The sequence below is a fragment of the Streptomyces gottesmaniae genome, assembly GCF_031845845.1.
GTDB lineage: Bacteria > Actinomycetota > Actinomycetes > Streptomycetales > Streptomycetaceae > Streptomyces > Streptomyces akebiae.
The window spans coordinates 115,344-173,014 of sequence record NZ_JAVRFJ010000011.1 but is presented as its reverse complement, the minus strand read 5'-3'; the positions used below and the strand labels follow the sequence as shown (position 1 = coordinate 173,014).

Sequence of the window (57,671 nt, the reverse complement as noted above, 5' to 3'; positions counted from 1 at the left end):
GTGTCTGGTCGGCGGTGTCTAGTCGGCCGAGCGCGCCGCGGCCTTCCGCTCCTCCGCCGCCCGCTCCTCCGCCTCCATCTCCGCGAACACGTCGATCGGGGCCGGCGCCTTGGCCAGGAAGATCCAGGTCAGCCAGACGGCGAGCAGGAACGGCGGGATCTTCAGGGCGATGAGGACCCAGCCGAGCTGCGTGGTGTCGGCCCACCAGTAGAGCGGGAAGAGGATCGCGCACTTGCCGAGCAGGATCGCGCCCCAGGCGTAACTCGCCTTCGCGTACGCCTTCTTGCGTCCGGGGTTACGGGTCCGCCAGGAGAGGTTCTCCTTGAAGACCGGGCCGAGCATCAGACCGATCAGCGGCACGCCGGCCAGCGTCGTGATGATGTACGCGCATCCGAGGCCCAGCGTGTAGAGCATGCCCGGCAGATAGAAGTCCTTGGCGTTGCCGGTCATCATCGCGAAGACCACACCGAAGGCGACTCCGAAGACACCGCTGAAGGCGTGCTTGACGGTGTCCTTCATGACCAGCCGCACCACGACCAGCAGGACGGAGACGCCGAGGGCCGCGAGGGCCGCCGAGTGCAGGTCCTTGTTGATCGTGTAGATGGAGACGAAGAGCAGGCCCGGGAGCACGGTCTCGACCATGCCGCGCACGCCGCCGAACGCCTCGAACAGCGCGGCCTCCGTCACCGCCCTGGAGTCGTGCGAGCCGTCCTGTCCGCCCTGGGCGTCCTGGGCGCCGCGCTGGGCGTCTTCCGTCGGCTTGTCGAGCGACGTCACCGGCTACTCCCGTCCGAGCGGTCTGAGTTCGTACTTCGGATTGAACAGCACCCTACGGCCCCGGCTCATCGAGATCCGGCCGGAGGCGATCAGCCTGCGCCCCGGCTCTATGCCGACGATGGAGCGTCTGCCCAGCCACACCACGTCCAGGGCGGCCGAACCGTCGAACAGCTCGGCCTCCAGGGCCGGGACACCGGCCCGGGGGCGCAGCGTGACCGTGCGCAAGGTACCAGTAACGGTCACTATCTGTCGGTCGTGGCAGTCACATATACGCGTGCAGCCCGCGGTGTCCGCGTCCTCGCGCAGCTCCTCCGACTCCAGGTCCGTCTGGGACGAGGAGAGCCGGTCGAGCATGCGCCGGAAACGGCCCGCCGGCTTCTCGGAACGAGGAACAGCACTCATGACAAAAAGCGTACCGGGGTCCGCCGACAGTCCAGCACCCCCTTACGCGGCATCCGCGCACCGCGTCTCACTTCTCGAAGCGATATCCCATCCCCGCCTCGGTGATGAAGTGCCGGGGCCGCGACGGGTCGCCCTCCAGCTTGCGCCGCAGCTGGGCCATGTAGACCCGCAGGTAGTTGGTCTCCGTCCCGTACGACGGCCCCCACACCTCCTGGAGCAGCTGCCTCTGGCTGACCAGACGCCCGGTGTTGCGGACCAGGACCTCCAGGAGGTGCCACTCGGTGGGGGTGAGCCGGACGTCCCTGCCGTCCCGGTTCACCTTCTTCGCGGCCAGGTCGACGGTGAAGTCGTCCGTCTCCACGATCACGTCGCCCTCCTCGCCGCCCACGGGCTCCGCGCGCCGGACGGCGGCGCGCAGCCGGGCGAGCAGCTCGTCCATGCCGAAGGGCTTGGTGACGTAGTCGTCGGCGCCCGCGTCCAGGGCCTCGACCTTCTCGTCGGAGGTGTGCCGGGCGGAGAGCACGATGATCGGCACCCGGGTCCAGCCGCGCAGCCCCTTGATCACCTCGACGCCGTCCATGTCGGGCAGTCCGAGATCGAGGACGACGACGTCGGGGTGCCGGGCGGCGGCGAGTGCGAGCGCGGTCGCCCCGTCGTGGGCGGCGTCGGCCTCGTACTCGCGGGCCTTCAGATTGATCACGAGCGCACGCACGATCTGCGGCTCGTCGTCGACCACGAGCACCCTGGTCATATGGACCGCCTCATCCGGTTCGCCTCTCTGCCGATGTGGGCGTGCCGCCCGACGCGTCGTCGGCCGTGTCCGCCGACGGGGCGGCGCCCGCCGACGTAGACGCGTCCACGGCCGGACCGGTGCCCGACGAGGCCGTATCGGGCCCGGAGCCGTTGGGCGCTGCCCGTACGGTGAGCACCATGGTGAGCCCTCCGCCGGGGGTGTCCTCGGCGTCGAGCGTGCCGCCCATGGCCTCGGCGAAGCCCCGGGCGACGGCGAGCCCCAGGCCGACGCCGGTTCCGCGCGGGGCGTCGCCGTGGCGCTGGAAGGGGGCGAAGATGCGGTCCTTGGCCTCGTCGGGGACGCCGGGGCCGCGGTCGGTGACCCGCACCTCGACACGGCCGCCGAGGGCGCTCGCGGAGACCTGGACGGGCGTCCCGGGCGGACTGTACTTGACGGCGTTCTCGACGATGTTGGCGACCGAGCGCTCCAGCAGCCCGGGGTCGACGGCGACCATGGGCAGGCTCTCGGGGATCTCCAGCCCGACACTGCCCTCCGGGACACCGCCGAGCGCCATCGGCACCACCTCGTCGAGGTCGATCTCGCGGATCAGTGTGGTGACCGTGCCGGTCTGCAGCCGGGACATGTCGAGGAGGTTGCCCACGAGGTGGTCGAGCCGGTCGGCGCCGTACTCGATCCCTGCGAGCAGTTCGGCCTCGTCCTCCCGCGACCAGGCCACGTCGTCGGAGCGCAGCGACGACACGGCGGCCTTGATCCCGGCCAGCGGGGTGCGCAGATCGTGGCTGACGGCGGCGAGGAGCGCGGTGCGGATGCGGTTGCCCTCGGCCAGCGCCTTGGCCTGGTCGGCCTCCTGCTGGAGGCGTCGGCGGTCCAGGACGACGGCGGCCTGGGCGGCGAACGCGGCCAGCACCCGGCGGTCCTCGGCGGGCAGGACGCGTCCGGAGAGGGCGAGCGCCATGTGGTCCCCGACCGGCATGTCCACGTCCGCGGCCTCGGGACGGTCCATCTGCCGGGGGCCCACGCTGCCCGCGCAGGTCCACGGGTCGACATCGCTCTCGCGCTCCAGCAGGGCCACGGACTCCATCCCGAAGGTCTCGCGCACCCGTTCGAGGAGGGCCTCCAGGCTGGTCTCGCCGCGCAGCACACTGCCCGCCAGGAAGGACAGGATCTCGGACTCGGCGCGCAGCCGGGCCGCCTGTTGGGTGCGCCGGGCCGCGAGGTCCACCACGGAGGCCACCGCCACCGCGACGCCTATGAAGACCACGATGGCGACGATGTTCGTCGGGTCGTCGACCGTCAGCGTGTGCACCGGTGGGGTGAAGAACCAGTTGAGCAGCAGCGAGCCGAGCACGGCCGCGGCCAGGGCGGGCAGCAGACCGCCGAGCAGGGCCGCGGCCACCGTCAGCGTCAGGAAGAGCAGCATGTCGTTGGCGAGACCCAGGTCGGTCTCGAAGGCGGCCAGCAGCGGCGCGAGCAGCAGGGGTCCCACCGTCCCGACCAGCCAGCCTGAGACCGTCCGGGCGCGGCCGAGCCGCGCACCCCGGGCGACGGGCAGTCCACGTCCCTTGCCCGCCTCGTCGTGCGTGATCAGGTGGACGTCCAGGTCGGGCCCGGAGTCCCGGGCGACGGTGGCGCCGACGCCCGGCCCGAAGACGTACTGCCAGCTCTTGCGGCGCGAGACGCCCAGCACTATCTGGGTGGCGTTGACACCGCGCGCGAAGGCCAGCAGCGCGGCGGGGACGTCGTCGCCGACGACGTGGTGGAAGGTGCCGCCGAGGTCCTCGACGAGGGTGCGCTGGACGGCGAGTTCCTTGGGCGAGGCGGAGGTCAGCCCGTCACTGCGGGCGATGTAGACGGCCATGACCTCGCCGCCTGCGCCCTTCTCGGCGAGCCGGGCGGCTCTGCGCAGGAGGGTCCTCCCCTCGCGGCCGCCGGTCAGCCCGACCACGATCCGCTCGCGGGAGCCCCAGATCCGCGACACCTGGTGCTCGCTGCGGTAGGCGTTGAGGTACTCGTCGACCCGGTCCGCCACCCACAGCAGTGCCAGCTCCCGCAGCGCGGTCAGGTTGCCGGGGCGGAAGTAGTTCGACAGCGCGGCGTCGACCTTGTCCGGCTGGTAGACGTTGCCGTGCGCCATCCGCCGTCGCAGGGCCTGTGGCGACATGTCGACCAGCTCTATCTGGTCCGCCCGCCGCACCACCTCGTCGGGGACGGTCTCGCGCTGCCGTACGCCGGTTATCGACTCGACGACGTCACCGAGGGACTCCAGATGCTGGATGTTGACGGTCGAGACCACGTCGATGCCGGCGGCGAGCAGGTTCTCGACGTCCTGCCAGCGCTTCTCGTTGCGGGAGCCGGGCACGTTGGTGTGGGCCAGCTCGTCCACGAGGGCCACCCGGGGCCGTCGGGCGAGAACGGCGTCCACGTCCATCTCGGTGAAGACCGTGTCCCGGTACTCCAGCGTCCGACGCGGGATCTGCTCCAGTCCGTGCAGCATCACCTCGGTGCGCGGTCGGCCGTGGTGCTCCACGACGGCCACCACGCAGTCGGTACCGCGTTCGATCCGGCGGTGCGCTTCGGACAGCATCGCGTACGTCTTGCCGACGCCCGGTGCCGCACCGAGGTAGATCCGAAGCTTTCCGCGTCCCATGTCCCCATCGTCTTCCCGTGACCACTGCCTACACAGCGTCGACCTTACGGCCAATAATCACGGCAAAACGGGCAGAGGCGACCGGAGGCCGCCTCTTTGACACAACCCTGACGCCGACACCCCTGCGGGGGGCACGGGGAACTGCGCGGCCGAGCGCGCGGACCCGCAGTTCCCGGACGGCCCCAGCCGGAACGGCTAGCGGACCTCGGTGATCTCCGGCCCGCGCTGCAGCTGCCCCATGCCGCCGGAGAAGCGGGACCCGGCCTGCTCCTCCTGCTGGACTCCCTCGGGGACCATCTGCGCGTCGTTCGGCAGCTTCAGGACGATCGGGTCGCGCGGGGCCATGGGGCCCTCGCCGCGGACGACGACCGTGTCCCGGAAGATCTGTTCCAGCAGCCCGGCGGTCTGCGGCTCCACCGCGCCCCGCCCGGAGATCACCCCGCGCAGGAACCAGCGGGGCCCGTCGACACCGACGAAGCGGACCACCTGGAAGCCACCCGTGCCGTCCGGCAGCTGCACCGGCACCTGCGCGCGGAGCTCCCAGCCGAGCGGCCCCTCGACCTCGTCGATGACCCCGCCCTGCTGGGTGATGCCGGAGGCGATCTCCTCGCGGACCTCGCCCCAGATGCCCTCACGCTTGGGCGCGGCGAAGGCCTGCAGTTGGACCGCGCTGTCGCGCAGCACGACGGTCGCGGCGACGATCGCGTCGCCCGCGACCTCGACCCGCAGCTCCATGCCGTCGACTCCGGGCACGAAGATGCCGCCGAGGTCCACCCGGCCCTCGCCGGGCTCGCGCACCTCGGAGCTGTCCCACGGCCCGTCCGGCCGGGGCTCGGGCTCGAGCCGCACGCGCTCCCGCTCGACGTCCGCCTCAGCGTCGGCTTCCCCGGCAACGCCGTCGACCTGCTCGGCCTCGCTCGCCGCGTCCGCCGCGTCCTCAGCGGAACCCTTCTTCTTGCGACGTCCGAACACGTCACTGTCCTTCCCGGTCGGATACGACCGAAGCGTATCGATTCCCACCCGTTGTGCCGCTTGTGCTGCTTGTGCCGCTTGCGTCGTCCACGGCGGCATGACCGCCGGTGGACCCGAAGCCCCCCTCGGCCCGCGCCGAGTCGGGAAGCTCCGCCACCTCGCGGAAGCGCACCTTCTCGACCTGCTGGACGACCAGTTGGGCAATCCGGTCGAAGCGCTCGAACCGTACGGCTTCATACGGGTCGAGATTCACCACGATCACCTTGATCTCCCCACGGTACCCGGCATCAACCGTCCCCGGGGCATTCACCAGGGCGACGCCGCAGCGGGCGGCGAGACCGGAGCGTGGGTGCACGAAGGCCGCGTACCCCTCGGGGAGCGCGATGGACACTCCCGTGGGCAGTACGGCCCGTTCGCCGGGCTTCAACTCCCGGCTCTCCGTGGTGCGCAGATCGGCGCCCGCGTCGCCGGGCCGCGCGTAGTCCGGCAGCGGCACGTCGGGGTCGACGCGCCGGATCAGGACGTCGAGAGGGGCACGACCGTCGCTCACGGGTTCACCTCGAAGGCACGCGCCCGCCGGACCTGGTCCGGGTCGTTCATCGCCGCCTGGATCTCCTCCTCGCGGCCGTGGTCGATGAAGTGGTCGACCTTGACCTCGACGAAGAGCGCGTCGGCGCGGACGGCGAGCGGGCCGTCGGGGCCGCCGATCCGTCCCTCGGCGGTCGCGAAGATCTTCCGCCCGGCCACCGCCGTGACCTCGGCCCTCAGATGCAGCACGGTGCCCACGGGGACGGGCCGCATGAAGTCGGTCTCCAGTCGTCCGGTCACCGCGATGGTGCGCAGCAGCCAGTTGAGGGAGCCGAGGGTCTCGTCGAGGGCGCTGGCCAGGATCCCGCCGTGGGCGAGCCCCGGGGCGCCCTGGTGCGCGGGCCGTACGGTGAACTCGGCGGTGAGAGTGACGCCTTCACCGGCCCTCGCCTCCAGGTGCAGCCCGTGGGGCTGCTCGTCACCACAGCCGAAACACTGCCCGTAGTGTGCGCCGAGCAGCTCGCCCGGGGCGGGCGCCTCGGGATGGCGTACGGGCGCCGTGGCGTCCGCCGGGGGCCGCAGGGCCGCGGAAGTACCTCTCACAGCCGCAGACCTTACCCGTCCGTCAGCGTCCGGCCATCGCCCCTACGGGCAGGGTTTCCCCTCGGACGCCCCTACTTCCGGGGCCGGAGGGTCCGCATGCCAAGCTTGACGCCATGCAGCTCTCCGTCCCGCCGTACGAAGAACGCCTCACCGCTCCCCGCACGTGGTGGCTCGTCTGCTTCCTGGTCGGCGTCTCGATGGCCCTCATCCTGCTGCCGTTCGGCACGCTCCCCCTCCTGGGCGGCCTCGCCGGCGGAACCGCGGTCGCGGCGGTCGTCACCAGTTCGTACGGCTCGGTCCGGATCCGCGTCGTGGGCGACTCCCTGATCGCGGGCGAGGCGAAGATCCCGGTGAGCGCCCTCGGCGAACCGGAGATCCTGGACCGGGAGGAGGCACAGGCCTGGCGCACCCACAAGGCCAACCCCCACGCCTTCATGCTTCTGCGCGCCTACATCCCGACGGCCCTCCGCATCCCGATCACCGATCCGACGGACCCGACTCCCTACGTCTACCTGTCGACGCGGGAGCCGGAGCGCGTGGTCGCGGCCCTGGAAGCGGCGAAGAAGACGGCGGCGTAGCGCACGGCTCGTCGGCGCCTCGCCGCCGAGCCGTTCCCTACCGGACACGGGCGCGCTCGATCACCACTCACCCGCGCCCGCCCGACGAGCGGGCGGCTCCGCGGCTCAGTCCCCGCCGAGTTCCTCCGGCAGCTCCCCCACCGTCAGGGGATCGACCGGCTTCTCCAGCAGCGGCAGTTCCGGCAGCGCCTCCCACGGCACCTGCGTACGCCGCAGATCCTTACGGATCCGCTCGGCGAGGTGCTTGGTGTCCCGGCGGTTCATGACCGCCCCGACCGCGGCGCCGACCAGGAACGGCATCAGGTTCGGCAGGTTCCGCACCATCCGTTTCATGATCTGCTGCCGCAGCTGCCGCTTCATCTGTCCACCGAGCGCCGAGTTGATCGTCGCCGGCTTGGTCACGTCGATCCCGCGCTCACCGGACCAGGAGTCCAGATAGGCGGTGCTGCGCTGGCGCAGATTTCCGGGCGGCCGCACCCCGTACACCTCGTGCAGCTCGGCGATGAGCTTCAGCTCGATCGCGGCGACGCCGGTGATCTCGGCGGCCAGCTCCGCGGGCATGGCGGGCGGCGCCGGCAGCATCGCGACGGCACCGACGCCCGCGCCCACCGTGGAGGAGGCGTTGGCCGCCCCCGCCACCAGCCTGTCGGCGATCTGCTCGGGCCCCAGCCCCGGGAACTGGGCGCGCAGGGTGGCGAGATCGCGTACGGGGATCCGCGGGGCGATCTCGATGACGCGGTCGGTGATGTACGAAAGCCCCGCTCGGGCCCGGTCACCGCTCTTCCGGGCCCCGACCTTGAGGCCCTGTTTCAGTCCGTCGCGCACGACGGCCGCGCGCCGTCTGGCGACCGGCGCCGGATTCTCCACAGGCACGGGCAGGCGTCCCTGCTCGTCCGTGGCGCCCCCCGACGCCGCGCCGGACGCACGTTCGAGCGAGGCCGCTCCCTCTTCGGAGGAGCCCCGCTCGTGGTCACGCACGCCGTCGGAGCCGTCGTACGGCCCCTGGTCCGCCCCCTTGCGGGAGCGGCGCTTCCAAGGAGGGGTCGAGCCAGTCACGGCCGACCCTGCCTCAGTCGCAGTCGCGGCAGATCGGCTGACCGTTCTTCTCGCGGGCCAGCTGGCTGCGGTGGTGCACCAGGAAGCAGCTCATGCAGGTGAACTCGTCCTGCTGCTTGGGCAGCACCCGGACGGCCAGCTCCTCGTTCGAGAGGTCGGCCCCGGGCAGTTCCAGGCCTTCGGCAGCCTCGAACTCGTCTACGTCCACGGCGGACGTCGACTTGTCGTTCCGGCGAGCCTTGAGCTCTTCCAAGCTGTCCGAGTCGACGTCGTCGTCGGTCTTGCGTGGGGTGTCGTAATCCGTTGCCATGTCGCTCTCCCCCTCTGGGTGTCTGCGGTGTCTCCAGCGCACGTAACGCGTGAGAGGCCGGACTTGTGCCCGACCTGAGGCGGAGATTTTGCCTCACATCAAGGTCTGTTACTCAATCGACACCCAACCGGACTCCCCATGAGTGATCGGCTTGGATGGCGAACGGGACCGTACACGGTCCTGAGGCTGCATATCAAAGGCGCCTCAGCATGTACTTCCCGTGATCTCAACCCCCGAAAACCCGGATTTTCCCGGCTTTACGGCGGCCACATGATCACGCTCGGTAGATGGCTGGAAATTCGCCCTTGTGATCGATCACACATCGGTCGTGCACGACCGATTCGATCAGGCTCCCGGGAAATTCCGCGTAAAGCGAACACGCTCCGGAAACCGGGGGTCATGGTCTCAGACCGGAAGGGTCACTCGCATCACCAGCCCACCTCCCTCACGTGGCCGGGCGGCGATGTGGCCGCCATGGGCGCGGGCCACGGACCGGACGATCGACAGGCCGAGGCCCACCCCCTTGTCGCTGCCCGTGCGTTCCGTACGCAGCCGCCGGAACGGCTCGAAAAGGTTGTCGATCTCGTACGCCGGGACCACGGGCCCGGTGTTCGTGACCACCAGCAGGGCCTGTCCGTGCTGGAGCTCCGTGGTGACCTCCACCCAACCGCCCGGCCCCTGCACGTTGTACCGGACGGCGTTCTGGACGAGGTTCAGGGCGATCCGCTCCAGCAGGACGCCGTTGCCCTGCACGACCGCCGGGGCCCGCTCGCCGCGGATCTCCACCTTCTTGGCGTCCGCCTCGGAGCGCACCTGGTCGATGGCCTGGGAGGCCACCTCGGCGAGGTCCACCGGCTTGCGCTCGACGATCTGGTTGTCGCTGCGGGCCAGCAGGAGCAGTCCCTCGACGAGCTGCTCGCTGCGCTCGTTGGTGGCCAGCAGCGTCTTGCCCAGCTGTTGCAGTTCGGTCGGGGCGTTCGGGTCGGAGAGGTGGACCTCCAGGAGCGTGCGGTTGATCGCGAGCGGTGTCCTCAGCTCGTGCGAGGCGTTCCCGACGAAGCGCTGCTGGGCCGTGAAGGCCCGCTGCAGCCGCTCCAGCATCTCGTCGAAGGTGTCCGCGAGCTCCTTCAGCTCGTCGTCCGGGCCGTCCAGCTCGATACGGCGGGACAGGTCCGAGCCGGCCACCGCGCGCGCGGTGCGGGTGATCCGGCCCAGCGGCGCGAGCACCCGGCCCGCCATCGCGTACCCGAAGGCGAAGGCGATCACGGCGAGCCCGAGCAGGGCCAGCAGGGACCGGCTGAGCAGGGTGTCCAGGGCGACCTGGCGCTGGGCGTCGATGCAGTCGGAGATGGCGGCGTTGAAGTCCGCCAGCCGCACATTGGTCGAGCCCGCGACCGCGGGGCACTTCTCGCTGGTGACACTGATGTCCGTGCCGCCCACGATCTTGAACAGCGGCGCGTTTCCCGTGTTCACGGCCTGGGCGGCCAGCAGGTAGATGATCGACAGCAGCAGGATCCCGGCGATGAGGAACATGCCGCCGTACAGCAGGGTGAGCCGTATCCGGATGGTCGGGCGCAGCCACGGGAGCGGGTTCTGGGGCCGCCTGGGGTCCCAGGTGGGCTTCGGGGGCGCCAGCGGGGGCGCGGGGGTGGTGGCCATGGCGGATCAGATCCGGTAGCCGGAACCGGGCACGGTGACGATGACCGGCGGTTCGCCGAGCTTGCGGCGCAAAGTCATGACCGTCACGCGGACGACGTTGGTGAACGGGTCGGTGTTCTCGTCCCAGGCCTTCTCCAGGAGCTGCTCCGCCGAGACGACCGCGCCCTCGCTGCGCATCAGCACCTCCAGGACCGCGAACTCCTTCGGCGCGAGCTGGACCTCCTTGCCGTCGCGGAAGACCTCGCGGCGGTTCGGGTCGAGCTTGATGCCGGCGCGCTCCAGGACGGGCGGCAGCGGCACGCTCGTACGCCGGCCGAGGGCCCGCACGCGTGCGATGAGCTCGCTGAACGCGAAGGGCTTGGGCAGATAGTCGTCGGCGCCGATCTCCAGGCCCTCGACACGGTCGCTGACGTCGCCGGACGCGGTGAGCATCAGCACGCGCGTGGGCAGGCCGAGCTCGACGAGCTTGCGGCAGACGTCGTCGCCGTGGACCAGGGGGAGGTCGCGGTCCAGGACGACCACGTCGTAGTCGTTGACGCCGATGCGTTCCAGGGCGGCCGCACCGTCGTACACGACGTCGACGGCCATGGCCTCCCGGCGCAGTCCGGTGGCCACCGCATCGGCGAGCAGCTGCTCGTCCTCGACGACGAGTACGCGCACGTCGCTTGTCCTTCCTCTGTCCACCCGCGTAGCGCGTCACAGGCGCGCTTGGGCAGGGCGTTCGTGGGTGTGTGACCTCCATCCTGCCTTTTTCGGCCGTAAGTCGGCTGTAAGACGACCCACGGCAGAAAGGGCGAAGGCACTCGGGCGGGAATGCGGGACTTTTTCGTCCGGTTGAGGTTTCCATCGGAGGGACCGGGGGGAGGACGGCTTTACACCCCGCGATCACGCTCTGCTTGTGCCGCACCACCATGCGGTACGGGTGATCCGCTTTTCCGCAGAGTGGGCGTGGGTGTCCGGCACCGTCGCCGCCCGGCCGGGGTGGCGCTGGGCATCCACAGGAGACGTGATCGCCCCTTCCGAACGGCACACCCCCGTGCCAACGACCCACGACCCAGGACGAGGGGGCGCAGCATGGACGCATTCACCGCAGGACTTCTGCAGCGCATAAGGGCGACCGAGTCCGACCTGACCAGGGCTCGCGACGAGGGCGACGACTTCCTCGTCGAGGTGGAGCAGGGCGAGCTCGACGACCTGCGCCGCCTCGCCGCCGACCACGGTGTGGAGGTCGGCGCGTACAGCGTCTGATCCACGGCCCGCGCGCATGAAGCAGGACCCCGGCAATCCAGGCCGGGGTCTTGTTTCCTTTCGGGGCTCGGTTCGCCGCCGGGACGCGGCTCACTCGCCGTGGGCGCCCTCAGTCGTGCCAGGCGCCCAAGGCTTCCAGGCGGGTCTGGAGGGCCTCGAAGAGGCCCGGTGGGGCCGCGATGGTCAAGTCGGTCGACAGGGGCTCTCCGGGGAGGCCACCGGTCAGGGCGCCCGCCTCCCGGGCGATGAGGTCACCCGCCGCGTAGTCCCAGGCGTTCAGACCGCGCTCGTAGTACGCGTCCAGGCGGCCCACGGCCACGTCGCAGAGGTCGATCGCGGCCGAGCCGCCGCGCCGGATGTCCCGGACGTGGGGGATCAGCTCGCGCAACACGTCGGCCTGCTTGGCCCGGCGCTCGGCGAGGTAGCCGAAGCCGGTGCCGACGAGGGCCAGCTCCGGCTCCGGGGCGGGTCGCACGCGCACGGGGCGGTCGTTCAGGAACGCGCCCTCGCCGAGGACGGCCCGGAAGGTCTCGCCGCGCACCGGGGCGTGGACCACGCCCACGACCGTCTCGCCGTCCACCCGGACGGCGATGGATACGGCCCAACTGGGCAGTCCGTAGAGGTAGTTGACAGTGCCGTCGAGGGGGTCGATCACCCACTGGACCCCGCTGGTGCCCTCGACGCTGGCGCCCTCCTCGCCGAGCACGCCGTCGTGCGGCCTGCGCTCGGCCAGCAGGCCGGTGATCAGCTTCTCGGAGGCGATGTCCATCTCGGTGACGACGTCGACCGCGCTGGACTTGGTGGCGGCGACGCCCAGATCGGCGGGCCGCCCGTCGCGCAGGAAGTCCCCCGCGCGGCGGGCGGCGTCCAGGGCTGTCTCCAGCAGTTCGGCCCTCAGGCCGGCCGGACGCTCGGGCTGGTCGGTCACGGTGCTCCTCACGCGTACGGGCTGTCGGCGCCCGCGGCCGCGGGCTGCGGGGTCCTGGCCGGGCAGCAGCCGACCGGGCACAGGTTGTGGCTCGCGCCGAGCCTGCCGAGGGCGCAGGGGGTGACCCCGGCCTCGCCGCGCTCGACCGCCGCTCGTTCCAGGACCAGGTCGCGGATCGCGGCGGCGAACCGGGGGTCGGCGCCCACCGTGGCCGAGCGGCGGACCGGCAGGCCCAGCTCCTCGCCCTTGGCCATGGCCTCGGTGTCGAGGTCGTACAGGACCTCCATGTGGTCCGAGACGAACCCGATGGGTGCCATCACGACGGCCGGGACGCCGGCCGCGTGCCGCTCCTCCAGGTGGTCGCAGATGTCCGGCTCCAGCCAGGGGATGTGCGGGGCGCCGGAACGGGACTGGTAGACGAGCTGCCAGGGGTGCGCGACACCGGTCCGCTCGCGCACGGCGTCGGCGATGAGCTCCGCGACGTCGAGGTGCTCCGCGACGTACGCGCCGCCGTCCCCGTGGTCCTCGACCGGGCCGGAACTGTCCGCCGAGGCGTTCGGGATGGAGTGCGTGCAGAAGGCGAGGTGCGCGCCGTCGCGGACGTCCTCGGGAAGGTCGGCGAGCGACTCCACGACGCCGTCGATCATGGGCTCCAGGAAGCCGGGGTGGTTGAAGTAGTGCCGGATCTTGTCGATCCTCGGCAGCTCCAGGCCCTCGGCCTCCAGCGCGGCGAGCGAGTCGGCCAGGTTCTCGCGGTACTGGCGGCAGCCCGAGTACGAGGCGTACGCGCTGGTCGCGAGGACCAGGACGCGGCGGCGGCCGTCGGCGACCGTCTCGCGCAGGGTGTCGGTCAGATAGGGCGCCCAGTTGCGGTTGCCCCAGTAGATCGGCAGATCCAGGCCGTGCTCGGCGAAGTCCTTGCGCAGGGCGTCCAGGAGGGCGCGGTTCTGGTCGTTGATGGGGCTGACCCCGCCGAACAGGAAGTAGTGCTGCCCGACCTCCTTGAGGCGCTCCTTGGGGATGCCGCGACCCCGTGTCACGTTCTCCAGGAACGGGACCACGTCGTCCGGGCCTTCCGGGCCGCCGAAGGAGAGCAGGAGCAGGGCGTCGTAGGGGGTGGCGTCGTGCGCGTGTGGCATGTCTCCGATCCTCCCACCCGGCACCGACGCGCGGGATCCCGGCCCATCCCCGCGGATGACTTAGGGTTACCTCACTCGTAAGCTGTATCGACGGAGTTCGCGCCTTACGAGGAACTCACCTCTCCGCTTACCGGAACGACCGGAGCCCCCGTGCCCAGCCCCTACACCGCCCTGTTCGCCACCCCCGGCACCAAGGGCTTCACCGCCGCGGGTCTCCTCGGCCGGATGCCGCTGTCCATGATGGGCATCGGCGTGGTCACGATGATCTCCCAGCTCACCGGCCGATACGGCCTGGCCGGCGCGCTCTCGGCGACCATCGCGCTGTCCGCCGCGGTGCTCGGCCCGCAGATCTCGCGCCTGGTGGACCAGTACGGTCAGCGGCGGGTGCTGCGCCCGGCGACCCTGGTGGCGCTGGCCGCCGCCGCGGGACTCCTGGTCGCCGCCCACTACGGCTGGCCGGACTGGGTGCTGTACCTCTGCTCGGCCGGCATCGGCTGCGTACCGAGTCTCGGGGCGATGACCCGGGCGCGTTGGGCGGCCCTCTACCGGGACACCCCGCAACTGCACACCGCGTACTCCTTCGAGTCGGTCGTCGACGAGGTGTGCTTCATCTTCGGGCCGATCATCTCCATCGGGCTGTCCACGGCGTGGTTCCCGGAGGCCGGACCGCTGCTCGCCGCCTGCTTCCTCGCGGCCGGCGTCTTCTGGCTGACCGCCCAACGCGCCACCGAACCGGCGCCGCACCCGCGCGCGCGGGACGACAAGGGCCGATCGGCGCTGCGCTCACCCGGACTGCAGGTCCTGGTGGCGACGTTCGTGGCGACCGGAGCGATCTTCGGAGCCGTTGACGTGGTCACCGTGGCCTTCGCCGAGGAGCGGGGCCACAAGGCCGCCGCGAGCGTGGTCCTCGCCCTCTACGCGGCCGGTTCCTGCGCCGCGGGCATCGTGTTCGGGCTGCTGCGCTTCTCCGGGGCGGCGGAACGTCGATGGCTGCTGGGCGTGTGCGGCATGGCCGTGAGTATGATCCCCCTCCTACTGGTCGGAAACTTGCCGTTTCTGGCCGTGGCGCTCTTCGTGGCGGGCCTGTCCATCGCACCCACGATGATCACGACGATGTCCCTCATCGAAGAGCACGTACCGCGCACGCAACTGACCGAGGGCATGACCTGGGTGGGCACCGGGCTCGCGGTCGGGGTCGCGCTCGGGTCCTCGGTCTCCGGCTGGGTGATCGACGCGGCCGGGGCGAAGGCGGGGTACGTGGTTCCGGCGGCGTCCGGAGCCGTCGCGGTCGCGGTCGGTTTTCTCGGGTACCGCCGGCTGCGCAGGCCGGCTCCAAGGCGGGGAGGGCCCCATGAGCACCACAGTGATCGGGAAGAGCGGCACGTGGCGTAACTGGGCGGGGAACGTCACCGCCCGCCCCGTACGGGAGGTCACCCCGGCCACCGTCGAGGAACTCGCCGCGGCCGTACGGCAGGCGGCCGAGGACGACCTCCGGGTGAAGGCCGTCGGGACGGGCCACTCCTTCACCGCGGCCGCCGCGACGGACGGCGTGCTGATCCGCCCTCAACTGCTGACGGGCATACGCAAGATCGACCGTGAGGCCATGACCGTCACGGTCGCCGCCGGCACTCCGCTGAAGCGGCTCAACCTGGCGCTCGCGCGCGAGGGGCTCTCGCTCACCAACATGGGCGACATCATGGAGCAGACGGTCTCCGGCGCGACCAGCACCGGCACCCACGGCACCGGCCGCGACTCGGCCTCGATCGCCGCCCAGATACGCGGGCTCGAACTGGTCACCGCCGACGGCTCGGTGCTGACCTGTTCCGCGACGGAGAACCCCGATGTCTTCGCGGCCGCCCGCGTCGGCATCGGCGCCCTCGGCATCGTCACCGCGATCACCTTCGCCGTGGAGCCGATCTTCCTGCTCACGGCACGCGAGGAACCGATGCCGTTCGAGAGGGTGCTGGCCGAGTTCGACGAACTGCACGCCGAGAACGAGCACTTCGAGTTCTACTGGTTCCCGCACACCGGCAACACCAACACCAAGCGCAACAACCGCAGCGCGGGCCCCGAGAAGCCGGTACCACAGCTGAACAGCTGGTTCGAGGACGAGTTCCTCTCCAACGGCGTCTTCCAGGTGGCCAACTGGGTCGGGCAGGCGGTTCCCGCCACCATCCCGACGATCGCGCAGATCTCCAGCCGCGCCCTGTCCGCGCGGACCTACACGGACATCCCCTACAAGGTCTTCACTTCTCCGCGCCGAGTGCGGTTCGTGGAGATGGAGTTCGCCGTTCCGCGCGAGGCCGTGGTGGACACGCTGCGTGAACTCAAGGCGATGGTCGACCGTTCGAACCTGCGCGTCAGCTTCCCCGTCGAGGTGCGCACCGCACCGGCCGACGACATCACGCTCTCCACCGCGTCCGGCCGCGAGAGCGCCTATGTCGCCGTGCACATGTTCAAGGGCACGCCCTATCAGGCGTACTTCACCGCCGCCGAGCGGATCTTCACCGCCCACGAGGGACGGCCGCACTGGGGAAAGGTGCACACGCGGGACACGGACTACTTCGCCAAGGTGTACCCCCGCTTCGGCGAGTTCACCGCGCTGCGTGATCGGCTCGACCCCCAACGGCGTTTCCAGAACGACTACTTGCGCCGGGTGCTCGGCGCGTAGCCCGGCGGGCGGTTCTGGCGATCATGTGAAGCACGTCCCTCCCGGGGGCACGAAATGGTCTGTTCCGGCGGCGGATCGACGTCTGTCGTGAGAAGTTGGGCGGCGTGCCGATCCACGCAAGTGGCCCGAATGGAGTACTGTTGCGAGCCCTGGGTCCGGACTCCCGCCAGGGTGTCCGGGGCCTTCGAGGACCGCCGGGAGGGGGATCGTTGCACAGGGTGATGAGGTTCGTCACTTAGCGTTGCGAATTGATAACCGTGCCATAACGGCGGCCTCGGGCTCACGCCCGACACGCCGGGCAACTCGGCAAGGTTGTGGCAGGCTGCACCCGGGCAGGCCACACTCGACTAGCGGAAGCAGCGACGCACGTGACGTCGGCAGGCACCACCCGGGAGGTCCCCATGCCCGAACTGCGTGTCGTGGCCGTCTCCAATGACGGCACACGGCTGGTGCTGAAGGCTGCCGATTCCACGGAGTACACGCTTCCGATCGACGAACGGCTGCGTGCCGCCGTGCGCGGCGACCGTCCCCGCCTCGGTCAGATCGAGATCGAGGTGGAGAGCCATCTCCGCCCCCGTGACATCCAGGCGCGGATACGCGCGGGCGCCACGGCCGAGGAGGTCGCGCAGCTCGCCGGCATCCCCGTCGACCGGGTCCGCCGGTTCGAGGGTCCCGTCCTCGCCGAGCGCGCCTTCATGGCCGAGCGGGCGCGCAAGACCCCGGTCCGCCGCCCCGGCGAGAACGCCGCCGGGCCCCAGCTCGGCGAGGCCGTCCAGGAGCGACTGCTGCTGCGCGGCGCCGAGAAGGACACCGTCCAGTGGGACTCGTGGCGCCGCGACGACGGCACCTGGGAAGTGCTGTTGGTGTACTGCGTCGCGGGCGAACCGCACTCGGCGAGCTGGACGTACGACCCGCCCCGGCGGCTCGTCCAGGCCGTCGACGACGAGGCCCGTTCGCTGATCGGCGAGTCCGACGACCTCGGGACTCCCGAGCCGAGCTTCCCGTTCGTGCCGAGGATCGCGCGGCTGCCCCGTGACCGCCCCCTGGACCGCCAGGCGGAACGTCCCGTCCTGCCCGCGCCGTCCGAGGCCGACGAGGAGATCGTGAGCGAGCGCGACTCGCTCACCAGCATCCTGGAGGCCGTCCCCAGCTACCGGGGCGACCTGGTGGTGCCCGAACTGCCCTCCGCCGAACCGCAGGAGGAGTCCGTCTCCACCGAGGAAGTGGCGGAGGAGGAGTCCGCGGCCCCCGCGGCCTCGGCCGGTTCCGCCTACGCGGACGTCCTCATGCCACGGTCGGTCAACGGCCACCGCGACCGTCTGATCGGCGCGACCGACCGCCAGGCCGAGGCGGACGGCGTCCGACCGGGGCGGCGCGCGGCGGTGCCGAGCTGGGACGAGATCGTGTTCGGGACCAGACGCAAGAAGCAGGAGTAACGGGCCCACGGCGGTGGGGAGTCGGAGCGGTCACTCCTTTCGCTCCGTCCAGCAGATCCGTTTCTCTCGGGTGCAGGATCGGTCATTCATACGTGTGTGGGGCCCGCGTCGTTCAGACGTGGGCCCCACGGCATGCCGTCAGCGCCGGGTCACTGCGGGTCCGGTCCGGTGGCCACCGGACGGTCACCGTCCCGGGACCACTCCGACCACGAGCCCACGTAGAGGGCCGCCGGGATGCCCGCCACGGCCAGCGCCAGCACCTGGTGGGCGCCGGAGACACCCGAGCCGCAGTACACACCGACCTCGGAGTCGGGCTTCGCGCCCAGTCCCTCGAAGCGGTCGGCCAGTTCGGCGGCGGTCCGGAAGAGGCCGGATTCGGCCACGTTCTGCGTGGTCGGGGCCGACACCGCGCCCGGAATGTGCCCGCCGACCGGGTCGATGGGTTCCACATCGCCTCGGTAGCGTTCGGCGGCCCGTGCGTCCAGGAGCAGTCCGGTGCGGGCCAGCGCGGCGGCGCCGTCCGCGTCGAGCAGCGGCAGCGTGCCGGGGACGGGCTCGAAGGTACCGGGCGCGGGCTCCGGGATCTCGGCCGTCAGCGTGCCGGCCCAGGCGGCCAGACCGCCGTCCAGGACCCGTACCGAGGGGTGGCCGGCCCAGCGGAGCAGCCACCACGCCCGTGCGGCGGCCCAGTTGAGCCCGCCGTCGTACACGACGACGCCGCGGTCGGCGGAGACTCCGGCCGCCCGCATCGCGGTACCGAAGGCGCCGATGTCGGGCAGTGGATGGCGGCCGCCCGAGCCCGCCGGACCGGCGAGTTCGGCGTCCAGATCGACGAAGACGGCTCCCGGGATGTGCGCCTTCTCGTACTCGGGGCGCAGATTCGGGCCGCCCAACTGCCAGCGGACGTCCAGGATCACCGGCGGGTGGTCTCCCGCCAGTTCGTTCGCGAGGTCGGGGGCCGAGATGATGGCGTTCATGGCCCCCATCCTCGCGCACGGGGTGGCCGCCTCGCCCGGCTCGGGCTACTCTGCCCGCCGAGCGGTGCCGATCACCGGGCGTACGGGATCGGGCACGAGCTGTACAACGGCTTGGACACCACACGCCGGCGGCGCGGACGACGACCGGGATCGGCGAGCCGGGCTCCTCGCGTACGGACGGGTCGCGCGGCGGTGCGGCGCGGGGCCGTCACGCCACGGGTGGTGCGAGCATCGGCACGGGGCGTGATCGCGCGTGGGCGCGGTACACGCGTACCGAGGGCGACGGACACGGCCACCGTGAGGGGCCGAGGAGAGAGTGACGATGACCGAGGCACGGGGGTCGGCCGGCCTGAACGGCGCCGTGTACGCACCGGGCACACCTTGCTGGGTGAGTCTGATGGTGCACGGGATGGCCACGACCCAGGAGTTCTACGGAGCGCTGTTCGGCTGGGAGTTCCAGCCCGGCCCCCAGCAGCTCGGCCCGTATGTGCGGGCACTGCTCGACGGGCGCCAGGTGGCGGGGATCGGTCAGCTGCCGCCCGACCGTCATCTCCCCATCGCCTGGACGCCGTACTTCGCCTCGGCCGACGCGGACCGGACGGCGGAGACGGTGCGGCACTGCGGCGGCACCGTCGGTGTGGGCCCGTTGGACGCCGGTGAGGCGGGCCGTCTGGTGATCGCCTCCGACCCCGCGGGCGCCGTGTTCGGCATCTGGCAGGCGGTGGAGCATCTCGGCGCGGACATCACCGGCGTCCCCGGCACGCCCGCCTGGGACGAACTTCTCACCGTCGACAGCTCGCTGGTCGCGAAGTTCTACGAGACGGCGTTCGGCTACGAGGAGGAGCCGGTGGTCTCCGCCGACCTCGACTACGTCACCCTGCGCATCGGGGGCCGCCCGGTGGCCGGCATCCATGGTGTCGGCAGCGCGCTCCCCCGTGACCGGGGCCCTCACTGGCTGACCTACTTCGAGGTGACCGACCCCGACGAGGCAGCCGATCGCGTCATCGAACTCGGCGGCCATGTGCTCGAGCCGGTCCACGACACCCCTCATGGACCGGTGGCGACCGTGGCCGACCCGGAGGGCGCGAAGTTCGCGGTGGTGCGCACGGAACACCGAGCCGCCGGCGGGGACGGTCGCACGGTCGGGTGAACCGGGGCGCGGGCCCGCGTCGCGACCGGCGTCGGGGTCAGGCCGTCTCGACCGGCGTCGGGGTCAGGCCGTCTCGACCGGCAGGACGTCCGGGGAGAGGGCGCCCGCGTGGGCGGTGGCGGCCGTCATGCGGCGGCGGTGGTGACGGCGGCACAGGACCTCGTAGCCGATGTCGTCCGGCTGGTTGACGTCGCCGACGACGACCTGGGCACCCTCGACGACCATCTGACCGCCTATCGTGCGGGCGTTGTGCGTGGCGCGGGCGCCGCACCAGCACAGGGCCTCGACCTGGAGGACCTCGACGCGGGCGAGTTGGTCGATCTGACACGGGCTTCACCAGACCGTCCGATACGGCTTCAGCAGACCGTGCCGGATGAGGAGGCCGACGGAGTGCCGGCCGGGCGAACCGGCCCTCGATCCGGCCCGACTCCGTGGCGTCGCAGAACCGACAGGGCCCCTCGCGAAGGGCCCGCAGGGCCTCTGGCGCACGGCGCGACATGACGGACACCTCTCAGTGAGCCGCTGGGACGAGTGGCCCCGGCATACTCACCCTGCGCGGAGCACAGCATGCGTCGGCTGACGGGTGGGAACGGCTCAGGGCCGGTCCCACCCGCTCATTCAGTCCAGGGCCCGCAGCAGGCTGCCGACGAGGCGGCCCGCCATCGCCCCGAGCGAGCCCGCCACCGCGTCGGCGAAGCGGCTCGCCCAGGCTCGGAACGACGCCTCTCCGGCGCGACGGATCTCGGCCAGATCCCGGGCCTGTTGGGCCAGCACCCGCGCCAACAGCGAGGCGACGCGGATGATCTCCCGTACCGCCTCCTCCACCTCCTGCGCCTCGAACCGGTGTCCGCAGGCGCAGTGGAAGCGCGTCTCCCACACCCCCCAGGTCCGTCGGCAGCGCGTGCACCGCACCCGCGACCGGTCCGGGTCCACATCCAGACCGCCGCCCCCCTCGCCTGCTCCACTCCCGCCGCCCGCCGGGCAGTCGCGATGGCGGCTGACGGCCCACGAGCGGGAGCAGGCCGGGCAACCGGGAAAGGCGAACTCGACCCACACCATGGTGTCCTCCGCTCCGCGTCAGCCGGTCGAGGTGCGCGGGATACGGCGGGCCTTGCGGTACGCCTCCCGGTACGAGCGCTTCCCCGTCGCGAACGCGTTGACCGCGATCGACGCCAGGTCACCGATAAGGGCATGCACGCGTGCCAGGGAGACCCCGGCAACCGCCGCGATCCGGTCGGCCACGCTGCTCAGCCACAGCCGCAGGGAGATTTCCGACAGACGGTCGATCTCCCGCAGGTTCTCCTCGTGCTCCCGCATGACCACGCGCAGGGCATCCACGACCGCGTCGAGGTCCGCCCCCTTTCCGGGCTCGGCGTTCATCGGCCGTTCCCCCGCTCCACACGCCGCACGAACTCGTCGAGCCGCGATCGATCGGCGTACAGGTCCCGCCACTGGGCGTCCGAGAGCGCCGCCAGCGCGTCGGCGACGGATCCGGGTGGGTTCGGACCCGGCTGCCGCATCTGGTCCCCCACCGGTTCAGGCGAGGCGGGCCGCTCCGGATCGCTCGCCGGGACCTCGGCCAGTGTCGTCGCCGTGGCGGCCTGCAGCAGCTTGCGGTCCACCAGAGCGGTGAAGTCCGCCAGGGCCATCCGCTGCTCCAGGACCCATCGGCGCTGCTCGGGCACCGCGTACATCATTTCCTTGAACAGGGCGGTCAGGTTGTAGAACCGGAGCGCCGCGTACGACACGGCCCGGCCCCGCCAGGCCGGCAGCACCCGGGCGATCCGGCTGGTGAAGTCCTCCTCCCGCTCCCGCAGCGCGGCCCGCTGGAGTTCGGAGGGCAGGTTCGCGTGCGTGTTCCAGTCGTGCGGGCCGATCTCGTCGGCCTTGTTGAGGCCGAACACCAGCCGGCCGACCAGCTCCGGACTGGGACCGAAGATGTCCACCAGCGCCTGCTGGACGAGGTGGACCATCCGGTCCTTGGCCGGGTGGACCCACACGATGGTGTCTGCGGTCGGCAGGACCTCGCGGTACAGGTCCAGGTAACGGCGGTAGTTGGCGATGTCGTCACCGAGGCCCGGCATGTCGACGACCTCCAGCGTGCCGTTGCTCCCGCTCACCTGCTGCACCGGGATGGTCCAGGCCCGGTCGGTGGTCGCCCTGCTGTGGCCGACCTCCTGGCCCGCGTTGAACAGTGCGTTGATTGTCGTGGACTTGCCGACCCCGGCTTCGCCGATGAGGACCAGCCGGGGCGGTGCCTCCGTGCCGAGAGCCTCCTCGTACCCCTGGAGGATCGCCCTCCTCTGGGCGGGCGAGAGGTCGTCGGACTGCTCGACCGACGTGGTGAACCGCCGCAGGCGGTCGCGGATGGATCCGGACATGGCCGTCCCCTCGGAATCGTCGGGGCCCCGTGCCCCGGCGTCCTTCGATGTTCCCGGCCGCCGCGCCTTCTGGCTGTCCCCGCCAGTGGTGACAGCCCGGGCCGGCACGGCGGAACGCGCGGTCCGGGATCAGGGTGCGCGGACGTCCGCTTCGACCCACGTCGAGGTGGCGGAGTTCGTCACCTCGGCGTGGGTTCCGGCACCGGCGCCCGTAAGGGCGTCACTCAGCGCCCGCGCCCGCCGTTCGTCTCCCGGGAGCACCACCAGGGAGGCACGTACGGCGCCCGTTGTCGCGTTCACGGTGAGAAAGACCTCGCGCGGGGTGGGGCCGCAGGTCAGTGCGGTGGTCAGCAGCAGGCGCAGAAAGGCCGGTGGGTGCAGGTCGTCGGAGTCCGACTGGATGACGACGGCACAGTCCGCCCGGCGGGCCGCGGCCAGGAGCTCGCGTACGGTACGGCCGAGCACACCGGGGAGTTGGATCTCGTCCCGGACCGCGCCGGCGAGCAGGCGGGCGCGGTCGCGTACCCCGGGGTCGTCGGGGGCGCACCGCCCGGACCCCACCTCGGCGAGGAACGGCAGTATCTCCTCGCCGAGGTGGGCCAGCCGTCCGCGGTGCAGTTCCTCCCGGGCCCGGCGGGCCGCCTCGGTGGCGAGCGCGGCCGACCGGGCGGCTTCGGCACGCGCTGTCACCCCGCCCAGGTGAGCCACGGTGCGTCCGATGGCGAGGCCCGCGATGACGCCGAGCGCGGGCGCGAAGAGCGCGGGCAGCACGATGGCCGCGGTCGCGCCTGACGTAGGGGCGATCGGTGGACCGGTGACGACGAGGACGACGATCCCTGCCTGCTCCAGTGCCAGCGCCGTCAGTGCCTCCCAGGCGGGGCGGACGATCACCAGCAGTGTCAGGAGCGGTGTCACCGCGCCGATCGGCCACGAGTCGAAGTCCTTGAGTGCGGACAAGGGCAGGACGAGGAAGCTGCCGAGCGCCCCGGCGACGGCGAACGCGCAGGCGGCGCCGGCCACGGGGCCCGGGATCCCCGAGTCCGCCCGCAGGAGGAGGGCCACGGTGAGTGCCGCAAGCAGCGCGTACCAGACCAGCAGAGGGCCGGTGCCCGGGCTGCGGGAGGTGTGGATCGCCGCGATGACGCCCATGACCGTGAGGAACGGCAGACAGACGGCAGCCAGCGGGCGCCGCACGTCCCCCACGGCGGCCCGCATCCGCCCGGCGGTGTCCTCGGCGGTTCCTTCCGAGAGGCCGGACTTTTCCCCCTCAGCCGCCGGTTCGGCGACCGGGGGACGCCACTCCAGTCGTACGGTGGTCCCTCGTCCTGGGGTGCTGTGGACCTCCGCGCTCCCTCCGACTGCGTCCATCCGCCGCATCACCGAGCGACGCAACCCCACCGAGGACGGGGCGAGTTCTCCGGCGGCGAAGCCCGCACCGTCGTCCGTGATGCTCAGCGCGAAGCCCTCGTCCCGCTGCGCGCCGGGACGGCCGGGTCCCCCGCAGCCCCGCAGCCGTACGCGGACGGTCCGGGCCCCGGCGTGCTCCTCGACGTTGCGCAGCGCCTCGCGGGCGGCGCCGGCCGCCGCTTCGGCGACCTGCGAGGGGACCTGGACCGCACCTTCGGCCTCGACCGTCAGCGCTGTCCCCGTGGGCGGCCGTAGCGCGCGTACCACGGCTGCCAGGTCCGTGCGGCCGTCACGCCCCGGCCCGGCCGGGGCGGAGGCGAGCGCAGCCACGGCACCTGTGGCCGCTTCCCGCAGCCGGGGCACCGGGACACCGGGCATGCTGATGGCCTGCAGGGCGGTACTCACCTCGTCGTGCAGCATGCCCTGGAAGTGCCGGTGGGCCTCGCGTCGGCCCTCCTCACGGCCCGCCGCCGCCCGCACGGCCCGTACACGTCGCTGCGCCCGGTCGGCCCGGTCGCCGGCAGCACGCATCAGGTGGGTGAGCACCTCGCCGGCCACCGCCGTCGCCACCACCGGCCAGACACCCTCAACGGCCTCTGCCGGACCGTCCGCGGGCCAGGATGTGGCGATCTGCGCCCCGATCGCGACCAGGCAGGTACACCGGCCGGCACGGCGCGGCAGCAGCAGGACGGCGAGCAGCACGGCGGGGACCGTCAGCAGACAGCGCTGCCCGACCACGAGGCGGGAAGCGCCGCCCACGGCGAGCACCGCCTGTCCGAGCAGCGCCAGGGCGACGGCCGCGCCGGTGTCCGCCCTCGAAAGCCGTAGACGCACACCCCGCACGACCGTCACCACGGCCTGCGCCAGGAACACCACCGCCACCGTGCGGACATCCGGCTCCAGCTCCGTGCCTCCCAAGAGCAGGAACGCCGACCAGCTCAGGGCGAACAGGGCCGACAGAGCCGCCGCCGCTCGGGACAGCCCGCACTCCACCCCGTACCGGTAGGACCCCGGCGTCAGGGCTCTGCCCGTTCCGGCAGGTCCGGGCCGATGTCGATGTGACCGTCGGCCACGGCCCGGTAGATGAGTTCGCCGGTACCACCCACCCGTTCGTCAGCCGCTTTCGCGTAGGCGTCGACCGCCCGTTTGCGGTGGGTGCGCAAGGTGTCCTCGGTGATGTGCAGCATGCGTGCGATGTCCGCGTGCGGCAGGCCCCGGGATATCAGTTCCAGCACCCGCAATTGCCGTTCGGACAACCGGACGTTGCCTCGTGGATCTGTCACGATCGAGTGGGCGAGGCGGCTGGAGACGTAGATCTCGCCCGTCTCCGCCGTACGGATCGCCTCGACGAGCCGGTCCTGCGGATCCTCCTTCAGCACCAGGCCCAGCGCCCCTTCGTCGAGGGCCCGGCGCACCAGTGCTGGGCGCTGCTCGCCGGTGTAGACCAGCACTCGCGCCCCGGTGGCCCGCAGCCGGCGGACATTCGACGCGACGTCGCTGCCGTCGCGCAGCCGTAAGTCGAGCAGGACGACGGACGCCATGTCGTCGGCCGTGTGTTCTTCGAGCAGGGTGCCGACGTCGTCGGCCGTCGCCACGAGCCGGATGTCGGGCGCATGGCGGGCGAAGTGCGCCGAGATGCCGTCGAGGAGGATGGGGTGGTCGTCCACGGCGGCGACCCTGATCACCGGATCGTCCCCGCTTCTCGTGCCCGGTCCCATGCCCCCGCCCCCCCGCCCCCCGCCCTGGGCACCGCGTACCCCTGGGGCCTGGCTGGTGCCCCGTCCCCGTGCGTGCATCGTAGGCGCCGCGTTGGGCTGCCGTCGGGCGTTCAGGAGGACTGCCGAAGGTGTGCTGCTCGTCCCTCACGAGGTCACGGGCCGCACGTCGGCCGAGAACGGCAGGCGGTGTCAGAGCGGGCGTCGTCGGGAGACCGGGAGGCCCTGCGGACCACGTCGGAGTGAACCCGCCCTGCTCAGCCGAACAACCTCACTCAGTGGCCACCGGCAGGACGTCCGGCGACAGCGCGCCGGCGCGGACCGAAGCGCTCGTCATCCGGCGACGATGGTGACGTCGGCACAACACCTCATAGCCGACATCCGCGGCGGGGCTGCTCACGTCACCGACAACGACCTGCTCACCCTCCACCACCATCTTTCCGCCCACCGTGCGGGCGTTGTGCGTCGCACGCGCCCCGCACCAGCACATCGCCTCCACCTGGAGCGTCTCAAGGCGGTCCGCCAGCTCGATCAGCCGCCTCGAGCCGGGGAAGAGCTTCGTGCGGAAGTCGGTGGTGATACCGAAGGCGAAGACATCCATGCCCAAGTCATCCACGACCCGCGCCAACTGGTCGATCTGCACCGGCGCCAGGAACTGCGCCTCGTCCACGATCAAGTAGTCGACCCTGCCACCGTGGGACACCCGTTCGACAACATAGGCGTACAGATCCATGCCCGGCACCGCCTCGACCGCGTCGGTCACCAGACCGAGCCGTGAGGAGAGCTTCCCCTCCCCCGCACGGTCGTCCCGAGTGAAGATCAGGCCCTGCAGCCCCCTCGCCGACCGGTTGTGCGTAATCTGCAACGCCAGCGTCGACTTCCCGCAGTCCATGGTTCCGGAGAAGAACACGAGCTCGGGCATGTTGAGTTGAGCACCTTTCGGCGAGGAGGGCGAGGTTACGGATCCGGCGGGAGGGCGGGGTGAGCGGCGGCAGGACCTTTCAGGAGCGTACTTCGAGGAGCGGCACCAACTGTTCGACGGGGGTCATCGAACCGTGGTTGCCGACCATCGCCGACTCCTTGGGCTCCCGCTCGGAGGCGACGATCAGGACGTCGTCATGGGCCGCCGCGACCACATCGCCTATGCGGGCGTACACGCGTTCGTCGATCTGCGGGCCGAACCAGCCCGCCGCGATGGCCTCGTCGCGCGAGGCGATCCAGAACTGCTCGCCGAGCACCTCGCGCCAGCAGGTCAGGACGTCCGACTCGGCGCCCGGCACCGCGTACACATGGCGGGCCCGGCCCTCGCCGCCCAGCAGGGCGACCCCGGCACGCAACTCCCAGTCCTCGTCGAAGTCGATGCGGTGCTGCTCGTCGAACGGGATGTCGATCATGCCGTGGTCGGCGGTCACGTACAGGGCGGTGCGCGGCGGGAGTTGCTCGGCCAGACGCTGGACCAGCCGGTCGACGTGCATGAGCTGACCGCGCCAGGCGTCGGAGTCGACACCGAAGCGGTGCCCCGCGCCGTCCAGCTCGGAGTAGTAGGTGTAGATCAGGGCGCGGTCCCCGGCGGACAGCTGCTCGGCGGCCAGGTCCATGCGGTCCTCGCCGGAGAGGCGGCCGTGGAAGGTGCCGCCGCTCAGCGCGATCTGGGTGAGCGGCGTGTTCTGGAAGGCCGGGGAGGTGACCTGGGCGGTGTGCACACCCGCCCGGTCGGCGAGCTGGAAGATCGTGGGGTACGGCTGCCAGACCTTCGGCGACGTCCACGGCTGCCAGCGGAGCTGGTTCATCAGCTCCTGGGTCCCCGGGTCGCGGACCGTGTAGCCGGGCAGTCCGTGCGCGCCCGGGGGCAGACCCGTGCCCACGGAGGCGAGGGAGGTCGCGGTGGTGGCGGGGTACCCGGCGGTGATGGGGCGGCCCGTGCCGCCGCGTGAGGACGCCAGCAGCGCCGTCAGGTAGGGCGCCTCCTCGGGGTGTGCCTTCAGCTGCTCCCAGCCCAGGCCGTCGACCAGGAACACACACACCCGGTCGGCCGCCGTCAGTTCCGGTATCGAGGCGGTCGTACCGGGGATCCCCATGCCCGCCGCGACGGTGGGCAGGAGGTCGGCGAGCGAGCCGACGCCGTACTCGGGGACGGGGGCGGAGCCGAGAGCCAGCGGTTCCGGGTGGTCCCAGGTGGGCAGCGCCATCAGCGGGTGGTGTCCGCGGTCGCCTCGGAGAGGGACTGCGCGAAGGCGAGGGCCTGGCGCACGGTCTCCGGGCCGTCACCGGCCTCGCTGACGCGCAGGCTGAGGTCGTCCGCCGTCGAGCTGCCCGTGTACCCGTGGTCCGCCTCGCAGTTGGGGTCACCGCAGGCGGCGGGCTCCAGGTCGATGCGCGAGACCGCGCCCCAGCCGATGGTCAGGACGACCTCGCGGGGCAGGGTGCCCGGGGTGTACGACTCGGGATTGGCGACGACCCGGCTGAGCACGACCGACGAGATCCGGCCGATCTTCACCGACTCGGTCGACGTCGTGGCGTACGGCGTGGGCGACGTGGTGTCCGCGGCCTGCTCGTCGGTGTGGCTCACGATGAAGCGGTTGGCCGTGAGGACGAGGACGGTGACGTGCCTGCGCACCTCGTTCGCGTCGAACGTCGTCTCCTGGTGGACCAGGTACGACTTGATGGCCTCGCCGCCGACAGCGGCCTCCACCGCCTCGGCCACGAGGGCCGGGTAGTAGCCGCTGCGCTCGATCGCCGCACGCAGCCCCTGGGTCGTCGTACTGGTCTTGGCCATGACGTCCATCCTACGGTGGCGCACCGACTGCGAGGGACCGCTCTGCCGTCTCCGTTCTGTCGTGGACTGATCAATACTGGGGGCCGTCTGCCGCGCCTCAGTACACCGGCAGCGTCCTCGGGCCGAGGTCGTCGCGAGCGGGCGGGCGCGCGAGCCGGACGGTGGCGCCGAGCACGCTGAGGCCCTGCGGGGCGACGACCACGGGCTCCAGGGAGACCGCCACGACCTCGGGGTGGTCGTCGACCAGCCGCGACACCCGCAGCAGCAGCTCCTCCAGTGCCTCCGTGTCGACGGGGGCCGAGCCCCTCCAGCCGAAGAGGAGGGGTGCCGTCCGGATCGATCGGACCAGTGCGGCCGCGTCCCGTTCGGTGGCCGGGATCAGGCGGTGCGCCATGTCCCCGAGCAGCTGCGACGCGGGACCGGCGAGCCCGAACGAGAGCACCGCTCCGGCCGCCGGGTCCACCACGGTCCGCACGATCGTGTCGACCCCCCGCGGAGCCATGCCCTGCACGACCGGACGCAGTTCGTCCGGCCCTCCGAAGAGGTCCGTCAACTCCGCGTACGTCCGCCGCAGTTGCTCCTCGTCCGTCAGGTCGAGCCGTACGCCGCCCAGGTCGGCCCGGTGCCGCAGGTGCGGAGCGGTCGTCTTGAGAGCGACCGGATAGCCGATGAGCTGCGCCGCCTTCGCGGCTTCGTCGGGCGTCGGCGCGGGGCGCGCCTGCCACAGGCGAATGCCGTACCGCGCGAGCAGCGCGCCCGTCTCGTCCGCCCCGAGAGTGAGCCCCTCACCACTGGCCAGCAGCGCGTCGATCTGCTCGGCCGCCCCCTTCTCGTCGATGTCCTCGTACTCGGGCACCCGGCCCGGCTCCGCCGCCTCCCGCCGCCACTGGGCGTGGTTCACGGCTTCGGAGAGCGCCCGAACGGCCCGCTCGGCGGCGGGGTAGGCGGGGATGAGGCGGGAATCGGCCGACTCCGCAGGGGCCACCGCCCCGGCCTCGTCACCTGCGCCTACGAGGCTTTCCGCGCCGACGGGCGACGACGGGTCCACGCCCGTTCCTGCCGTCCCCGGGGTCGCTTCGGTCCCCGCACCCTCCTCGGTGGGCGATCGGCGGAGCGGGTGGTCTGAGGCCGAGGAGCCAGGGGGCCTCTCGGTGGCCTGGGGCGCCGTGCTGGCCGCGGCGGACAACGCCTCCGCGAGCCCGCCCAGCTCGACGTGGACGACCAGCACCGGCTTCGACGGGTTGGCGGCGGCAGCCGACCGCAGGGCCTCCGCCAGGGCCGCGTCCCCCGGCGACGTCTCCCCCAGCGCGGGTATCGCCGTCACCACCACCGCGTCGCACGCGTCGTCCGCCAGCGCCCTCGACAACGCCGCGTGGAAGTCCCCCGCCGAGGCCCCGGTCGTCAGATCCAGCGGCGGCAGCGGTCGCAACCCCTCGGAGAGGCTCGCGTCGTAGGTGAGCATCCCGAGCGACTCGGAGTTGCCCAGGATCGCCACCCGCGGGCCCGCCGGCAGCGGTTGCCGGGCCAGCAGCAACCCCGCGTCGACCAGTTCCGTGATCGTGTCGACCCGGATCACCCCCGCCTGCCGCAGCAGGGCGGACACGGTGGTGTGGGGCAGCTGGGTGGCGCGCACGGCGTGGCCCAGGGGCGCGGAGCCATGGCGCGCCCCCTGCACCACCACGAGCGGCTTGACCGCCGCCGTGCGCCGGGCGAGGCGGGTGAACTTGCGCGGGTTGCCGATCGACTCCAGGTACATCAGGACGACATCGGTGTCCGGGTCGTCGTACCAGTACTGGAGGACGTCGTTCCCGGACACGTCCGCGCGGTTGCCGGACGAGACGAACGTGGAGACGCCCGTGACCCCGGTGACCCCTCCCCCGCGCCGGTGCAGCCGGGACAGCAGGGCGATCCCGATGGCGCCGGACTGGGCGAAGAGGCCGATGCGCCCGGAGCGCGGGGTCTCGGGGGCGAGCGAGGCGTTGAGCCGGACGTCGGGGGCGGTGTTGATGATCCCGAAGGCGTTCGGCCCGATGATGCGCATGCCGTACGAGCGAGCCTGGCGCACCAGTTCGCGCTGGCGTTCGCGCCCGTCGGGCCCGCTCTCCGCGTATCCGGCGGAGACGACCACGAGGCCCTGCACACCGTGCTCGCCGCACTCGGCGACGACCTCGGGGACCTGGGCGGCGGGGACGGCGACCACCGCGAGGTCGACGGGGCCCTCGATGTCGGTGACGGACCGGTGCGCGGGCACCCCGGCGAGTTCCTTCTCGTCCTCCCCGAGCGCCTTGTTGACCGCGTAGAGCCGCCCCGTGAAGCCCGCGTCCCGGAGGTTGGCGAGCACGCTGCGGCCCACTCCGCCCGGTGTGCGCCCGGCGCCGACGACCGCGACCGCGCCGGGGGCGAGCAGCCGCTGGACGGACCTGGCCTCGGCGCGCTGCTCCCGGGCGCGCTGGACGGCGAGGGAGCGGTCGGTGGGTTCCAGGTCGAACTCCAGCCGGACGACGCCGTCCTCGAAGCTGCGCTGCTGCTGGTACCCGGCGTCGGTGAACACCTTGATCATCTTGCTGTTGGCCGGCAGCACCTCGGCGGCGAAGCGTCTGATGTCGCGCTCGCGGGCGACGGCGGCGATGTGTTCGAGCAGGGCGGAGGCGACACCGCGGCCCTGGTGGGCGTCCTGCACGAGGAAGGCGACCTCGGCCTCGTCGGCGGGGGCGGACGCGGGCATCCCGTCGGCGCCGATGCGGTCGTAGCGTACGGTGGCGATGAACTCGCCGCCGACCGTGGCGGCGAGCCCCACCCGGTCCACGAAGTCGTGGTGCGTGAAGCGGTGGACGTCCTTGGCGGACAGGCGAGGGTACGGCGCGAAGAAGCGGTAGTACTTCGACTCGTCCGAGACCTGCTCGTAGAAGCTGACGAGACGCTCGGCGTCATCAACGGTGATGGGCCTGATGCGTGCGGTGCCGCCGTCGCGCAGCACCACGTCGGCCTCCCAGTGGGCGGGGTACTCGTGCCGGTCCGACGAGGTCTGCATGGGCCCCAGAGTACGGCTCGCGTCCGACCACGGCGCGGGGCAGTCTGGGGGACGCACCACACAGGCACAACAGAAGTGCGACAGCCGGTTCGCGGTCAGGCCGTGGGCCCGTTCCGGCGCGTCGCCCCATATGGGAAACTGGTCTAGACAACCCGGTCTAGACCTCTCTGCAGCACCCGAGACACCTGAAGGGCAGCATCACATGGCTGAGCGCCGCGTCAACGTCGGCTGGGCCGAGGGCCTCCACGCCCGACCCGCATCCATCTTCGTCCGGGCCACCACGGCCTCCGGTATCCCCGTGACGATCGCCAAGGCCGACGGGAACCCCGTCAACGCGGCCTCCATGCTCGCGGTCCTGGGCCTCGGCGCCCAGGGCGGCGAGGAGATCGTGCTCGCCTCCGACGCCGAGGGCGCGGACGCCGCGCTCGACCGTCTGGCGAAGCTCGTCGCCGAGGGGCTCGAAGAGCTCCCCGAGACGGTCTGAGCGACCGGGTAACCGAAGCGGAAAGGCCTGAAAAGCCGCCCCGCAGACACACCGAAGGGCTCGCCCGATTTATCGGGCGAGCCCTTCGCATTTCCGTCCGGTTTCCGTTCTGCGGGCAGCAGAAATAATGCCCTTCGGAATTCTTCCCTCTTTGTATACGGCGCCTGTGTTAATGCCGCAGGCTCGGCATGTTTACGGGGTGTTGCGAAGTCCTCACACGCTCCGGCCGCTCCGCCCCGCCGGTCCCGGCCGGAAATCGGAGCCGGTGCGCGGCGGTGGCCCGCTCGGTGTGCAGGGACGTGATCGTCCGGGCCCGGTCGCTGTCGCCACGCGCGACCGCGTCCACGATGCCGCCGTGCTCGGCCCAGGACTCCACGGGGTCGGCCGGCGCCTCGACCGCGTACATCCAGGCGATCTTGTGCCGCAGCTGGGCGAGCGTCGAGGTCAGGGCGGGGCTGCCGGAGGCCTGCGCGAGCGTCTCGTGGAACCAGCCGCCCAGCGAGCGCAGATCCTCGCTGTTGCCCCTCCTGGCCCGCTCCTGGCCCAGCCTGACCAGGCCCCGCAACACCTTCAGGTGCGCCTCCGTACGGCGCTGCGCGGCGCGGGCGGCCCCCAGGGGCTCCAGCAGCATGCGCATCTCCAGCAGGTCGGCGGCCTCCTGCTCGGTCGGCTCGGCGACGCACGCGCCCGCGTGCCGACGGGTCACCACGAAACCCTCGGCCTCCAGCGTGCGCAACGCCTCACGCACGGGCACCCGGCTGACGCCGTAACGGCGGGCGAGCAGTTCCTCGGTGAGCCGGCTGCCGCGCTCGTAGACACCCGCGACGATGTCATCACGGATCGCCGTGCATACCGAGTGCGCCGGAATACGCATGACCGACCTCCGCCTTAATCCCCGTGAAACGTCGATGATTGACGTGTGTTCCAGCGACTCTATTGCAGCGAGCCGGAATTTCCGATGGCGGACCGGAATCCAGGGATATTTTTTGGACAGGAGGTTCGTCACAAGAGGTGCGTCACAACAGGTTTGCTCGGCAGGTACGCACAACGAGGAAAGCCCCGGCTCGGTGAGCCGGGGCCTCCTGGGAAGCGTCGGAAGCGCGTCAGACGTTCACGCCGTGCGAGCGCAGGTACGCGGCGGGGTCGATGTCCGAGCCGTACTCGGCCGTCGTGCGGGCCTCGAAGTGCAGGTGGGCGCCGGTGACGTTGCCGGTCGCCCCGGAGAGGCCTATCTGCTGGCCGGGGGTGACCGTCTGGCCGACGGAGACGCCGATGGACGACAGGTGGCCGTACTGGGTGTACGTGCCGTCGTTCATCTTGATGACGATGTTGTTGCCGTAGGCGCCGCCCCAGCCCGCCTCCACGACGGTGCCGGAGCCGACCGCGAGGACGGCGGTGCCGGACGCGGCGTGGAAGTCGACACCGGTGTGGCTGCCGGAGGACCAGACGGCGCCGCCGGTCTTGTAGCCGGTGGAGATGTAGGAGCCGTTGATGGGGGCGACGTAGGCGTTGAGGCGCTCGCGCTCGGCCGCACGGGCGGCGCGGGCCTTGATCTCCTCGCGCTCCTTGGCGGCGGCACGTTCCTGCTCGGCCTTCTCGGCGGCGGCCTTCCTGGCCTCCTCCTGCGCCTTCTTCTTGACGGCGGCCACCTCGGCGGCCTGCTGCTGGGCCACGGCCTGGGCGTCGACCTGGTCCGCGACCGTGTCGCCGAGGGTGATGATCTGGTTCAGGCCGGTCTGCTCGACGGCGGGCTCCTCCGCGGCGAGCGCGGGGCCGGCCAGAGTGCCGAGGACACCGGTGGTGGTGAGAGCGGCTACGCCCACGTTCCTCGTGGTCGTGCGCTGCACACGGCCGGGACGGCGGTGCTTCCCGGGGGCGCGGGTGAACGCCATGAAGTGGCTGGTCCTTTCCTTCCTTCTCGCCTACCGGGTTAGCTGACGGGTTCGGAGCAGGAAGGTCTCCTACGGCTACCCCCCGTTTCGCGTCGCTCCGCGAAGGGCACCCGATTCACCCCAGGGACTGTGATGGGTCCCCGGCTCCCCTGGCTCGCGCCATGCGGGGACTCGGCGATGACTGTCCGGTGCCGCGGGTGCGGCGAACTTCTGACGAACAGCCGGACCGACGCTAAGTGGGCCGTCTTCGAAATAACAAACGGATCACAGGATTTGTTGCGTACGCCACAGGTCAGACACGCAACCTCCGCCATCAATAGGGACAAACGAGGGCCCTGGTGACTCTTCCGTCACCAGGGCCCCACTGACACGCGTCCGCCCGGTCGGCCCCTACTCGGCCGGGACGACGGTGACTTCGCCGATTCCGAGGGCCCTGACGGGCTCCTCGATCTGCGCGGCGTCCCCGACGAGGACGGTCACCAGACGGTCCACCGGGAAGGCGCTCACGGCCGCCGCGGTGGCCTCCACGGTGCCGGTGGCGGCGAGTTGGCGGTACAGCGTCGACTGGTAGTCGTCCGGCAGGTACTGCTCGACCTGGTCGGCCAGCGTGCTCGCCACGGCCGCGGCCGTCTCGAACTTGAGGGGGGCGACCCCGACGAGGTTCTGCACGGCGACGTCACGCTCGGCGTCGGTCAGGCCCTCGGCGGCGAGAGTGCGCAGCACCGTCCACAGGTCGTCGAGCGCCGGCCCGGTGTTGGGGGTGTCGACGGAGCCGCTGATGGCGAGCATCGCGATGCCCGAACCGTCGGGCGCGGCCCGCAGCACCTGGCCGAACGCCCGCACGCCGTAGGTGTAGCCCTTCTCCTCGCGCAGGACGCGGTCCAGGCGGGAGGTGAGGGTCCCGCCGAGGCAGTAGGTGCCGAGCACCTGAGCCGGCCACACACGGTCGTGCCGGTCGGCGCCCACCCGGCCGATGAGCAACTGGGTCTGCACGGAACCGGGGCGGTCCACGATGATCACGCGCCCGGTGTCGTCCGCGCTCACCGACGGCACGGGGCGCGGCGCCGCCGGGGAGCCGGTCCAGGCGCCCAGGGTGTCCCCGAGCAGCGCGTCGAGGTCGACGCCCGTGAGGTCGCCGACGACCACGGCGGTGGCCGTCGCGGGGCGTACGTGCCGCTCGTAGAAGGCGCGTACGGCCGCGGAGTCGATGCCCTCGACGGTCTCCTCGGTGCCCTGGCGGGGCCGCGACATCCGGGAGGTGGCCGGGAACAGCTGCTTGGAGAGCTCCTTGGCGGCCCGGCGACCGGGGTTGGCGGTCTCATGCGGGATCTCGTCGAGCCGGTTGGCCACCAGCCGCTCGATCTCGCCGTCCTCGAAGGCGGGGGCCCGCAGGGCGTCGGCGAGCAGGCCGAGGGCCTTCTCCAGCCGCGACACCGGCACTTCGAGGGACAGGCGTACGCCGGGGTGGTCGGCGTGCGAGTCGAGGGTGGCGCCGCAGCGCTCCAGCTCGGCGGCGAACTCCTCGGCCGTGTGCTTGTCGGTGCCCTCGGAGAAGGCCCTGGTCATGATGGTGGCGACGCCCTCGATGCCGGCGGGCTCGGCGTCCAGGGGCGCGTCGAGGAGCACCTCGACGGCGACGACCTGCTGGCCGGGGCGGTGGCAGCGCAGCACGGTCATGCCGTTGTCCAGGGTGCCGCGCTCGGGCGCCGGGAACGCCCAGGGCCTGGCCTCTCCGGCCTGGGGCTGCGGGTGGAAGTCCATGGTCGCGAGCTCGGTCACTTCGCCGACTCCTCGGTCTCGTCGGTGGTTCCGGCGGCCTCGGCCGCGGCGGTCTCCTCTTCGGCGTCCTCGTCGCCGGCGACGGGCTCGTAGACGAGCACCGCGCGGTTGTCGGGCCTCAGGCGCGCCTTGGCGATCTCCTGGACCTCGTCGGCCGTCACCTCCAGGACCCGGTCGACAGCCGTCAGGGCGAGCTTGGGGTCACCGAACAGGACCGCGTACCGGCACAGTTCGTCGGCGCGGCCCGCGACGGTGCCGAGCCGGTCCAGCCACTCGCGCTCCAACTGGGCCTGGGCGCGCTCCATCTCCTCGGCCGTGGGGCCCTCGGCGGCGAACCGGGCGAGCTCCTCGTCGACGGCGGCCTCGATGACGGGCACCTCGACGTCGCCGGAGGTCTTCACGTCCAGCCACGCCATGGAGGGCGCGCCGGCCAGCCGCAGCAGGCCGAAGCCGGCCGTCACGGCCGTACGGTCGCGGCGGACGAGCCGGTTGTAGAGGCGGGAGGACTCGCCGCCGCCGAGGATGGTCAGCGCCAGGTCGGCCGCGTCGCACGCGCGCGTGCCGTCCTCCGGCAGCCGGTAGGCGGCCATCAACGCGCGGGCGGGCACGTTCTCCTCGACGACCTCGCGCATCTGCGCGCCCATGACGTCGGGCAGTGTGCCGTCGCGGGGCGCGGGCTTGCCGTCGTAGGAGGGGATGGAGCCGAAGTACTTCTCGACCCAGGCGAGGGTCTGCTCCGGGTCGATGTCACCGACGATCGACAGGACGGCGTTGTTGGGCGCGTAGTACGTCCTGAAGAACTGCTGGGCGTCCTCCAGGCTGGCCGCCTCCAGGTCGTCCATCGAGCCGATCGGCGTGTGCCGGTAGGGGTGGCCCACCGGGTAGGCCAGGCGGAAGATCTTCTCGAAGGCGGTGCCGTAGGGCACGTTGTCGTACCGCTGGCGCCGCTCGTTCTTGACGACGGCCCGCTGGTTGTCCAGGTTCTTCTGGTCGAGCGCGAGCAGCAGGCTGCCCATGCGGTCGGCCTCCAGCCACAGCGCGAGCTCCAGCTGGTGGGTGGGCATGGTCTCGAAGTAGTTGGTGCGCTCCCAGCTGGTGGTGCCGTTCAGCGAACCGCCGGCGCCCTGGACCAGCTCGAAGTGGCCGTTGTCCTTGACCTGGCCCGAGCCCTGGAACATCAGGTGCTCGAAGAGGTGGGCGAGGCCCGTACGGCCCTCGACCTCGTGGCGCGATCCGACGTCGTACCAGAGGCACACCGCGGCGACCGGGGTCAGGTGGTCCTCGGAGAGCACCACGCGCAGGCCGTTGGCCAGGCGGTGCTCCCTCACTGTCAGGCCTGCGGAGCCGGCCTCGGCTGTGGCCGTGTGACCCATGGGCGGTACGTCCCTTCGATCGCTGTGCTGTGGTCGCGGAATCCTTGGCGGTCGCCGTCGTGGAGTCGTCGCGGAAACCGCTGTTTCCTGCCGGTCCTGCCACTGTATGCAAGCGCGCGGACCCCTGGAGAAGTTCCCGGGGCTCGTACGCCGAGAGCGAGACGGGGGTTGCGTTCGACGGTCGCTGGTTAGAGTCGGCGCACGCTGTTGACGCGGCGGCTCGGGAGGCGAGCCCGGCGGTCGGTGCCGGGTCGTGTCGGGCTTGTCAGTGCGGCAGTCCACAATGGTGCGCGTCAGTTCCCGTTCACGTCTCGGTGAGAGTGAGCCGGACACGTGAGCGCCCCGTAGGTGAGCGACCAGAAAAAGAGGAGCCGGCAGCGATGGCCCGCCGCAGCACGAAGACCCCGCCGCCCGACGACGCGTTCGAGGAGCGGATCCTCGACATCGACGTCGTCGACGAGATGCAGGGCTCCTTCCTGGAGTACGCGTACTCGGTCATCTACTCCCGAGCCCTGCCGGACGCCCGTGACGGTCTGAAGCCGGTGCACCGCCGGATCGTCTACCAGATGAACGAGATGGGCCTTCGCCCCGACCGCGGCTACGTGAAGTGCGCCCGCGTCGTCGGCGAGGTCATGGGTAAGTTGCACCCGCACGGCGACTCGTCGATCTACGACGCCCTGGTGCGCCTCGCCCAGCCCTTCTCCATGCGGCTCCCCCTGGTCGACGGCCACGGCAACTTCGGCTCCCTGGGCAACGACGACCCGCCGGCCGCCATGCGGTACACCGAGTGCCGGATGGCCGACGCGACGAGCCTGATGACGGAGTCGATCGACGAGAACACGGTCGACTTCGCGCCGAACTACGACGGCCAGGAGCAGGAGCCGGTGGCGCTGCCCGCCGCCTTCCCGAACCTGCTGGTCAACGGCGCCTCCGGCATCGCCGTCGGGATGGCGACCAACATGCCGCCGCACAACCTGAGCGAGGTCATCGCGGCCGCCCGCCACCTCATCCGGCACCCGAACGCCGACCTGGACACGCTGATGAAGCACGTCCCGGGCCCCGACCTGCCGACCGGCGGCCGGATCGTCGGCCTCTCCGGGATCAAGGACGCGTACGCCACGGGCCGCGGCACCTTCAAGATCCGCGCCACGGTGTCGGTGGACAACGTCACGGCTCGCCGCAAGGGCCTGATCGTCACGGAACTGCCGTTCACCGTCGGCCCGGAGAAGGTGATCGCCAAGATCAAGGACCTGGTCGGCGCGAAGAAGCTGCAGGGCATCGCCGACGTCAAGGACCTGACCGACCGCGCGCACGGCCTGCGCCTGGTCATCGAGATCAAGAACGGCTTCGTGCCGGAGGCCGTCCTGGAGCAGCTGTACAAGCTCACGCCGATGGAGGAGTCCTTCGGCATCAACAACGTGGCCCTGGTCGACGGCCAGCCCCTCACCCTGGGCCTCAAGGAACTGCTGGAGGTCTACCTCGACCACCGCTTCGAGGTCGTCCGGCGCCGCTCGGAGTTCCGCCGCGCCAAGAAGCGCGACCGGCTCCACCTGGTCGAGGGCCTGCTCACCGCGCTGGTGGACATCGACGAGGTCATCCGTCTGATCCGCTCCAGCGACAACTCCGCGCAGGCCAAGGAGCGCTTGATCGAGCGCTTCTCCCTGTCGGACATCCAGACGCAGTACATCCTCGACACGCCGCTGCGCCGTCTCACCCGGTTCGACCGCATCGAGCTGGAGTCCGAGAAGGACAGGCTCAACGCCGAGATCACCGAGCTGACCCGGATCCTGGAGTCGGACGCGGAGCTGCGCAAGCTGGTCTCCGGCGAACTGGCCGCGGTGGCGAAGAAGTTCGGCACCGAGCGTCGTACGGTCCTGCTGGAGTCCTCGGGCAGCCCGGTGGCCGCCGTTCCGCTCCAGGTCGCCGACGACCCGTGCCGGGTTCTGCTGTCGTCGACGGGGCTGCTGGCCCGTACGGCCAACGGGGAGCCCTTCGCGGCGGACGCGGACGCCAAGCGGGTCAAGCACGACGTCATCGTCTCGGCGGTCCCCGCGACGGCCCGGGGCGAGGTGGGCGCGGTGACCTCGACCGGCCGCCTGCTACGCCTGAACGTGGTCGATCTGCCGCAGCTGCCGGACACGGCGGCGGCCCCCAACCTCTCGGGCGGCGCCCCGCTCGCGGAGTTCCTCTCCCTCCAGGACGGCGAGACGGTCATCTGCCTGATGACGCTCGACGAGTCGTCGCCCGGGCTGGCCATCGGCACCGAGCAGGGCGTCGTCAAGCGCGTGGTCCCCGACTACCCGTCCAACAAGGGGGAGCTGGAGGTCATCACGCTCAGGGAGGGCGACCGGATCGTCGGCGCGGTCGAGCTGCGCACCGGCGAGGAGGACCTGGTCTTCATCACGGACGACGCCCAGCTGCTGCGCTACCAGGCCGCCCAGGTCCGCCCGCAGGGCCGTCCGGCCGGTGGCATGACGGGCGTCAAGCTCACCGAGGGCGCGAAGGTCATCTCCTTCACGGCCGTCGACCCGGCCGTGGACGCGGTGGTGTTCACCGTCGCCGGTTCCCGGGGCACCCTGGACGACTCCGTGCAGACCACGGCCAAGCTGACCCCGTTCGACCAGTACCCCCGCAAGGGCCGCGCCACGGGCGGTGTCCGCTGCCAGCGGTTCCTCAAGGGCGAGGACTGCCTGTCCGTCGCCTGGGCGGGGCCCGCCCCGGCCCGCGCCGCGCAGAAGAACGGCATGCCGGCGGACCTCCCGGAGATGGACCCGCGTCGCGACGGCTCGGGCGTGTCCCTGGGCAAGACGGTGGCGTCGGTGGCGGGACCTGTGTGAGCGGGAGTCTGAGGGTTCGGTGAGCGGAGCCCCTCACAGGGTGTCGTAGGAGGCCTCGGGTTCCTCGGCCTCCGCCTCCCGTACGTAGCGAAGGACGCCCCACATGCCGTGCTCGTCGGTGTGCGGGGCGTCCTTCGTGTCCTTGCACGCCTCCAGCTCCTTGGTCAGGGCCGGGGCGTCGATTCCCGCCCCGATGAGCACGAGCTGACTGACCCGGTTGTCGTCGCCGGCTCCGTCCCCGTCCGCCCACGGCTCGGGGTAGAACCGCAGGAACCGCCCGACGGCGTGCACGGCGTAGCGGTTCACGGGGTCGTACGGCCCGAAGTCCACGTAGCCCTTGATGCGGTAGAGCCCCTCGGCCCGCCCGTCCAGGAACTCCATGAGCCGCCGGGGATCGATCGGCGCGTCGGAGACGAAGGCGACGCTGTCGTAGCCGGTGTGCAGATGCCCACCGTGATCGTCCCCGTCCGCCCCGGGATGCTCGTCGTGGTCGTGCCGGTGCAGATCATCGAAGGAGAGCTGGCCGATGCGCTCCTCGGAGGGCCTGCAGTCGAAAAGGAACTCGGGGTCGATGCGCCCGTAGGTCGCGGGTACGACCGCCGCACGGTCGCTGAGCGAGCGGACGAGCGCCAGGATTCCCGTCCCGTCCTCGGCCCGGTCGAGCTTGTTGACGACCACGAGGTCGGCGATGGCGAGATGGCGGTCGATCTCGGGATGCCGCTGCCGGGTCTGCGCGAACTCGGCCGCGTCGACGACCTCGACGAGCCCGCCGTACACCACCCGGGGATTCTCGCTGGCGAGCACCATCCGCACGAGTTCCTGCGGCTCGGCGAGCCCGCTCGCCTCGATGACGATGACGTCGATCCCGGCGGCGGGATCGGCGAGGCGCTCCAGATACTGATCCAGTTCCCCGACGTCGACGGCACAGCACAGGCATCCGTTGCCCAGTGACACGGTGGAGTCCCCGAGCGCCCCGGCCACGGCCATCGCGTCGATCTCGATCGCGCCGAAGTCGTTGACCACGGCGCCGATACGGCTGCCGCCGCTGCGGTGGAGCAGGTGGTTCAGCAGGGTGGTCTTGCCGGATCCGAGGAACCCGGCGAGGACGACCACGGGGATCTGGGGAGCACGCCGTGGACTCGGTCCCAGGCCCCGGCTCGACGACTGACTCAACACGCGCCCTCACTCACCCCGTTGCTCTCCCGCGTCGATCGAATGCCGCACCAGGATACGAGGGGTGCCGCACCCCGCCGAGGGAGAGATTGTCAGCGGCGCCCGTGGGGCACACGATGGGCATGGCGCCGGGTCGCGCGACCCACGCATCCTTCCGTGCGCCTCCTCTCCGCCTCCCGGTGGACCGGCGTCTCTCGGCGACACTGGGAGACGGCAAGCGCCGCCCACCGCTCGCCGGTCCCCAACCTGTCGACCCACACCCGACGACCGGCGGACGGCCGCCTGAATCGGGGATTGACATGGCCACACAGAATCATGGGGCGCGGGGACTCGGCCCCGCCGCGACAGCGGGTCTCGCCTTCGCGGTGGGAGCGCTGGGCGCGTTCGTCGTGGAGCGGCGCATCAGCATCCTGCTCCGGCGCCTGGAACGGCTGGAACGCGAGACGGAACAGCGCACGGCACTGACCGCCTATCAGCGGCACAATTTCGACCTGGTCATGAAGGCGGCAGCGGACCCCACCCTGCTGCCCGTGCTGAACGCCTACGAAGAGGAACTGTCCACGGACCGGCAACGGCAGTACCTCTTCGCCAACCTGCTGTACACCCACGTCCTCCAGGGGTACCGGGTCGGCGTCTTCAGCCGGGCCGAGTTGTACGGGCACCTCCGCGGCATCTTCCAGAGCACCCTGATGCGCGACTACTGGGCCGCCACGCGCCACCACAGGTCGAGCCTGAAGGAGGGCTCGGAGGAGTCGGAGATCGGCAGGATGGTGGACGCCTTGATCAACGACCTGGAGGAGGCCAGCACGGACGAGTGGTGGGTCGTGGGTGAACCTCCCGCCGAATGAGGGCGTGGCCTCCCGTCCTCACTCCCCACGGCGCTCGCTTCGCCCAGCGCGACCCCTGCCTCCCGCTTCACTCCATCGCGCCTTCGATGCATGCGCATCCACCAGGTTCATGAGGCAAAGTTGTCCCCGCTCACATCACTACTCATGACCCAAGGATCGAACCCGTTGAAAATCGTGCGCCGCATCGGTGCCTCGCCCCGCGAGAGGGGCAGCGCCGCGGGGCAGACGTGCCCAGACATCTTCGAACTGCAAGACGGCAACTTCGCAGTAATCGGTACAGATCGGACAGAGAAACTCGACCCCGAGCTTCCCGCCGACGCCTCGCGCGCTGACTACGAGAGGATCGTGGTCATCAGCCGCGAGACTCTCATCCGGGCAAAGTCGGACATCCCCGACGCCTGATCCTGAACGGGGGCTCGCCTGCACTACAGCGCGGGCCCCTCGCGCCGCCGTCCCGCACCGCCGCCCCGCGACAGTGAGCCGCAAGCGAGCCGCGCTCCCACCCCTTCCTTCGGCCCAGCCGGAATTCGGTCGCGAGGAAGTCAGGTTAGGCTCACCTCTGTGAGTACGTGCACATCCGCGTCCCGACACCTCGACGAGCCTCTCGCGGGGACCGCCGCCACGGCGAGGACATGGCTGCTGCTGGAACAGCCGGGCCCCTGGGGCGTCAAGGCGCTCACCTCGAGCCACCTCGACCCGGTGCTCGGCCGCGCCCTGGAAGCCGCGGCGGAGGGCACCGGCGTGCGCGTGGCGCTCATCCGGCGCCCCGGCCGCCACGCGGACTGCCGCGAGGTCCGCGAGCGCCGGGTGTACGTGGCCCACACCGCTCCCGGCAACGTCTGGCTGCACAGTGCCGCGACGTCCGAGCCCGAGCGGCTGCTCGACCTCGATCTCGCCGCACTCGGCCGGGGCGATCACCGCACCTTCGGGACGGTTCTGCGGGGGCGGCCCCACACCGGTGACCCGCTCGCCCTCGTCTGCACCAACGGCAAGCGCGACCGCTGCTGCGCGGTCCTCGGCCGCCCGCTCGCCGCCGAACTGGCCGCCTCCGGGGTCGAGGAGACCTGGGAAGTCACCCATCTGGGTGGTCACCGCTTCTCCCCGACCCTCCTCGTGCTGCCCTTCGGATACGTGTACGGCCGCGCCGAGGCCCACCACGTCAAGGAGGTCCTGCAAGGCGTACGGGAGGGCCGTGTCGTCACCGAGGGGTGCCGCGGAAGCTCCGCCTGGGAACGCCCCGGGCAGGCTGCCGAGCTGGCGGTGCGCACGACGTCCGGCGAGGACACCGCCGGCGCCCTGACCGTGGTCCGCACGGACGGCACGGCTCCCCGCTGGGACGTCGTCGTCGCCCACACCGACGGCCGCCGCTGGACCGTCGCCGTCGCCCAGGGCACCGCCGAGCCGCCCCGCCGGGAGAGCTGCGGTTCCGCGCTGGGCTCCCCCACGAGGATGGACGTGCTGGCCGTACGCCGGCTGACGCCCGCGGCCGCCCGCTAGCCACCGCGCAGCCCCCGCCGCAGACCGGCGGCCGCGGCCGTCCGAGGAACCGCCGCTCCCACCGAATCGCTACGGCCTGCGCCGTCGCGCAAACACCCGGCGGGTGAGATACGCGCCACACCCCACTACGACCGGCCCACCCCGTCCACGTACCGTCATGGGTATGAGCCCCACTCCCCCCGCACGCCGTCTGCGTCTCGGTATGCCGCGGCGGGTGTTCTCGCAGGTTCTGCTGATGCAGGTGGCGATCGCCGCCGGTGTCGCCGTCCTCGCGACCGGGCTGTTCCTCGCACCGCTCAGCGATCAGCTGGACGACCAGGCGATGCGCCGGGCCCTCGCCATAGCGCAGACCACGGCGGCCCAGCCGCAGATCGCGGAGGACCTGGTCGCGACACGGCCGTCCGTGAACGGCCCCGTCCAGGTCGAGGCGGAGCGGATCCGGAAGGCCAGCGGGGCCGAGTACGTGGTCGTGATGGACCGCGACGGGGTGCGCTGGTCGCACCCCGATCCGGTGGAGATCGGCGGGCTCGTCTCCACCGACCCGCGCCGCGCCCTGGCCGGCAACGAGGTCATGGAGATCGACTCGGGGACCCTCGGGCGCTCGGCCCGGGGCAAGGTGCCGCTGCGCGACACCGACGGGAAGATCGTCGGCGCCGTCTCGGTGGGGATCGAGTACGACAGCGTGCGTGCCCGGCTGATCCACGCGATCCCCGGGCTCCTGGCGTACGCGGGCGGCGCCATGGCGGTCGGGGCTCTGGCCGCGTATCTGATCTCCCGACGGGTGCATCGTCAGACCCGCGACCTGGCCTTCTCCGACATCGCGGGGCTGTTGGCGGAGCGTGAGGCGATGCTGCACGGCATCCGGGAGGGCGTGGTCGCGCTGGACCGCGCCGGGCGCGTGCGCCTTCTCAACGACGAGGCACGGCGACTGCTCGGGATCGGTGACGAGGCGGTCGGCAGGTCGCTCGACGACGCGCTCGGCCCCGGCCGTACGACCGATGTGCTGGCCGGGCGGGTCACGGGCACCGATCTGCTGACCGTGCGCGGCCACCGCGTGCTGGTCGCCAACCGCATGCCCACGGACGACGGGGGCGCCGTCGCCACCCTCCGCGACCGCACCGAGTTGGAGCAGCTGGGCCGTGAACTCGACTCCACGCGCGGTCTGACGGACGCCCTGCGCGCCCAGGACCACGAGCACGCCAACCGGATGCACACGCTCCTCGGCCTGCTCGAACTGGAGCTGTACGACGAGGCCGTGGAGTTCGTCGGCGAGGTGGTCGGCGACCATCGGGCGACCGCCGAGCAGGTCACCGAGAAGATCCACGATCCCCTGCTGGCCGCGGTGCTGGTCGGCAAGGCGACCGTCGCGGCCGAGCGCGGAGTGGCCCTGTCGGTCGCGGGCGGCACCCTGCTGCCGGACCGGTTGATCGACCCCCGAGGCTTGGTCACCGTCGTCGGCAACCTCGTCGACAACGCCCTGGACGCCGTCGCGGGCACACCCCACGCGCGCGTGGAGGTCGATCTGCGCGCCGAGGGCCGTACGGCGATCCTCCGGGTACGGGACACGGGCCCCGGAGTGCCACCCGACAAACGGGAGTTGATCTTCACGGACGGCTGGTCCACCAAGACGCGCCCGGCCCATCGCGAACGAGGCATCGGGCTCTCCCTGGTGCGCCGGCTCGCCGAGCGACAGGGAGGCAGCGTCCAGGTCGGCGAGGCGGCGGGCGGGGGCGCGGAGTTCACCGTCGTCCTGCCCGACGCACTCGCCGAACCGGACCCGCAGCAGGAAGCCGAAGCCGCCGTCACTGTCGCCGACAAGGAGTCGCGATGATCGAGGTCCTGATCGTGGACGACGACACCAGAGTCGCCCGCGTCAACGCCGCCTACGTGGAGAAGGTCGCCGGCTTCCACGTCGCCGGTGTGGCCCACAACGCGGCAGAGGCGTTGCACCTGCTGGAGACGCTGCCCCATGTGGACCTGGTCCTCCTGGACCACTATCTGCCGGACGGCACCGGCCTCGTGGTCGTCCAGGAGATGCGTCGCCGGGGTCATGAGACCGACGTCATCATGGTGACGGCGGCCCGTGACGTCTCGACCGTCCAGGCCGCGATGCGCCAGGGCGCGCTCCAGTACCTGGTGAAGCCGTTCGCGTTCGCCGGGCTGCGGGCGAAGCTGGAGGCGTACGCGGAGCTGCGGCGCACCCTGGACGGCGGCGGTGAGGCCGAACAGGCCGAGGTCGACCGGATCTTCGGCGCACTCTCGGCGGGCGGCGAACCGGACCTGCCCAAGGGGCACTCCCCCACGACCACCGAACTCGTGCGCCGTGCCCTGATGACCGCCGAGGGGGCGTTGTCCGCCCAGGAGATCGCCGAGCGGACGGGCCTGAGCCGCCAGACCGCCCAGCGCTATCTGAAGCTCCTGGAACGCACGGGACGGGCCCGGCTGACCCTCAAGTACGGCGACGCCGGCCGCCCGGAACACCGCTACGAGTGGGCGACTCGCGCGTGAGGGACCTCCTGGGTGCGCATGCGCTCTGGGGAACCCGCAAGGTGGGCAAGCATGTCCGGGGCGCCTCCGAAGCGCTCACACCGCCCCCGCTCCCGTGAGCGACCGCACCTCGGTCTCCGCGTGCTTCGCCTCGTCCGGCGGCTCGGCCGAGGTGACCGTGCCGAGCCAGCCGACGAGGAAGCCCAGCGGGATGGAGACGAGGCCGGGGTTCTGCAACGGGAAGTACTGGAAGTCGACGTCGGGGAACAGCGAGTCGGCGCTCCCCGAGACCACCGGCGACAGCAGCACGAGGACCACGGAAGGGACCAGTCCGCCGTACACGGACCACACCGCCCCACGGGTGGTGAACCGCCGCCAGAACAGCGAGTACAGCAGGACGGGCAGGTTGGCGGAGGCGGCGACCGCGAAGGCGAGGCCGACCAGGAAGGCCACGTTGAGGTCCTTGGCCAGCAGCCCGAGCGCGATCGCGACCACGCCGATACCGACGGCGGCCGTGCGCGCCACCGCGACTTCGCTGTGCGGCTTCGACCGCCTGCGCCGCAGCGACGCGTACAGGTCATGGGCCACGGACGCCGACGACGCGAGGGTGATTCCGGCCACGACCGCGAGGATCGTGGCGAACGCGATGGCCGCGACGATCGCGAACAGAACCGTTCCGCCGGTGGAGTCGGCGCCGCCGCCCAGGTCCAGGGCCAGGAGCGGCACCGCGGTGTTCCCGGCCGCGTTGGAGCCCCGTACGGCCTCCGGGCCGACGATGGCGGCCGCGCCGAAACCCAGCACGATCGTCATCAGGTAGAAGCCGCCGATGAGACCGATCGACCAGACGACCGAGCGGCGTGCGGCCCGCGCCGTCGGCACGGTGTAGAAGCGCGAGAGGATGTGCGGGAGTCCGGCCGTGCCCAGCACCAGGGCGAGCCCGAGGCTGATGAAGTCGAACCGCGCGATCCAGTCCCCGCCGTACCTCAGTCCGGGCGCGAGGAACGCGTCGCCGTGTCCGCTGCGCTCGGCCGCCGTCCGCAGCAACTGGTCGAAGTCACCGTGGAACCGCACCAGGACGAGCACGGTCAGGGCGATCGCCCCGCCCATCAGCAGGACCGCTTTCACGATCTGGATCCAGGTGGTGGCCCGCATCCCTCCCAACGACACATAGACGACCATGAGAGCGCCGACCCCGATGACCGTCCAGGTCTGCGCCCCCTCGCCCTCTCCTCCCAGCAGCAAGGCGACGAGGGTGCCCGCTCCGACCATCTGCGCCACCAGATACAGAACGGACACGGTCACCGAGGAAGTTCCCGCCGCGATCCGCACCGGCCGTTCGCTCATCCGCGACGCCACGACGTCGGCGAGTGTGAACCGCCCGCAGTTGCGCACCAGTTCGGCCACCAGGAACAGCACCACGAGCCAGGCGACCAGGAAGCCAACGGAGTAGAGCAGCCCGTCGTACCCGAAGAGCGCGATGAGCCCGGAGATGCCGAGGAAGGAGGCGGCGGACATGTAGTCACCCGCGATGGCAAAACCATTCTCCATCGGCGAGAACAGCCGACCGCCCGCGTAGAACTCCTCGGCGGAGCCATGCCGACTACGGCTCACCCACGTCGTGATGCCCAACGTGACCGCCACGAACGCGCTGAACAAGACCAGCGCCAGCGTCTGATGGTCGACGTTCACCGCACGCCCCCTCTGACGCCGCGCGTCAACTCCTGGGTGTCCCAGCGCAGATCGAGCGCCGCCCGGTCCCGGCGCAGCCTCGCGTGGCGCGCGTACGCCCAGGTGAACAGGAACGTCGTGAGGAACTGCCCGAGCCCCGCCAGCATCGCCACGTTCACCGCGCCCGCCACCGGCCGTGCCATCAGTCCCGGGGCGGTGACCGCCGTCACGACGTAGGCCACGTACCAGGTGAAGAAGACGGCGACACCCGGGATCACGAACCTGCGATAACGGCTGCGGACCTCCTGGAAGGCCGCGCTCCGCTGGACCTCCAGATAGACGTCGGCCGCGGCCTCGCTCCGGCTCTCCCGCGCATCGACGGCGGCCTGGGCCGGTCCGCCGGGGCCGTCCAACTCCCCCCAGCCGGAGGCCAGCGCGTCGTACCAGGGATCGTCGAACCGCACGTCCGCGCTGGCGAGGCCGTGCCCCTCGTGCTGCTCAACCGGGCTCTCAGAACCACCCCCGCGTCGACGGGGACGGCCGGTGCTTGACTGCATGCCCAAGCATGGACAGAACGGGAAGACCCCTGACGTACCTCTTCACGATTGTTCACCCCATCAGGTGAAACCCCGGCCAGCCTCCCGCACTTGCGGCAGAAGAGACCCACCGGGCCGCGTACGGGCCACGCGTCCGGGAAAACGTGCCCACGGCCCACCCGCCGGGCCGAGGGCATCTGCCTCGGCCCGACACAGCGGCTACGCGTCGATGCGCGACCGGTCCAGCGTGGCCGCGGAGCTGGAGATGAACTCCTTGCGCGGTGCGACGTCGTTCCCCATCAGCAGGTCGAAGACCTGCTCCGCCGCCTCCAGGTCCGAGAGGTTGATCCGCCGCAGGGTGCGGTGCCGCGGGTCCATCGTCGTCTCCGCCAGCTGGTCCGCGTCCATCTCGCCGAGGCCCTTGTAGCGCTGGATGGAGTCCTTGTACCGGACGCCCTTGCTCTGGAACTCCAGCAGCTTGTCGCGCAGCTCACGGTCCGAGTACGTGTAGACGTACTTGTCCTGCCCCTTCTTGGGCTGGACGAGCTCGATCCGGTGCAGCGGGGGGACCGCCGCGAAGACGCGTCCTGCCTCGACCATCGGCCGCATGTACCGCTGGAAGAGCGTCAACAGCAGACACCGGATGTGCGACCCGTCCACATCGGCGTCGGTCATCATGATGATCTTGCCGTAACGGGCCGCGTCGATGTCGAAGGTGCGCCCCGAGCCCGCCCCTATGACCTGGATGATCGCGCCGCACTCGGCGTTCTTGAGCATGTCGGTCACGGACGACTTCTGGACGTTGAGGATCTTGCCCCGGATCGGCAGCAGCGCCTGGAACTCGGAGTTCCGGGCGAGCTTCGCCGTACCGAGCGCCGAGTCCCCCTCGACGATGAACAGCTCGCTGCGTTCCACGTCGTCGCTGCGGCAGTCGGCGAGCTTGGCCGGCAGCGAGGACGACTCCAGCGCCGTCTTACGACGCTGCGCGTCCTTGTGCTGACGTGCGGCGATACGCGTACGAGCGGCGGCGACGGCCTTCTCCATGACGACCCGCGCCTGGGCGGCCGCGTCCCGCTTGGTGGAGGTCAGGAACGCCTTGAGCTCCTTGGCGACCACCTGCGTCACGATGCGCCGGGCGGCCGAGGTGCCGAGGACCTCCTTGGTCTGACCCTCGAACTGCGGCTCGGCGAGCCGCACGGTGACGACGGCGGTGAGGCCTTCGAGGGCGTCGTCCTTGACGATGTCGTCCTCGGCCACGCGCAGCATCTTCTTGGTGCGCAGCACCTCGTTCATCGTGGTGGCCACGGCCTGTTCGAAGCCCGCGACATGGGTGCCGCCCTTGGGGGTGGCGATGATGTTCACGAACGACTTGAGCGTCGTGTCGTAGCCGGTGCCCCAGCGCATGGCGACATCGACGCCGAGTTCGCGGGTGACCTGCGTGGGCGTCATCTGGCCGTGCTCGTCCAGAACGGGCACGGTCTCCCTGAAAGTGCCCTGTCCGGAGAAGCGGAGGATGTCGCAGACCGGCTTGTCGGAGGCCAGGTACTCGCAGAACTCGCTGATGCCGCCATCGAAGCGGAACGACTCCTCGCCCTTGCTCCCGCCCTCACCGAGGCCCAGCTCGTCCCGGACGACGATCGTGAGACCGGGCACGAGGAAGGCGGTCTGGCGGGCGCGCTGGTGCAGGTTGTCCAGAGAGAGCTTGGCGTCCTTGAGGAAGATCTGGCGGTCGGCCCAGTAGCGCACGCGCGTGCCGGTGCGCGTCTTGGGGATCCGCTTGCCCTTGCGCAGGCCGCCGGTCGCCTCGAACTTGGCGTCCGGACCGTTGCCCGCGAAGGCGCCGGGCACGCCGCGTCGGAAGCTGATGGCGTGGGTGGCGCCGTTGCGGTCGACCTCGACGTCCAGGCGGGCGGAGAGCGCGTTCACCACGGAGGCGCCCACGCCGTGCAGACCACCGGAGGCCGCGTACGAGCCGCCGCCGAACTTTCCGCCGGCGTGCAGCTTGGTCATGACGACCTCGACGCCGGACAGCCCGGTCTTGGGTTCGACGTCGACCGGGATGCCGCGGCCGTTGTCCCGCACCTCCACGGAGGCGTCGTCGCGGAGGATCACCTCGATGTGGTCGCAGTAGCCCCCGAGGGCCTCGTCCACGGAGTTGTCGATGATCTCCCAGAGACAGTGCATCAGGCCTCGACTGTCGGTCGAGCCGATGTACATGCCGGGGCGCTTCCGCACGGCCTCGAGCCCCTCGAGGACGAGCAGGTGCCGCGCGGTGTAGTTGGAACCGTCCCGGTCTGCTCCGGTCAGCAGCGCTGTGGACGGCACGGACGTATCGGCGGTCACGCGGTTCGCTCCTCGCTGAATTTCAAGTGAGGCCCATTTGGGTAAGGGGCCGGGCTCTGTTGCCGGTCCGAGGGTACCGAGGCCTGGTAGAGCCGTTGTAACGCCACCCTCGTCCGAAACTCAGAGTAGTCCAGAGTCGCATACACGTTCGATCCCTCGATGGGGTGAAGTACATATCACGTTCCCTTCGAGGCATGAACCATTTAGGCTCCGGGCACGTCCTCATGAACAACCGGCAACCCAGCCGGGAGGACCGTACAACCGAAAGAACAACCACCAGAACCACCGAAGAACCACCGACAGACAGCGCGAACCCGTACGACACGAAGACACGCACTACGGCTCATTCGCCGCCAACCGGCAGCAGACAGCCGGCCCGGAAAGATTTTTTCGAGTTAAAGCCGCGAGCGGGAACGTTTTCGGCCTGGTTGGATGTTGACCCTGGTACGACAGCTCGTCGAGCTAGAGAAGAGGCGACGTGACTACTGTTCTGACCCCCGCGACCCCGCTGACGGCCGCTGACCGATGCGACCGCTGCGGCGCCCAGGCCTATCTGCGCGTCGTCCTGCTGAGCGGTGGAGAGCTGCTGTTCTGCGCCCACCACGGCCGCAAGTTCGAGCCGGAGCTCAAGAAGATCGCCGCGGAGATACAGGACGAGACGGAGCGGCTCACGGCCGTTCCCGCGACTCCAGAAGAGGACGAGCGCTGACGCTTCGCACCTGACGACGAGCCGCCACCGGCTCGAGGCCGGTGACCGGGCGGCCACTCCCGTACCCACGGGGTGGCCGCCCGCTCTCGTCCCGCACACCCACCCACCCGCAAGGGCACGTGGCCGCGTACGGCCCCTCAGCGCCGTCTCAGCGGCTCTCTGCCAGCACCCGGGCCACGTACGAGCCCCTGGTGTAGACGCCGGGGTTCCCGGCGAGCCCACAGCCGCTGCCCCACGACACGAGGCCGATCAGCTTCCCCCGGGCGACCAGCGGTCCTCCGCTGTCCCCCTGGCACGCGTCCCGGCCGCCGTTCTGCTCCCCGGCGCACACCATGGACCCGGACTGGTACCGACCTTCCGCGCTGCCCGGATAGGCCCGCTCGCAGACGACGTCGGCCAGCACCTCCACCGAGGCGGCCCGCAGGCCCTGTGCGTAGTCCCCGGCGCCCGTGGTGTCCCCCCAGCCGTAGACCGTGGCCGGCGTGCTCGGCGCATACGCCGCGTCCCCGGCGCCCGCCAGTCCGATGACGGAGCTCTCGGGCAGCGGTGCGGCGAGGGTCACCACGGCGAAGTCCCCCGCGTTCGTATAGGGGTCGTACGCGGGGTTGACCCAGGCGCCGCTCACCGGGATCTCCTCTCCCCCGGTCGACTGCAGCTCGGCGCGGCCGGCGATGACCCGGAGATCGGGGAGGCGTTCCGGTGGACCGCCCAGCACGCCCTCGCTGAGACAGTGGGCGGCCGTCAGCACCGTCGTGGGGCCGATCACGACACCGCCGCAGAACTGCCCGGCCCGCGTACCCCCGAACCGGTCACGACTGGACAGCGCCACCGTCCAGGGGGCCTGGGAGATCTCGACCGGATGACCGCCGATGACGACCTCCGCCGTCGCCGACGGCGGTGAGACCAGCGGTATGACGGCCGTGGCGGCCGCGACGGCCAGCAGTCGGGCGAACGATCGACGCATGCGCGCTCCTCACTCCGGGTCTTGGATGGCACACCCAGAGTGATCCACAGCATCGGCTTTCGCATGCCGCACACACGCCGAAGGCCCGGTTCCTTCGAGGGAACCGGGCCTTCGGACCGACCACGCGCGCCGGTGGCGTACTGCCTGGTCGCCTAGTCCAGGTAGTCGCGCAGAACCTGCGAGCGCGACGGGTGACGCAGCTTGGACATCGTCTTGGACTCGATCTGGCGGATGCGCTCACGCGTGACGCCGTACACCTTGCCGATCTCGTCGAGGGTCTTCGGCTGACCGTCGGTGAGACCGAAGCGCATGGAGACGACGCCGGCCTCGCGCTCGGAGAGCGTGTCGAGGACCGAGTGCAGCTGCTCCTGCAGGAGCGTGAAGCTGACCGCGTCGGCCGGGACGACGGCCTCGGAGTCCTCGATGAGGTCACCGAACTCGCTGTCGCCGTCCTCGCCCAGCGGGGTGTGCAGGGAGATGGGCTCGCGGCCGTACTTCTGGACCTCGATGACCTTCTCGGGGGTCATGTCGAGTTCCTTGGCCAGCTCCTCCGGGGTGGGCTCGCGGCCCAGGTCCTGGAGCATCTGACGCTGCACACGCGCCAGTTTGTTGATGACCTCGACCATGTGCACCGGGATGCGGATGGTGCGGGCCTGGTCGGCCATGGCGCGGGTGATCGCCTGCCGGATCCACCAGGTGGCGTAGGTGGAGAACTTGTAGCCCTTGGTGTAGTCGAACTTCTCGACCGCGCGGATCAGACCGAGGTTGCCTTCCTGAATCAGGTCCAGGAAGAGCATGCCGCGGCCGGTGTAGCGCTTGGCCAGGGAGACCACCAGACGGAGGTTGGCCTCCAGGAGGTGGTTCTTGGCGCGGCGGCCGTCCTCGGCGATGATCTCGAGCTCGCGCTTGAGCTTCGGGGCGAGCTTGTCCGCGTTGGCCAGCTTGTCCTCGGCGAACAGCCCGGCCTCGATGCGCTTGGCGAGCTCGACCTCCTGCTCGGCGTTGAGCAGGGGGACCTTGCCGATCTGCTTGAGGTAGTCCTTGACCGGGTCGGCGGTGGCACCGGCGGCCGCGACCTGCTGGGCGGGCGCGTCGTCCTCGTCCTCGTCGGACAGGACGAAGCCGGCGCTCTCGGTTCCCTCGGGCTCCTCGCCGGGCTTGCCGCCCGGGGTCTCCTCGAGGACCTCTTCGTCGATCAGCTCGACGTCGTCCTTCTTGCCGGTCGTCTTCTTGGCCGCCGTCTTCTTGGCAGCGACGGTCTTCTTGGCGGGGGCCGCCTTCTTGGCGACCGCCTTCTTGGCGGCGGCCTTCTTGGCGGGTGCGACGTCCTCGGCGGAGGCGTCGGCCGCGGGCACCGCGGGGGCGGCTGTGGCGGTGGCCTTCTTGGTGGTCACCGTCTTCGCCGCGACCGTCTTGGTGGCGGTGCGCTTGGCCGGACTCTTCGCTGCGACGCTCTTTCGGGTGCGCTTGGGCTCCGCGGCACTGACCATCAGCGTCACACCCTCTTCCTCGAGGATCTGGTTGAGGCTGCGCAGTACGTTCTTCCACTGAGTGGCCGGAATCTGGTCAGCTTCGAAGGCCCGACGCACATCGTCGCCGGCGATCTGCCCCTCAGCCTTTCCCCGCTCAATGAGCGCCATGACAGAGACGGACTCGGCGATCTCCGGCGGGAGCGTACGGGATGTGCTGGCCGACACGAACAACCTCTCGGAACGTTGGAAAACGGCTTCCGGCCCCGTCCATTGCGGACAGGAGCCGACCACCGGCTTGGGAGTGGGCCGACGGTGCGGGCGGGGGCCGGGAAGAGGCACAGCGCCGTGAACGGCGTCCGTATTCCCTCCGCGGCTGTCACCTCTTAGGTCATCGCGCTGCTCCCACGAGCGTTACGCCCAATCTGCGTGGCCCGAGTCACACCCCGTAAGCGCTCAAAAACGGTCAGATACTGCCAGAGGTGATCGACCAAGGCCACAACTGCTTCCGTTCGGACGAGTACCCGAACGATTCCCGAATGAACTCCTCGATATGGATCACCGCCCTCGGTGGGATGCAGGGTCCCCTCCGCGTACCCGCGCCCGCCGGGACAACCCCTCCCGGCGGGCCCACCGAACCGGCCGGGACGAGCCGCGGCGTCTCGGCGCGAGGGTCACTCCTTCACTCCGGCGTCGTGCCGCCGGACCCCGCCGAATCCCAGGAGGATCCGATGGGGCCCGGCGGCACGGATCCGCCGGTCGAGCGACGCCACGGAAGGGCCCGCACCCCGGCCGCACCGCCCTTGTCCCGCTCCGAGCGCCCTCAGTGCTCGCGCGGCGCGGGCACCACACGTTCCACCTCGGGGTGGACGGTGAGCAGTTGCCGCATGGCCGCCTCGGCCGCCCCTCCGTCGCCCGCGGCGAGGGCGTCGACGATCCGGGCGTGATGACCCAGCGCCGACTCGGTCGGCCGGTCACAGCCGGTGACAGGTCCGCCGGAGACCTGGAGGGCCGCGGAGACGATTCCGGAGAGGTGCTCCAGCATGCGGTTGCCCGCGAGCTGGATGAGCAGCGAGTGGAACTCGGCGTCCGCCCGCGAGAAGGTCAGCGGGTCGCCCTGGGCCATGGCGTGGCCCATGAGCTCGACCATGTCGCCGAGACGCTGCTGGACGTCGTCACGGCCGTGTCCGGCGGCGAGGCGGGCGGCGAGCGGCTCGATCGTCCAGCGCAGTTCATTGAGCTCGCGCCGCTGGTCGTCACGCTGCGGACCGAAGGCCCGCCACTCGATGATGTCCGGGTCGAGCAGGTTCCAGTCGCTGACGGGCCGGACGCGCGTGCCGACGTTCGGCCGGGCGCTGACCAGGCCCTTGGCCTCCAGGACGCGCAGGGATTCGCGGACGACGGTGCGGGAGACCTCGAACCGCTGGCCGATCTCCTCGGGCACGAGCGGGCGATCCGCGCCCAGGTCCCCGGAAACGATCATCTGGCCGAGCTGCTGGACGAGTTGGCCGTGCAGTCCGCGTCCGCGGCTCCCGGCGGCGCGTCGGCCCACGCGCCCCAGCTCGGGCTCCGCGCCGTCCCAGGCGGGGAGGCCTACGCGGTCGACACCGGGGTGCTCGGCGAAGGGGTAGCGGTCGAGTTCGCCCGGTCCTGCGAGGCCGGAGTCGGCGGAGCGGGCGGCGGTCATCATGGTGTGCGCAAGGGTACTCACGCATCCTTTGTCGGCTGCGTTCTCAACTCCCTTGAGGTCTTTGGTGAAAAGCACACGAAAGGGTGATCGCTCACCCCGTCGCAATTGACGCCTTATCGGAAAGAAATGGGCGTTCTACGAGGAGTTGTGCGCATTGCGTCGGCGGAAGCGCACGGACGGTGAGCACGAAAGGATGACGACGATCACCCACGGACCCGACCGCGCAGGTTCGTGAGCAGGTAGGCCCCCAGCAGCGCGGTCAGCGACAACAGCAGCGCCCCGCCCACGGGTTGGATGATCGCCCGCGCCACCGCTTCCAGATAGCGCTCTCCCCCGAACGGCCACTGCACCAGCAAGAGCTCGCGCAGCCGCATCGGAAACCCGATCGCACTGCGCACGGACGATCCCTCCAGCACCTTCTGCACCAGGGGTACGACGAGGAGGGGCACGGCGACCACGGCGGCGAGCCCCGCTGACGTGGACCGGAAGACCCCCGCCGCGAGCACCCCAGCCCAGGCGCACCCCACGACGAGCCCTACCCAACTCGCCCCGAGCGGCAGCCAGTCGGCCGGGACGGAGATGAGTTCCGGCCCGTAGACGAGGTACAGCACTTCGAGGTCGCAGCCCACGGCGAGGACCGCCAGGAGCAGCGCGGTGGCCGCCGCGACGAGGAGCTTCGCGACGAGCAGTCCCAGCCGACGAGGCACGGTGCCACGGTCGGCGGCCAGCGCGGGGTGGCGGAACTCGTCGCCGAAGGCGAAGGCCCCGAGCAGCCCCGCGCCGATGGCGGCGGGCGGCAACGGCAGCTCCCGCGGCCACGCGGCCAGCAGTCGCGGCTGCGAGGTGTGCCCGATCCTGGCCAGGACCACCGCCATGAGGGCGGACGTGACGAGCACGGCCGCAGCGGTGACATACGCGGTGCCGACGCCGCCCGCCCGCCGCAACTCGTACCGCAACGGACGCAACGGGCTCGGCGCCGACCGTACGGTGATGGGTGGCGGGAGCGTCGGCAGTGCCGGCGAAGGCGGCAGGGGACCCGCTTCGGACGGGCGGTCCTGGGGCGGCACCGCGAGGGCGGCATCGGTCGCGAGGGCGGTTCGGGGCTCGGCGTCGCTCCCTGCTGCACCATGGGCCGACGCCGAGCTTCGCGGCTCGGTCACAGTCACGAACGCGCTCCCCCGACGCTCCTCGGCGGCCGTGCGGTGCGCCTCAAGCGGCCCCTGGGCCTCCTGGAGGGAGTCGGGCGCGCCCTCGGCACACTCCCGATCGTTCTCCACCGCCACCGGCGGCATCTGCGACACGGGCCCCATGTCGCCGATCTCGTCCGCCAGTTGGTGCACGAGGATGCCGTGCCGGAACGCGACCTCACCGATCTCCGCACACGTACTGCCGTACACCGACAGCCGATTGCCTCCCTCCGGCACGATCTCCAGGGAACGCCGTGCGGTCCGGGCCTCCTTGGTGAGCAGCGCCTCGAGCCGGGCGGCGTACGGGGTACGGACGACGACCCTGGGCCGGAGCCGGGTCCGGGAGAAGTCGCCGACCTCCTGGTCGGCGACGAGCCTGCCCTGTTCGAGGGTGAGGACCCGGTCGGCGGTCCGCGCCGCCTCCTTGGGGTCGCCGGTGGTGAACAGGACCGTGCCGCCCTGATCGGCGTGCGCCCGCATGATCCCGTGCAGCCACCGGCCTTCACGAACGGCCAGACCGTGGGCCGGCTCGTCCAGCACGAGGGTGTGCGGGTCGGACAGCAGCGCACAGGCCAGACCGAGGCGGCGGTCCATGCCCCGCGAGAGCGTGCCCAGCCGCGCATCGCACAGGCTGACCAGGCCCACGACCTCCAGGACTTCGTCGGCCCGCCGCGTGGGCAGCCCCGCGGCCGCGCACAGCATGCGCAGATGACCTCGGACGGTGCGGGCCGGGTGGCCGGGCACATCACCGAGAAGCACGCCGACCTCGCGCGAGGGGTGGGCGATGCGGTGCAGGGGGCGCCCCCTGAAGTAGGCGACGCCACGGCCCGGTTGCAGTTCGAGCATGAGTTTCAGCGCTGTCGACTTACCCGCTCCGGGGGCCCCGAGGAGTGCGGTGACGCGGCCGGAGTGCGCCTCGAAGGACACATCGTCGACGGCGGGCGGAAACTCCTTGCGAGGATTGCTGGTCAATCCGATGGCCTGGATCACCCTAGGCAAGATAGCGCGGTATGTCCGTTTTTTCGGGCACCTTGAGGCTCACCGCACGGCCAAGACAGCCGAACGTGGCGGAGCGGGCTCCAGCCGCGCCGTGATCAGACCTCCGGGCGCAGCATCGGCGGGTTGAGGAGGGTGGCGCCGCCGGCGCGGAAGAGCTGGGCGGGACGGCCACCCTGCCGCGTGGTGGTGCCACCGGTGGGCACCAGGAAGCCCGGCGTACCCGTCACCTTGCGATGGAAGTTGCGTGGATCGAGGGCCACCCCCCACACAGCCTCGTAGACACGCCGCAGCTCGCCGACCGTGAACTCCGGCGGACAGAAGGCCGTGGCCAGGGAGGAGTACTCGATCTTGGAACGGGCACGCTCCACCCCGTCCGCGAGGATCTGCGCGTGATCGAAGGCCAACGGCGCCACCGGCTCGCCGTCACGCCCATAACCACCCTGCGCCAGCAACTCCTCGACGGGTGCCCAGCGCGCACTGTGGGCGTCTCCGCCCGGCCGGGGCGCGGGCAGGTCCGGGGCGAGAGCAAGATGGGCGACGCTGACGACCCTCATCCTCGGGTCGCGCTTCGGGTCACCGTAGGTCGCCAAC

General features: G+C 71.2%; 50 protein-coding genes, 1 pseudogene and 1 riboswitch (1 of these 52 only partly in view). Of the genes and pseudogenes, 14 read left to right on the top strand and 37 right to left on the bottom strand.

Annotated features, from left to right (window positions below; genetic code table 11):
- Positions 1-18 precede the first annotated feature (18 nt).
- The 7 genes from RM704_RS15045 to RM704_RS15015 all read right to left on the bottom strand — a co-directional run bounded on the left by RM704_RS15045 (position 19) and on the right by RM704_RS15015 (position 6,683).
- Positions 19-777: a DUF3159 domain-containing protein gene (locus RM704_RS15045; RefSeq protein ID WP_033525195.1), complete on the bottom strand. Its 759-nt coding sequence runs from the start codon at positions 775-777 to the stop codon at positions 19-21.
- Between the two features lie 3 nt (positions 778-780).
- On the bottom strand, positions 781-1,179 hold the full coding sequence (locus tag RM704_RS15040; protein ID WP_078936928.1) for an OB-fold nucleic acid binding domain-containing protein: 399 nt from the start codon (positions 1,177-1,179) through the stop codon (positions 781-783).
- Between the two features lie 67 nt (positions 1,180-1,246).
- Positions 1,247-1,930: a response regulator gene (locus RM704_RS15035; protein ID WP_033525193.1), complete on the bottom strand. Its 684-nt coding sequence runs from the start codon at positions 1,928-1,930 to the stop codon at positions 1,247-1,249.
- A gap of 10 nt (positions 1,931-1,940) precedes the next feature.
- The gene (locus tag RM704_RS15030; protein ID WP_033525192.1) at positions 1,941-4,580 is read right to left on the bottom strand and encodes a sensor histidine kinase; all 2,640 of its coding nucleotides are present in this window, start codon (positions 4,578-4,580) and stop codon (positions 1,941-1,943) included.
- Positions 4,581-4,775: 195 nt separating this feature from the next.
- Positions 4,776-5,552, bottom strand: a complete 777-nt coding sequence (locus RM704_RS15025; protein ID WP_033525191.1) for a DUF3710 domain-containing protein — start codon at positions 5,550-5,552, stop codon at positions 4,776-4,778.
- A gap of 1 nt (position 5,553) precedes the next feature.
- Positions 5,554-6,102, bottom strand: a complete 549-nt coding sequence (dut, locus tag RM704_RS15020; RefSeq protein WP_033525190.1) for a dUTP diphosphatase — start codon at positions 6,100-6,102, stop codon at positions 5,554-5,556.
- Entirely contained in the window at positions 6,099-6,683 is a 585-nt protein-coding gene (locus tag RM704_RS15015; protein WP_033525189.1) for a PaaI family thioesterase, read from the bottom strand. Before RM704_RS15015 ends, dut begins: the two co-directional genes overlap by 4 nt.
- Before the next feature lie 113 nt (positions 6,684-6,796).
- Between RM704_RS15015 and RM704_RS15010 the strand changes: the two genes are divergently transcribed.
- Complete coding sequence (locus RM704_RS15010; protein ID WP_033525188.1) at positions 6,797-7,261, top strand: DUF3093 domain-containing protein; 465 nt, start codon at positions 6,797-6,799, stop codon at positions 7,259-7,261.
- 105 nt (positions 7,262-7,366) lie between these two features.
- On the opposite strand, the gene RM704_RS15005 is transcribed toward RM704_RS15010, so the two are convergent.
- The 4 genes from RM704_RS15005 to RM704_RS14990 all read right to left on the bottom strand — a co-directional run bounded on the left by RM704_RS15005 (position 7,367) and on the right by RM704_RS14990 (position 10,946).
- Complete coding sequence (locus RM704_RS15005; RefSeq protein WP_192829561.1) at positions 7,367-8,317, bottom strand: hypothetical protein; 951 nt, start codon at positions 8,315-8,317, stop codon at positions 7,367-7,369.
- Between the two features lie 13 nt (positions 8,318-8,330).
- Entirely contained in the window at positions 8,331-8,627 is a 297-nt protein-coding gene (locus RM704_RS15000; protein ID WP_005481602.1) for a DUF4193 domain-containing protein, read from the bottom strand.
- Positions 8,628-9,032: 405 nt separating this feature from the next.
- Positions 9,033-10,286, bottom strand: a complete 1,254-nt coding sequence (locus RM704_RS14995) for a sensor histidine kinase (RefSeq protein ID WP_033525187.1) — start codon at positions 10,284-10,286, stop codon at positions 9,033-9,035.
- 6 nt (positions 10,287-10,292) lie between these two features.
- Entirely contained in the window at positions 10,293-10,946 is a 654-nt protein-coding gene (locus RM704_RS14990; protein ID WP_009340866.1) for a response regulator transcription factor, read from the bottom strand.
- Positions 10,947-11,360: 414 nt separating this feature from the next.
- Between RM704_RS14990 and RM704_RS14985 the strand changes: the two genes are divergently transcribed.
- On the top strand, positions 11,361-11,534 hold the full coding sequence (locus RM704_RS14985; protein ID WP_192829560.1) for a hypothetical protein: 174 nt from the start codon (positions 11,361-11,363) through the stop codon (positions 11,532-11,534).
- A 109-nt stretch (positions 11,535-11,643) separates the two neighbouring features.
- Here the strand turns inward: RM704_RS14985 and RM704_RS14980 are convergent, their stop codons facing one another.
- Positions 11,644-12,462: an inositol monophosphatase family protein gene (locus RM704_RS14980; protein WP_033525273.1), complete on the bottom strand. Its 819-nt coding sequence runs from the start codon at positions 12,460-12,462 to the stop codon at positions 11,644-11,646.
- A gap of 8 nt (positions 12,463-12,470) precedes the next feature.
- The gene (locus RM704_RS14975; protein ID WP_033525186.1) at positions 12,471-13,601 is read right to left on the bottom strand and encodes a ferrochelatase; all 1,131 of its coding nucleotides are present in this window, start codon (positions 13,599-13,601) and stop codon (positions 12,471-12,473) included.
- A 150-nt stretch (positions 13,602-13,751) separates the two neighbouring features.
- Here RM704_RS14975 and RM704_RS14970 point away from each other — a divergent pair, with 150 nt between their 5' ends.
- From RM704_RS14970 to sepH, 3 genes are all read left to right on the top strand, one after another.
- Positions 13,752-14,993: an MFS transporter gene (locus tag RM704_RS14970; RefSeq protein WP_033525185.1), complete on the top strand. Its 1,242-nt coding sequence runs from the start codon at positions 13,752-13,754 to the stop codon at positions 14,991-14,993.
- On the top strand, positions 14,953-16,272 hold the full coding sequence (locus tag RM704_RS14965) for a D-arabinono-1,4-lactone oxidase (protein WP_033525184.1): 1,320 nt from the start codon (positions 14,953-14,955) through the stop codon (positions 16,270-16,272). Before RM704_RS14970 ends, RM704_RS14965 begins: the two co-directional genes overlap by 41 nt.
- Before the next feature lie 401 nt (positions 16,273-16,673).
- Positions 16,674-17,708: a septation protein SepH gene (gene sepH, locus RM704_RS14960; protein ID WP_033525183.1), complete on the top strand. Its 1,035-nt coding sequence runs from the start codon at positions 16,674-16,676 to the stop codon at positions 17,706-17,708.
- A 149-nt stretch (positions 17,709-17,857) separates the two neighbouring features.
- On the opposite strand, the gene RM704_RS14955 is transcribed toward sepH, so the two are convergent.
- The gene (locus RM704_RS14955; protein ID WP_033525182.1) at positions 17,858-18,685 is read right to left on the bottom strand and encodes a sulfurtransferase; all 828 of its coding nucleotides are present in this window, start codon (positions 18,683-18,685) and stop codon (positions 17,858-17,860) included.
- A 322-nt stretch (positions 18,686-19,007) separates the two neighbouring features.
- On the opposite strand from RM704_RS14955, the gene RM704_RS14950 reads away from it, so the two are divergent.
- Positions 19,008-19,835: a VOC family protein gene (locus RM704_RS14950; RefSeq protein WP_033525181.1), complete on the top strand. Its 828-nt coding sequence runs from the start codon at positions 19,008-19,010 to the stop codon at positions 19,833-19,835.
- 63 nt (positions 19,836-19,898) lie between these two features.
- On the opposite strand, the pseudogene RM704_RS14945 reads toward RM704_RS14950, so the two are convergent.
- The 10 genes and pseudogenes from RM704_RS14945 to RM704_RS14900 all read right to left on the bottom strand — a co-directional run.
- Positions 19,899-20,141, bottom strand: a pseudogene (locus RM704_RS14945) (thymidine kinase); the annotation flags it as partial.
- A 312-nt stretch (positions 20,142-20,453) separates the two neighbouring features.
- Complete coding sequence (locus RM704_RS14940) at positions 20,454-20,714, bottom strand: hypothetical protein (RefSeq protein WP_033525180.1); 261 nt, start codon at positions 20,712-20,714, stop codon at positions 20,454-20,456.
- A gap of 198 nt (positions 20,715-20,912) precedes the next feature.
- Positions 20,913-21,215: a hypothetical protein gene (locus RM704_RS14935; RefSeq protein ID WP_033525179.1), complete on the bottom strand. Its 303-nt coding sequence runs from the start codon at positions 21,213-21,215 to the stop codon at positions 20,913-20,915.
- A complete protein-coding gene (locus tag RM704_RS14930) occupies positions 21,212-22,216 on the bottom strand; it encodes a GTPase family protein (protein ID WP_033525178.1) in 1,005 nt (334 codons plus the stop codon). The genes RM704_RS14935 and RM704_RS14930 overlap by 4 nt, the downstream gene beginning before the upstream one ends.
- Positions 22,217-22,345: 129 nt before the next feature.
- Positions 22,346-24,616 carry an ATP-binding protein gene (locus tag RM704_RS14925; RefSeq protein ID WP_033525177.1) on the bottom strand — a complete coding sequence of 757 codons (2,271 nt, stop codon included), beginning with the start codon at positions 24,614-24,616 and terminating at the stop codon, positions 22,346-22,348.
- A 23-nt stretch (positions 24,617-24,639) separates the two neighbouring features.
- On the bottom strand, positions 24,640-25,341 hold the full coding sequence (locus RM704_RS14920; RefSeq protein WP_033525176.1) for a response regulator: 702 nt from the start codon (positions 25,339-25,341) through the stop codon (positions 24,640-24,642).
- 268 nt (positions 25,342-25,609) lie between these two features.
- Positions 25,610-26,260: a thymidine kinase gene (locus tag RM704_RS14915; protein WP_033525175.1), complete on the bottom strand. Its 651-nt coding sequence runs from the start codon at positions 26,258-26,260 to the stop codon at positions 25,610-25,612.
- A 79-nt stretch (positions 26,261-26,339) separates the two neighbouring features.
- Entirely contained in the window at positions 26,340-27,527 is a 1,188-nt protein-coding gene (locus RM704_RS14910; protein WP_033525174.1) for an alkaline phosphatase family protein, read from the bottom strand.
- Positions 27,527-28,114 (bottom strand): DUF5998 family protein, encoded by a 588-nt coding sequence (locus RM704_RS14905; protein ID WP_033525173.1) that lies wholly within the window; start codon positions 28,112-28,114, stop codon positions 27,527-27,529. The genes RM704_RS14910 and RM704_RS14905 overlap by 1 nt, the downstream gene beginning before the upstream one ends.
- Positions 28,115-28,211: 97 nt before the next feature.
- Entirely contained in the window at positions 28,212-31,145 is a 2,934-nt protein-coding gene (locus RM704_RS14900) for a bifunctional acetate--CoA ligase family protein/GNAT family N-acetyltransferase (protein WP_033525172.1), read from the bottom strand.
- Positions 31,146-31,347: 202 nt separating this feature from the next.
- Here RM704_RS14900 and RM704_RS14895 point away from each other — a divergent pair, with 202 nt between their 5' ends.
- Complete coding sequence (locus RM704_RS14895) at positions 31,348-31,629, top strand: HPr family phosphocarrier protein (protein ID WP_013000229.1); 282 nt, start codon at positions 31,348-31,350, stop codon at positions 31,627-31,629.
- 169 nt (positions 31,630-31,798) lie between these two features.
- Here the strand turns inward: RM704_RS14895 and RM704_RS14890 are convergent, their stop codons facing one another.
- The 4 genes from RM704_RS14890 to RM704_RS14875 all read right to left on the bottom strand — a co-directional run bounded on the left by RM704_RS14890 (position 31,799) and on the right by RM704_RS14875 (position 36,673).
- Positions 31,799-32,503 (bottom strand): GntR family transcriptional regulator, encoded by a 705-nt coding sequence (locus RM704_RS14890; protein WP_033525171.1) that lies wholly within the window; start codon positions 32,501-32,503, stop codon positions 31,799-31,801.
- Positions 32,504-32,732: 229 nt separating this feature from the next.
- The gene (locus tag RM704_RS14885) at positions 32,733-33,521 is read right to left on the bottom strand and encodes a M23 family metallopeptidase (RefSeq protein ID WP_033525170.1); all 789 of its coding nucleotides are present in this window, start codon (positions 33,519-33,521) and stop codon (positions 32,733-32,735) included.
- A gap of 13 nt (positions 33,522-33,534) precedes the next feature.
- Positions 33,535-33,708: riboswitch (cyclic di-AMP (ydaO/yuaA leader) on the bottom strand.
- A 203-nt stretch (positions 33,709-33,911) separates the two neighbouring features.
- Complete coding sequence (locus RM704_RS14880; RefSeq protein WP_033525169.1) at positions 33,912-35,300, bottom strand: M16 family metallopeptidase; 1,389 nt, start codon at positions 35,298-35,300, stop codon at positions 33,912-33,914.
- Entirely contained in the window at positions 35,297-36,673 is a 1,377-nt protein-coding gene (locus RM704_RS14875; RefSeq protein WP_192829559.1) for a M16 family metallopeptidase, read from the bottom strand. The genes RM704_RS14880 and RM704_RS14875 overlap by 4 nt, the downstream gene beginning before the upstream one ends.
- A 380-nt stretch (positions 36,674-37,053) precedes the next feature.
- On the opposite strand from RM704_RS14875, the gene RM704_RS14870 reads away from it, so the two are divergent.
- Positions 37,054-39,510, top strand: a complete 2,457-nt coding sequence (locus RM704_RS14870) for a DNA gyrase/topoisomerase IV subunit A (RefSeq protein WP_033525168.1) — start codon at positions 37,054-37,056, stop codon at positions 39,508-39,510.
- Positions 39,511-39,543: 33 nt separating this feature from the next.
- Here RM704_RS14870 and RM704_RS14865 read toward each other — a convergent pair whose 3' ends face one another.
- On the bottom strand, positions 39,544-40,683 hold the full coding sequence (locus RM704_RS14865) for a CobW family GTP-binding protein (protein ID WP_033525270.1): 1,140 nt from the start codon (positions 40,681-40,683) through the stop codon (positions 39,544-39,546).
- A gap of 299 nt (positions 40,684-40,982) precedes the next feature.
- Between RM704_RS14865 and RM704_RS14860 the strand changes: the two genes are divergently transcribed.
- From RM704_RS14860 to RM704_RS14840, 5 genes are all read left to right on the top strand, one after another.
- Positions 40,983-41,531, top strand: a complete 549-nt coding sequence (locus tag RM704_RS14860; RefSeq protein WP_033525167.1) for a DUF6082 family protein — start codon at positions 40,983-40,985, stop codon at positions 41,529-41,531.
- 165 nt (positions 41,532-41,696) lie between these two features.
- The gene (locus RM704_RS14855; protein ID WP_033525166.1) at positions 41,697-41,933 is read left to right on the top strand and encodes a hypothetical protein; all 237 of its coding nucleotides are present in this window, start codon (positions 41,697-41,699) and stop codon (positions 41,931-41,933) included.
- Positions 41,934-42,092: 159 nt separating this feature from the next.
- Positions 42,093-43,028, top strand: coding sequence for a ferredoxin family protein (locus RM704_RS14850; protein WP_033525165.1), 936 nt, complete (start codon positions 42,093-42,095; stop codon positions 43,026-43,028).
- 163 nt (positions 43,029-43,191) lie between these two features.
- Positions 43,192-44,859: an ATP-binding protein gene (locus RM704_RS14845; RefSeq protein ID WP_033525164.1), complete on the top strand. Its 1,668-nt coding sequence runs from the start codon at positions 43,192-43,194 to the stop codon at positions 44,857-44,859.
- On the top strand, positions 44,856-45,536 hold the full coding sequence (locus tag RM704_RS14840; RefSeq protein ID WP_033525163.1) for a response regulator: 681 nt from the start codon (positions 44,856-44,858) through the stop codon (positions 45,534-45,536). Before RM704_RS14845 ends, RM704_RS14840 begins: the two co-directional genes overlap by 4 nt.
- Positions 45,537-45,611: 75 nt before the next feature.
- Here the strand turns inward: RM704_RS14840 and RM704_RS14835 are convergent, their stop codons facing one another.
- The 3 genes from RM704_RS14835 to RM704_RS14825 form a co-directional block, all read right to left on the bottom strand.
- Complete coding sequence (locus tag RM704_RS14835; protein ID WP_033525162.1) at positions 45,612-47,204, bottom strand: monocarboxylic acid transporter; 1,593 nt, start codon at positions 47,202-47,204, stop codon at positions 45,612-45,614.
- Complete coding sequence (locus RM704_RS14830; protein WP_078936936.1) at positions 47,201-47,740, bottom strand: DUF485 domain-containing protein; 540 nt, start codon at positions 47,738-47,740, stop codon at positions 47,201-47,203. The genes RM704_RS14835 and RM704_RS14830 overlap by 4 nt, the downstream gene beginning before the upstream one ends.
- Before the next feature lie 198 nt (positions 47,741-47,938).
- Positions 47,939-50,062, bottom strand: a complete 2,124-nt coding sequence (locus RM704_RS14825) for a DNA gyrase/topoisomerase IV subunit B (RefSeq protein ID WP_033525160.1) — start codon at positions 50,060-50,062, stop codon at positions 47,939-47,941.
- A 478-nt stretch (positions 50,063-50,540) separates the two neighbouring features.
- Between RM704_RS14825 and RM704_RS14820 the strand changes: the two genes are divergently transcribed.
- Entirely contained in the window at positions 50,541-50,771 is a 231-nt protein-coding gene (locus RM704_RS14820) for a DUF7455 domain-containing protein (protein WP_220646173.1), read from the top strand.
- A 148-nt stretch (positions 50,772-50,919) separates the two neighbouring features.
- On the opposite strand, the gene RM704_RS14815 is transcribed toward RM704_RS14820, so the two are convergent.
- From RM704_RS14815 to RM704_RS14795, 5 genes are all read right to left on the bottom strand, one after another.
- Positions 50,920-51,735 (bottom strand): S1 family peptidase, encoded by an 816-nt coding sequence (locus RM704_RS14815; protein ID WP_033525158.1) that lies wholly within the window; start codon positions 51,733-51,735, stop codon positions 50,920-50,922.
- 152 nt (positions 51,736-51,887) lie between these two features.
- Positions 51,888-53,438, bottom strand: coding sequence for an RNA polymerase sigma factor (locus RM704_RS14810; protein WP_311590630.1), 1,551 nt, complete (start codon positions 53,436-53,438; stop codon positions 51,888-51,890).
- Between the two features lie 589 nt (positions 53,439-54,027).
- Positions 54,028-54,915 carry a FadR/GntR family transcriptional regulator gene (locus tag RM704_RS14805; RefSeq protein WP_078936925.1) on the bottom strand — a complete coding sequence of 296 codons (888 nt, stop codon included), beginning with the start codon at positions 54,913-54,915 and terminating at the stop codon, positions 54,028-54,030.
- Between the two features lie 182 nt (positions 54,916-55,097).
- The gene (locus tag RM704_RS14800; RefSeq protein ID WP_033525156.1) at positions 55,098-57,071 is read right to left on the bottom strand and encodes an ABC transporter ATP-binding protein; all 1,974 of its coding nucleotides are present in this window, start codon (positions 57,069-57,071) and stop codon (positions 55,098-55,100) included.
- Between the two features lie 104 nt (positions 57,072-57,175).
- Positions 57,176-57,671, bottom strand: partial view of an NUDIX hydrolase gene (locus tag RM704_RS14795; protein ID WP_033525155.1) — the 3' portion only. It continues 263 nt past the right edge of the window; 496 of the gene's 759 nt are visible here — the last part of the coding sequence; the start codon falls outside the window, past its right edge; it ends in the stop codon at positions 57,176-57,178.

Excerpts from the sequence above, each read along its gene's own strand:
- RM704_RS14830 (WP_078936936.1), bottom strand. The coding sequence starts at position 47,740 with ATGCAGTCAAGCACCGGCCGTCCCCGTCGACGCGGGGGTGGTTCTGAG.
- RM704_RS14900 (WP_033525172.1), bottom strand. The coding sequence starts at position 31,145 with ATGCAGACCTCGTCGGACCGGCACGAGTACCCCGCCCACTGGGAGGCC.
- RM704_RS14985 (WP_192829560.1), top strand. The coding sequence starts at position 11,361 with ATGGACGCATTCACCGCAGGACTTCTGCAGCGCATAAGGGCGACCGAG.
- RM704_RS14950 (WP_033525181.1), top strand. The coding sequence starts at position 19,008 with ATGACCGAGGCACGGGGGTCGGCCGGCCTGAACGGCGCCGTGTACGCA.
- RM704_RS14930 (WP_033525178.1), bottom strand. The coding sequence starts at position 22,216 with ATGTCCGGATCCATCCGCGACCGCCTGCGGCGGTTCACCACGTCGGTC.
- RM704_RS14915 (WP_033525175.1), bottom strand. The coding sequence starts at position 26,260 with ATGCCCGAGCTCGTGTTCTTCTCCGGAACCATGGACTGCGGGAAGTCG.
- RM704_RS14815 (WP_033525158.1), bottom strand. The coding sequence starts at position 51,735 with ATGCGTCGATCGTTCGCCCGACTGCTGGCCGTCGCGGCCGCCACGGCC.
- RM704_RS14860 (WP_033525167.1), top strand. The coding sequence starts at position 40,983 with ATGGCCACACAGAATCATGGGGCGCGGGGACTCGGCCCCGCCGCGACA.
- RM704_RS14885 (WP_033525170.1), bottom strand. The coding sequence starts at position 33,521 with ATGGCGTTCACCCGCGCCCCCGGGAAGCACCGCCGTCCCGGCCGTGTG.
- RM704_RS14870 (WP_033525168.1), top strand. The coding sequence starts at position 37,054 with ATGGCCCGCCGCAGCACGAAGACCCCGCCGCCCGACGACGCGTTCGAG.
- RM704_RS14975 (WP_033525186.1), bottom strand. The coding sequence starts at position 13,601 with ATGCCACACGCGCACGACGCCACCCCCTACGACGCCCTGCTCCTGCTC.
- RM704_RS15030 (WP_033525192.1), bottom strand. The coding sequence starts at position 4,580 with ATGGGACGCGGAAAGCTTCGGATCTACCTCGGTGCGGCACCGGGCGTC.
- RM704_RS14895 (WP_013000229.1), top strand. The coding sequence starts at position 31,348 with ATGGCTGAGCGCCGCGTCAACGTCGGCTGGGCCGAGGGCCTCCACGCC.
- RM704_RS14995 (WP_033525187.1), bottom strand. The coding sequence starts at position 10,286 with ATGGCCACCACCCCCGCGCCCCCGCTGGCGCCCCCGAAGCCCACCTGG.
- RM704_RS14935 (WP_033525179.1), bottom strand. The coding sequence starts at position 21,215 with ATGAACGCCGAGCCCGGAAAGGGGGCGGACCTCGACGCGGTCGTGGAT.
- RM704_RS14920 (WP_033525176.1), bottom strand. The coding sequence starts at position 25,341 with ATGGGACCGGGCACGAGAAGCGGGGACGATCCGGTGATCAGGGTCGCC.
- RM704_RS14910 (WP_033525174.1), bottom strand. The coding sequence starts at position 27,527 with ATGGCGCTGCCCACCTGGGACCACCCGGAACCGCTGGCTCTCGGCTCC.
- sepH (WP_033525183.1), top strand. The coding sequence starts at position 16,674 with ATGCCCGAACTGCGTGTCGTGGCCGTCTCCAATGACGGCACACGGCTG.
- RM704_RS14955 (WP_033525182.1), bottom strand. The coding sequence starts at position 18,685 with ATGAACGCCATCATCTCGGCCCCCGACCTCGCGAACGAACTGGCGGGA.
- RM704_RS15040 (WP_078936928.1), bottom strand. The coding sequence starts at position 1,179 with ATGAGTGCTGTTCCTCGTTCCGAGAAGCCGGCGGGCCGTTTCCGGCGC.
- RM704_RS15035 (WP_033525193.1), bottom strand. The coding sequence starts at position 1,930 with ATGACCAGGGTGCTCGTGGTCGACGACGAGCCGCAGATCGTGCGTGCG.
- RM704_RS14845 (WP_033525164.1), top strand. The coding sequence starts at position 43,192 with ATGAGCCCCACTCCCCCCGCACGCCGTCTGCGTCTCGGTATGCCGCGG.
- RM704_RS14890 (WP_033525171.1), bottom strand. The coding sequence starts at position 32,503 with ATGCGTATTCCGGCGCACTCGGTATGCACGGCGATCCGTGATGACATC.
- RM704_RS14875 (WP_192829559.1), bottom strand. The coding sequence starts at position 36,673 with ATGGGTCACACGGCCACAGCCGAGGCCGGCTCCGCAGGCCTGACAGTG.
- RM704_RS15010 (WP_033525188.1), top strand. The coding sequence starts at position 6,797 with ATGCAGCTCTCCGTCCCGCCGTACGAAGAACGCCTCACCGCTCCCCGC.
- RM704_RS14965 (WP_033525184.1), top strand. The coding sequence starts at position 14,953 with ATGAGCACCACAGTGATCGGGAAGAGCGGCACGTGGCGTAACTGGGCG.
- RM704_RS15000 (WP_005481602.1), bottom strand. The coding sequence starts at position 8,627 with ATGGCAACGGATTACGACACCCCACGCAAGACCGACGACGACGTCGAC.
- RM704_RS14905 (WP_033525173.1), bottom strand. The coding sequence starts at position 28,114 with ATGGCCAAGACCAGTACGACGACCCAGGGGCTGCGTGCGGCGATCGAG.
- RM704_RS14840 (WP_033525163.1), top strand. The coding sequence starts at position 44,856 with ATGATCGAGGTCCTGATCGTGGACGACGACACCAGAGTCGCCCGCGTC.